Consider the following 56,419-nt stretch of genomic DNA (forward strand, 5'->3'; position numbering starts at 1 on the left):
TCGGCCTCGTCATCGCACTCGGCGCCGCTGTGCTGTCGCTGGTGCCTGCGTCCGCGCGGGCGCGGCGCGCGTTCGCCGTCGGCGTGGCCGTCGCCGGACTCGTCGCGGTGGCGCTCGGGCCAGCGGTGCAGACCTGGTTGCGGCGTGGGCAGAACGATGAGAACTTCGCGAACCTCACCGGACGGCAGAAGGTGTGGGACGCCTTGCTGGCCGCGCCACGGGACACTGTCGAGCAGCTGTTCGGCGTCGGGCTGACCAACAAGTCCTTCGACGGGCTGCCCATCGACAGCAGCTGGCTTGCCGTCTACCAGGACCAGGGCTATGTCGGTGTCGTCATCGTCGTGGTCATGCTCGCGACACTGGTGGTGGTCGCCGCGCTGCGTCCGCCCTCACCGGCCAGAGCGTGCGCACTGTTCTTGATCGGGTACTGCCTCATCGCCTCCTACACCGAGGCCGGGCTGGGCGATGCTTCGCCGTACCTGCTGCATCTGACCGTTGCCGCCGCTCTGTTGTCCGTCGGGGAGGCGCGTACATGACCACGTCCACGCTGCGGATTCTCGTGGTGCACAACCGATATCGCTCGGGACAGCCGAGCGGCGAGGACCGTGTGGTCGACCAGGAGATCGCGCTGTTGACCGACGCAGGGCACGAAGTGACGACGTTCCTGCGGCACAGTGACGACATCGCCGGGCTGCCGCTGGCGGCGCGCGCGGCCGTTCCGCTGCGGGTGCCATGGAACAGGGCCGTCCGCGCCGAGCTCACCTCCCGGCTGCGGCGCGAGCGTCCCGACGTGGTGCATGTCCACAACACGTTCCCACTGCTGTCGCCGTCGGTGCTCGCCGCCTGCGGCGACGCCGGCGCGCCCGTGGTCGCGACGCTGCACAACTACCTGCGGGTGTGCCCCACCGGCACGCTCTTCCGCGACGGCGCGCTGTGCACCGACTGCGCCGGGCGGCTCCCGCTGCCCGCGGTGCGGCACGGCTGCTATCGCGACTCCCGGCTCGCGACCGTTCCGCTGGCGGTCAACCTGACGGTGAACCGTCACCGCTGGGCGAGTGGTGTGGCCCGTTTCCTGTGTATTTCCGATGCGCAGCGACAGCTGCTGATAGCCGCGGGAATGTCACCGTGGCGGCTCGCGGTGAAGCACAACTTCGTGCCCGATCCGGGAAAGTACCGCAACGGGGCCGGCGAGCACGTGCTGTACCTGGGCCGGCTGGCCGACACGAAGGGCGTGCCGCTGCTGATGGCGGCGTGGGACGCGCTCGCCGCAGCGGGTGGCATCGGGGTGCCGCTCGTGCTCGCCGGTGGCGGGCCGCTCGCGGAGACCGTGGCCCAATGGGCTGCGGGCCGCGCCGATGTGCGGTACGTGGGCCTGCTCGACAGGGACGCCTGCCGCGAGCTCACCGCGCGCGCGTGCGCGGTCGTCGCGCCCTCGACGTGGCCGGAGGCCTTCGGGCTGGTCGTGGTGGAGGCCATGGCGGCGGGGGTGCCGGTGGTGGCCGCGGCGCATGGCGCGTTCCCCGAACTCGTCGACGACGGTGAGACCGGGCTGTTGCATCGTCCCGGCGATGCGACGGAACTGGCGTCGGCATTGCGCCGCGTGACCGTTCCACAGTGGAATCTGCAGCTCGGCGAGGCTGCCCGCCGCCGCTACGAGAAGGACTTCACCCCCGCGGTCGCGCTGGACCGGTTGTTGTCGGCCTACGGTTCGGTGCTTGCATGAGCGTTGTGTCCGGGCCGACGGCGCTGCCCACGACGATCCGCCGCCCCCTCGGCGTGGCGGCGGCGCTGGCCGCTCTGCTGGTCACCTGGCAGGCACTGGTCTACGCGGGAACCACCGGCGGCGAATGGGTCGCGCCACGGAGCGGACCGAGCGGGCTGTGGCTGCCCATCGCACAGGTGGTCGACTTCGTCGCGGAACCGGTCGGCGCGCCGATCGTGCTCGGGGCGTTGGCGGTGCTGTGCCTGGCGTTGCGGCAGCGGAGGTCCGCGGTGCTGCTCGTAGTCGCCGCAGGCGTGACGGTCGCGGCGACGACACTGCTCAAGCCGCTGGTGGCCCGCACCATTCACGGCGACAACCTGTCGTTTCCCAGTGGCCACACCGCTTTCGCGACCACACTGGCCCTCGTCATGGCCATGGTCGCCGTGCAGCGGTCGCGGCTGCGCCGGGCTGCCGCGACGGCAATCGTGCTGGGTACTGGTCTGCTGGCGGCCGCGTTGATGGGCTGGGCGCAGGTCGTCCTGAGCGCGCACTACGCGAGCGACGCGCTCGGCGGCTTCGGCACCGCGCTGGTGGTGGTACCGGTGACGGCGTACCTGATCGACCGGTTCGCCGAGCAACGTCACGCGTAAGGGCGGAACACCGGTCGTACCGGGCGGCCGCCGAGCCACGGGGTGGGGTCCTGCGCGTCGAGTGCCTTGCGGTACACCGCACACGCCTGGCCGACCACCTCGACGGTCCGGTCGATGTCCCTTTCGGCGAGCGCGCTGCTGACCACAAAGGACGGTCCGAGCACCCCGCCTGCGAGCAGCTGGCGTAGGAACAGCGTCCGATAGTCCTGCGAGGGGCGGCCATTCTCGTCGAGGGTGGCGAAGACCAGGTTGCTCGCCCTCCCGCGGACCACGACGTGCTCGCCGACGCCCATCCCCGCCGCCACCTCCCGCACACCCGCGGCGAGCCGCTCGCCGAGCTCGTGCAGCCGGGCAGTGATGCCCTCCTCGACGTAGGTGTCGAGTACCGCCATGGCAGCCGCCAGCGCGTGCGTCTCGGCACCGTGTGTCGTGGAGAGCAGGAACACCCGCTCCCGAGGGTCACGCAGGCCGCCGAGCTCCATCAGCTCCCGCCGCCCTGCCAGCGCCGACACGGCGAAGCCGTTGCCGAGCGCCTTGCCGAACGTCGACAGGTCAGGGGTGACACCGTAGAGGCCCTGCGCGCCGGCAGGCGACCAGCGCAGGCCCGTGATCATCTCGTCGAAGATCAGCACGCTGCCGTACCGGTCAGCCAGCGCGCGCAGCCCCGCGAGGTAGCCGGGCGGCGGTTCCTGCTGCGTGGCCGGTTCCAGGACAAGACACGCGAGCTGCCCGTCGTGGCGGCGCAGCAGTTCCTCGACAGCTGCGAGATCCCCGTACGGGAACGACACCGTGAGCTCACTGATGCTCCGCGGAATCCCCGCCGGCATCGCCGTGGCGCCGATGAACCAGTCGTCGGTGGAGAAGAACGGCTGGTCTCGGCAGATCGCCACCAGCGACCGACCCGTGACCGCGCGGGCCAGCCGCACCGCGGCGGTGGTGACGTCGGAGCCGTTCTTGGCGAACTTGACCATGTCCGCGCCTGTCACGGTGGCGAGGAACCGTTCTGCGGCAGCCAGTTCGACGACACTCGGCCGGACGAAGTTGCTACCTCGATCGAGCTCCCGCCGGACGGCCTCCGTCACACGCGGGTGCGCATGTCCGAGGCTCACCGAGCGCAGCCCGGAGCCGTACTCGATGTACTGGTTGCCGTCGAGGTCCCAGACATGCGCCCCACGGCCGTGCGAGATCACCGGCGCCAGGTCCTGCGGGTACTGGTCGTCGCCCTTGGCGTAGGTGTGCGCACCTCCGGGGACGAGCGCGTGCAGCCGTTCGTTGGCCTCCCACGACCGTAGCAGCGGCCGGGCGGGTTCCGTCTCGCGCATCAGGGCCTCCTCGCCGCGAGTACCTCGGCCAGCGCGGGTGCGCGGCGGTCGCGTTCGGACAGCAGGGTCACCGGCAGCGGCCATGGGATGGCCAGTTCCGGGTCGTCGTGTGCGATGGTGACGTCCTCGGCGGGGTCGTGCGCGCGGTCGATCCGGTAGGACACGTCAGCGGGCTCGGTCAGCGCCTGGAACCCGTGCGCGCAGCCCGCTGGTACGTACAGCGTGACCTGCGTGTCCCCGGACAGTTCGAACGACGCCCTGTTGCAAAACGTCGGCGAGTCCGGGCGGAGGTCCACGACAACGTCGAAAACGGCGCCTGACGAGCAGCGCACGAGCTTGGCCTCGCCGCTACCCGAGCGCAGGTGCATCCCGCGCACGACACCACGGCGGGTACGCGACAGGCTGTCCTGCACGAAGCTGTCCGGATCAAGGCCTGCGGAACGTACGACGTCGCGGTCGAACGTGCGCGAGAAGAAACCCCGCTCGTCCACGTGCGGTGCCGGTTCGAACAACAGTGCGCCGGCGATGGCCGGCACCGGGCTGACTTTCATCCGTGCTCCCTGGGAAAAGGACTGCCGACAGGGCGGCGAACTGGTCCTCGGTTCGCCGCGCCAGAACCGCATTGCGTTCGGCGAGGACCCGCGACAGCTCCGGCGAGCGCAGCCGCAGCTGCGTGAACTGCACAATCAGCCGGTCGACGTCGAGTGCGTGCGCCCGCTGGCAGAACTCGCCGAGGCCCAGCTCCGCCATGAGTGCGTCATTCTTCGCGGCGTAGCCGATGGACACGGTGGGTTTGCCGAGTTTCAGCGCGCACAGCACGTTGTGGTAACGCGTCGCGACGACCGCGTCGACAGCCGCGATCTCCCGCAGCAATTCGTCCACAGTAGACGGTGACGCCGCGGTGACGGCCGGGGTGCTCAGTGCGGTGACGAGCCGGGCGGCGACCGCCTCATCGGTCCGGTCGCCGGTGAGCAGCCGCACCCGGTACCCCTCGGCCACCAGCCAGCGGACGAACCGCTCGAGCTTGCCGGCGTAGGCGGCGTGGATCTCGCCGGCGCGGGCACGGTCGGCGTTGCCGCCGTGGTAGGCCATCACCCCGACACCGACGGTGCCCGGCGCGGGCGTGGTCGCCGGCACCGGCAGGGCGAAGGCCAGGTCCGGGTACACCTCGTCGGCGGAGGTGTCCACGCCCATCTGCCGCATGGCGGCGCGGGACAGCTCGTCGCGGTACGAGCGGTAGGTGGCCAGGCGCGCCGCGGTCGTGACGACGGACCGGGTCGCTCTCCCGGCGATGACGTCGGCGCCGACGCTCACCAGCGCGACCCTCGTGCCGAAGAGGCGTCCTGCCGCACACAACAGCAGCAGCGAGTAGGGGAAACCCCACGGCCGCAACGGAAGCGTGGCTTCGAGTACCCCCATCCCGGGCACGATCACCACATCGTGACCGCGCACCCAGCGGGCCGTGCGCACGGCGTCGACCAGCTTGCCGAGCAACTTCCGGCTGACCGCCCGCGCCTCCGAAGCGGTCCTGTACTCGTCGGGGTTCCAGTTCAGCGGCGCCGCAGGGATCCGGTAACGCGAGCGGACCACCTCGGCGCCACCGCACAGTCCGTCCACAATGGCCTCAGGATGCCGCTGGCGCAGGTAGCCGAGCACGGCTTCGAGCGAGCCGTCGTTGCCGAGATTGCCGGAGCCGAGCAGCCCGAACACCCCGACCCTGGTCACGGGACACGCCCGCGTCGCCCGGCAACGATCACATCAACGCTGCGGGACAACGCGGCGAGCGTGGCTGCGTCCTGCCGCGGCGGCGTGGCCGGTTCCGACGTGCCCGGCAGCGCCCGGCTGGCCAACCACTCGGCGAGGTACCGGTAGCACTCGCGGCGGTCGGCGGAGCTGAGCGGTGCGCGGCGGATCACCCCGACGAAGCCCAGCACGTACTCGCCGAGCAGGCGCGCCGTGGGGTGTCGCAACGGGTCCGCGCGGCGCGGGTCGAGGTTGGCGCAGCGGCTGCGTTTCGTGGGATTCGCGCGTTCGGCTCGCGTCGGGTGGTCGCGCCGGAAGTACAGCAGCTCGGGCACCTGATAGAACGGGCCACGCAAGGCGATGTCGGTGACGATCGTGCGGTCGGCGTGGTGATAGCTGTCGTGCGGGGCCACCGTGCGCAGTACCGACGACCGGATCACACCGTAGAAGTCGTCGCCGCCCGGTGCGAACAGCAGTGCGCGAAACCGTTCCGGCGCATGTGGGGAATCCGTCGCCATCCGGTAGTCGAAGGGCTCCAGCACCCTGCCGGTCGTGTCGACGGTCGCCGTCCAGGCATGGGCGAGGACCATCTCCGGTCGTTCGTCGAGCGCCTCGACACAGCGGCGCAGCAGGTCCCGGCCGTAGAGGTCGTCGTGCGAGGCCCACTTGAACAGCTCGCCTCTCGCCTCGGTGAAGACGAGGTTGTGGTTCGGCGCCGCGCCGATGTTCTCCGGTAGCCGCAGGTAGCGGATCCGGGAGTCCTGCTTGAGGTAGCGGCGGCAGATGGCTTCGGTGCCATCGGTCGAGGCGTTGTCGGCGATAATCAGCTCGAAGTCCTCATAGGACTGTCCCAGTAGGGCGTCGAGTGACTCGGCGAGGTACTCCTCGCCGTTGTAGACGGGCAGGCCGATGCTGAGCCTCGCGGCGGTGGTCATGGCGTCCTCGTTTCGTCGGGAAGGTGCTCGCGCAGGCCGCGGTGGAGCTGGAACCACCACACTGCGGAGCCGAGCGTGGTCGCGGCGGCAACGCCCCACGCGGAGCCGAGTGCCCCGTTCACGGCGGCACCGACCAGCCCGCCGGTGACGTAGGCGGCCGAGGCCGCCAGCTGGGACCGCAGGCCGCGACGGGCCGCGCCAAGCGCACGCAGCCCGGTGGCGGCACCGGTGCAGAAGCTCGCACCGACGAGGCCGAGGGTGGCAGGCACGATCAGCTCCGATGCGGAGTCCCACACCGCGCCGAGCAGGAACTCACCGGCGGCATCGGGCAGCAACAACAACAGCGCCAGCCCCCAGAGCAGTGCCGCACCGGCCTGGCCACCGCCGAGCAGGAAGCAGAACTCCCGCAACCGGTGCGGCGACCGCTGCACGACGCGCGCCGCCTCGGCGACGGTGACCAGTGACAGTCCCATGAGGACGGCGAGGAACGGACCGAGCAGCAGCTCGGCGCCGCGTGCCGTGCCGACGCTGGCGACTCCCGCAATGGCACCGAGACCGTACATCCGCAGCTGCGAACCGCCGCTGTTGCTGACGTTCTCGACGAGGTAGCGCGGCCCGAGGTCCCGCTGCTCACGCAGCCAGCCGCGCGCGGCCGACAGCCGTGGGTACACCCCGGTCTGCACGCAGCCGTACCCGGCGGCGACGGCGCCGGACAAGCCCCAGCCCAGCAGGAAGGCCACGACGCTGCCATGCCAGTGGGCGAGCAGCATGGCCGGGACCAGCGCGACACCCCAGACGAGGTCGTTGGCGAACGCTTTGCGACCTTCGCCCGCGGCGAAGAAGGCGTACCGCCAGCTGTCCTGCAGCAGCAACGCGGGCAGCACCAGGCCGAGGGCGGCGAAAGCGGCACCGACCTCGCCGCCGACCACCAGTCCCGCAAGCAGGCAGGCGCCCGCGGCCGTCAGACCGACAGCGAGCGCTGTCCCGGCGGAACGGGCCGCCGCTGCCCGCCACACCACGTCCGGTACACCGCTGAAGCGGACCATGAGCGGATCGGTACCGAGGCCGCGCGAGACGTTGAGCAGGACGCCGTAGGTGACCCAGGCCAGGCTGAAAATGCCGAACGCGGTGACACCGAGCTCACGGGCGACGTACACGCCGACGACGAAGTTGGTGAGGCTGGAGACGGCCTGGTCTGCAAGGCCCCAGCTGATCCGCCCCGCCATCGCACGCCTGCCGCGGGCAGGCGTCTGCAAACGATGCCGTCCGGCCACGGTCCTCACTCCTTCAGCAGCCCGGCGCCGAGCAACGCCTGCGCCGCCGCGGCGACGGCGTCGAAGGGCAGGCCCGACCGTTCGGCCACGTCCAGCAGGGTGTGGTCGCCATCGGAGAGGTTGAGTACCCACAACAGCGCCAGCTGTGCCTGCTTGGCGTCGCTGCGCCCGCCGAGTGAGTCGTACAGCCCGCGCCTGCCGAGCTGCGGTTCGCCGTACGGGCTGGTGTTGACGTAGCGGCGGTTGCGATCCAGCACGGCGAAGGCCTCACGGCAGGTGGCCAGCGTGTCCGCCAGCGCGTCCGGCGAGACGAACCCGGGGTTGTCGGCCGAGGTGTGGTATTCGGGATAGGCCGCATACGGCGTCCTGGTCAGGCAGCCGACGCCGAGGTTGAACCCGGGCGAGCAGAACTGCCGTTCGTCGTAGCCGTAGGGCGAGAAGTCCACAATGCTGTGCTCGCGTCCGGATTCTTCCAGCACGTACCGCATGACCCGGTCGATCCCGGCGTCACCACGCCTGCTCCGCTTGTACGTCAACGGTCCCGAATCGCCCGCGCAGGCCAGCACGAGGCCGTGCTTGATCCGGTTGATCCGTTCGGCATTGCGTGCGAGCCAGGTGATCGAGCCGATCGTGCCCGGCACGAACAGGAACCGGTAGGTGTAGTACGGGCTGCGTTCGGCCAGCTCGCGGGCGAGGAATGTGGCGACCGCGATCCCGGCCAGGTTGTCGTTGGCCAGCGAAGGGTGGCACACGTGACAGGACACGATGACCTCGTCGGTGACGGCGCCGGGCACGACGTACTCGGCGTAGGTCAGGTGACCATCCTCCACTGTGGAGTCGATGTGCACTGTGTACTGCCCTTCCGGCAACGCGTCGAGCGTCTCGTGCGCAAGGCAGAAACCCCAGTCGGGCGCGTAGTAGCTCGTCCGGTACGGGATCAGCGACGGTTGTTCGGGCAGTGTGTGCAGGTGCTCGCGCAGCTCGGCGAGGCTCATCGTGGCCGACACCGGCACGCTGTAACTCACGACGTGGAGGTTCGAGTCGGCGAAGTCCACCACCCGTGCCCCATCGGGCCCGGTGATGTGCGCGCCGGCGATGTTCCATTCCCGCGGCACCGTCCAGTCGAGGACCTGTGTGCCCGTGGGCACCTCGTGTGTCCACAGTGGCAGGTACTCACCGACGATCTCCAGTGTCCGGCGCACACCGTTACCGGTGATGCTGCGGCACAACGGGTACATCCGCTCGACGAGCGCGTGCATCTCGGCGCCGACGGTCATGAGCGGCGCCGGAGGGTGTCGTCGACGGCGTGGGAGCCCATCCGGTCGCGCAGCCAGGCGAGCCGGGTGAAGCGCTCTGCGAAGTCGTCACCGGTCAGCCCGTATCGCTGGTAGGCCTCGACCAACTCCACGGCACCGTCCTTGACGGACCAGCTGCAGTCGAAGCCGGGCACGGCCGCACGGAAACGGGAGAAGTCGACGCGGTAGGAACGCGGGTCGGCACCGGCCTCACCGGTGATCCGCAACCGGGCTCCCGGTACGGCCTCCACCACCTGCTCGGCGATCTGCGCGACCGTGACGTTGTTGCGCTCGGTGCCGATGTTGAACGCCTTGGCGTGCACTGCCTCGCGTGGCGCGACGAGTGCCGCCGCGAAGGCGTGCGCGATGTCGCGGGCGTGCACGAGCGGGCGCCACGGCGTGCCGTCGGAGACCACCAGCACCTCGCCCGTGAGCACGGCGTGGCCGACCAGGTTGTTCAGCACGATGTCGGCCCGCAACCGCGGCGAGAAGCCGAAGGCGGTGGCGTTGCGCAGGAACACGGGCGTGAAGTCGCCGTCCGCCAGCGCGTGCACATCCTCCTCGACACGGACCTTCGACTCCGCGTACGGCGTTACCGGTCGCAGCGGCGCGTCCTCGTCGACCAGCCCGGCGTCCCCGGACGCGCCGTAGACCGAGCAGGTCGAGGCGTAGAGGAAGCGGCGCACTCCCGCGTCCTTGGCCAGTTCGGCGAGCCGGACTGCCGCGCGGTGGTTGATGTCGTGGGTCAGCTCGGGCGCGAGCGCTCCGAGCGGATCGTTGGACAGCGCCGCCAGGTGGATCACCGCGTCCACACCGGACACCTGCTCGGGGCCGATGTCGCGCAGGTCAACGAGATGCCCTGCCGGGTCAGCCGGCGCCGGGCCCAGCACGCAACCGGCGAAGAGCCCAGAGTCGAGCCCGACCACCTCGTGCCCCTCGGCGGCGAGGACCGGCGCCATGACGGTGCCGAGGTAGCCGAGGTGCCCGGTCAGCAACACCCGCATGTTTCAGCCCTCCAGCCCAAGAGTCAGCTTCGTTGTGTAGAAGGCCTCCGCGTACCGCGCGTGGCATTCGATGCCGCGGATCCGTGCCAGCCCGAGAAAAGCTTCCCGGTCGTACCAGGGACGGTGCCGCTGCGACGGGTAGTGCTGCTGCAGCAGCCGCACCTTGGCCTCGGCGAGTTCGGGTGACAGCGGCTGGTAGACCGCCGGGCTGCCGAGGTCGCCGTCCCACTTCACGATCTCGTAGCCGAGTGTGAGGTGGTCCCGGAAGACGGTCGGGACGAGTGTGGCGAGGCCGCGATGGTCCTGGTGCGCGTCACCGGTTCGCGGTGCCAGCACCAGATCCGGATCGGTGCGGGCACGCAGGTCCTCCAGCGCCGACTTCGCCTCGTCCCAATGCGCGGGGAACCGCCCGTCGGGGATCTTGAGCACAGTCAGCTCCAGGTCCGCGCCGCGGCAGAACGAGGCGAGCGCGGCCCGTTCCTCGTTCTCGCGTTCGGTGCCGCCGCCGCTGAGCACCAGCGCGTCCACCCGAACGCCGGGCCGGGCAGTGCAGAGGGTGAGCAGCGTGGCACCCGCGCCAATTGCGATGTCGTCGCAGTGCGCGCCGAGAACGACCACCCGCGCCAGGTGGTCCGGAAGCAGGCGGATCACGCGGTCCTCGCGACCGCTCGGTCGTTCTCCCACAGCGCCCAGGGTCGTTCGCCTCGGGCGTAGGCCTCGTCGAGCGCGGCCCGCTCCTTCACGGTGTCCGTCGGCTTCCAGAACCCGCGGTAGGGGTAGGCCAGCAACCTGCCCCGCTTGGCGAGCTCGCCGCAGCCGTCGGTCACCAGGTCGCCGCCTTCCGGTATGTGGTCGAAGATCTCCTGACGCAGCACGAAGTACCCGCCGTTCTCCCACAGTGGCATCTCGCTGACCGCGGTGATCGCGCCGACCCGGCCGCCCTCGCCCAACTCGACACAGTGGAACGACGACTGCGGCGGCACGACCATCATCGACGCCCCCGCATCGGAGGCGGCGAACCGCTCGATCATCTCCGGCAGCGGGGCGTCGGTGAGCACATCCGCGTAGTTGGCAAGGAACATCTCGTCGCCGTCGAGGTGCTGCCGAACCCGCCGCAGCCGCTCACCGATGGCCGACTCGAGACCGGTCTGCACGAAGGTGATCGACCAGTCCGAGATGTCGGTGGACAGCAGCTCGGCCTTGCCGCCCCGCAGAACGAAGTCGTTGGAGGTGGTTTCCTCGTAGTGCAGGAAGAAGTCCTTGATGTGGTGGGCACCGTAGCCGAGGCACAGGATGAAGTCGGTGTGCCCGAAGTGCGCGTAGTAGCGCATGACATGCCAGATCAGCGGGCGCGGGCCGACCAGTTGCATCGGCTTGGGCACATCGGCGTCCGTTCCGCCGCGCATGCGCATGCCGTACCCGCCGCAGAAAAGGACGACCTTCATGTAGTCACCTCGACGATTTCCAGCTGCGGGATCGGGAACACGAGCTTGCCGCCCCATTCCCCGACAAAGGACAATTGCTTCGTGAGCTCGTCCCGCAGATTCCACGGGAGCACGAAAACGAAATCGGGACGGTCGAGTGCGATCTGGCCTGTCGGCAGGACCGGGATGCGCGTGCCCGGGGTGTACCTGCCGTGCTTGTAGGGGTTGCGATCCACTGTGTACGGCAAAAGATCGGGCCGGATGCCGCAGTGGTTGAGCAACGTGTTTCCCTTGCCGGGCGCACCGTAGCCGACCACGGCCTTACCGCGCATGGACGCGTCGGTGAGAAAGCGGAGTACGTCGAGCCGCACGCGATCCACCCGCGCGGCGAACTCGGTGTAGCCGGACAGCTCGTGCAGACCGGCTGCCTTCTCGGTCGTCAGCACGTCCACCATGCGCCGGCTCGGCTCACCGGCCACGGCGGTGGGCCGCGCCCACAACCGGATGGACCCGCCGTGCGTCGGCAGTACCTCGACGTCCACAACGGACAGACCGCCGGTCGCGAGTGCGCGGCGCGCGGATTCCACCGTGTAGTACTGGAAATGCTCGTGATAGACCGTGTCGTACTGGACCTGCTCGATCAGTGTCAGCAGGTGCTGCACCTCGATCGAGACCCAGCCGTCATCGGCGACCAAAGCGCGCAGCCCGTGCGTGAAACCGACGATGTCAGGGATGTGCGCGTAGACGTTGTTGGCCACCACGAGGTCCGCCGGCCCGTGTTCCTCGCGCACCGCGGCACCGGTCTCCGGGCTGAGAAACGCGGTCAGCGTGGGGACGCCGGCGGCGCGCGCCGCATGCCCGACGTTCACCGAAGGTTCGATTCCCAGGCATCGGATGGATCGTGACACCGCGTGTTGCAACAGGTACCCGTCGTTGCTGGCGACCTCGACCACGAAGGAGTCCTCGCCGAGGCCGAGACGGCCAGCGGCGTCGTGCACGAACCGCCGGGCATGGTCCACCCAGGACTGGGAGTAGGAGGAGAAATACGCGTACTCGGTAAAAGTGTCCTCAGGGGTGATCAGCGGCGGAATCTGCGCGAGCCAGCACTGCGTGCAGACTCGCAAGTGGAGTGGGTACGTGATCTCGGGTTCATCGAGCTGCTCCTGCGTCAGGAACCGCTCGCAGGGCGGCGTCGCGCCGAGATCCACAACACCTGCCATGCTCACGGAGCCGCACAGTCGGCATGTTGTCATCGAGGGGCTCCTTGGCCGGGTGCTCGTGCAAAGCCTGATTCGCTCCGCACTGGATGGTCGTTACACCCTTTTCCCGCACAGCCACGAGCCGATTCCCAAACGAGATCTAGTTGGTTCAGACGTTTCCTGATAAGCGGAATTGTTGTTGGCTACTTACGAATCTCGCACGTGCAGCACTTCGGGCCACCGCCCGCCTTCCGCAGCTCCGAGATGTCCACGAACACCGGTTGGTACCCGCGTTCGGCCAGCCGGCCGGCGAGCGCGGTCGCCTCGACGGGAAGCACGACATTGCGGCCGTCGGACACCGCGTTCAGCCCGAAGCACTCCGCGTCGGCCGCATCGGCCAGCACCGCGCCGGGGAACAGCCGTGCCAGCACCCGTTGCGAACCACGCGAGAAGGCCTCCGGGTAGTACGCGATCTGTGCGGGTGCGGTATCGGTCGCCTCGCTCAGCACGAACAGCGCCGTGTCCAGGTGGTAGTACCGCGGATCGACCAGCCGCAGCGACACCACGGGCACACCGAGCGCCTCCTGCGCCTCGGCGTGGGCACCGGGGTCCGTACGGAAACCCGTGCCCGCCAGCAGCAGCCTGCCGGTCCAGGCGAGGTCACCCTCGGCCTCGTTGATCTGCCGCGGCATCGTGATGTCGCGGTAGCCGTGCTCGACGAACCACCGGCGGAAGTGCTCGGCCTCGGCGGCACGCTGCGGGGCGCGGAACCGGGCGCCGAGCACCCGGCCATCGATCACGGTCGCCGAGTTGGCGGCGAACACCATGTCCGGCAGCCCCGGCTGCGGCTCCACCTCCTCCACGGTGTGCCCGAGCCCCCGGAATGCGTCGCGCAGCCGCGCCCACTGGTCGAGCGCGCGCTCGGCGTCGACCGGACGGCTCGGGTCCATCCACGGATTGATGGCGTACTCCACGGCGAAGTACCGCGGCGGGCACATGAGGTAGTGCCGGGGCGTCGGAACACGTGCGGGCAGCGTGGCGGCGTCCGTCATACATCGAATGTATTGCCCACCGTTTGCGCAATCAATCGATGTTACTTGCTTCTGTACGTGCTAAACATTGCGTATGAACACGCTGGATCAGCGAATCGTTTCCTGCCTGGTGACCAACGCGCGGTCGAGCTACGCGGAGATCGGCAAGGTGGTCGGCCTGTCGGCACCCGCGGTCAAGCGCCGGGTCGATCGTCTGCTCGCCACGGGGGTGCTGCGCGGGTTCACGGCCGTCGTCGATCCGGAGGCGCTCGGCTGGGGCACCGAGGCGTTCGTCGAGGTGCACTGCCAGGGCAACGTGTCGCCCGCGCGCATCAGGGCACATCTGGAACCGCTGACCGAAGTGGTCGCCGCCTACACTGTGTCCGGAGCGGCCGATGCGATCGTGCACCTGCGCGCAGCCGACATCCATCATCTGGAATCCGCACTGGAACGCCTTCGCGGGCTGGAGATCATCGACCGGACAGTGTCGACGGTGGTGCTCTCCACGTTGCTCGAACGGCCCCCGACGCCGGACAGCTGATCCCAGAAACTGGGAAGGGCCTGGTCGCTACCTGCGGTCGCGGGTGCGCCGGATCACACCCCCGCACGGCGCCGGAAAACAACAAGTAATCTCGAAGTATTGAGCGCTGTACGCGCCAAGGCGCCGAGATCGCGAGAGAGGGATTCGCTGGCCCATGAGCACGAGTGCGAACGGCAGCGGCACAGGTGCGCTGTCGGCGACGCGACCGACGGAGGTCAGTCAGCTCGATCGAGTCGTGATCCGGTTTGCCGGTGACTCCGGCGATGGCATGCAGCTGACCGGTGATCGGTTCACCTCTGAGGCCGCCGCCTTCGGCAACGACTTGGCGACGCTGCCCAACTTCCCGGCGGAGATCCGGGCACCACAGGGCACCATCCCGGGTGTCTCCAGTTTCCAGGTGCATTTCGCCGACTACGACATCCTCACCCCCGGCGACCGGCCCGACGTGCTGGTCGCGATGAACCCGGCCGCACTGAAGGCGAACCTGGCCGACGTTCCGCATGGTGGGACGCTGATCGTCAACACCGACGAGTTCACCAAGCGCAACCTGACCAAGGTGGGCTACGGGGCCGACCCGCTCGCCGACGATTCGTTGTCGGCCTTCGAGGTGCACCGGGTGGCGATGTCCACGCTGACCCAGGGCGCGCTTGCCGACACCGGTCTCGGCAAGAAGGACGCCGAGCGGTGCAAGAACATGTTCGCTCTCGGCCTGCTGTCGTGGATGTACCACCGGCCCACCGAGGGCACCGAGGCGTTCCTGCGGGAGAAGTTCGCCAAGAAGCCGCAGATCGCCGAGGCCAACATCCTGGCCTTCCGCGCGGGCTGGAACTACGGGGAGACCACCGAGGCGTTCGGCACCACGTTCCAGGTGGCCCCGGCCAAGCTGCCCGAGGGCACCTACCGCCAGATCACCGGTAACACCGCCCTGGCCTACGGCATTGTGGCGGCCGGGCAGCGTTCCGGGTTGCCGGTGCTGCTGGGCACCTACCCGATCACCCCGGCCTCGGACATCCTGCACGAGCTGTCCAAGCACAAGAACTTCGGCATCACCACGTTCCAGGCCGAGGACGAGATCGCCGGTATCGGGGCCGCGCTGGGCGCCTCCTACGGCGGCGCGCTCGGTGTCACCTCCACCTCAGGGCCCGGTATCGCGCTCAAGAGCGAGACCATCGGTCTCGGCGTGATGACCGAGCTGCCGCTCTTGGTGATCGACGTGCAGCGCGGCGGCCCCTCCACGGGCCTGCCCACCAAAACCGAACAGGCCGACCTGCTGCAGGCGATGTTCGGCCGCAACAGCGAATCCCCGGTGCCGATCATCGCGCCCTGCTCACCGGCCGACTGCTTCGACGCCGCGCTGGAGGCGACCCGCATCGCGTTGACCTACCGCACACCGGTGCTGCTGCTCTCCGACGGCGCGATCGCCAACGGCTCCGAACCCTGGCTGATCCCCGACGTCGAGTCGCTGCCCGACCTGTCGGTGGAGTTCGCCATCGAACCCAACGCGACCGACGGCTCCGGCGAGCACTGGCCCTACGTGCGCGACCCCGAGACGCTGGCCCGTGAGTGGGCGCTGCCCGGCACACCCGGCCTGCAACACCGCATCGGCGGTCTGGAGAAGGCCGACGGCAAGGGCAACATCTCCTACGACCCCGACAACCACGACCACATGGTCCGCCTCCGGCAGGCCAAGATCGACGGCATCGACGTGCCCGACCTGGTGGTCGACGACCCCAGTGGTGGCCAGGCCCGCGTGCTCGCGCTGGGCTGGGGCTCCTCCTACGGGCCCATCGGCGCCGCCTGCCGCCGGGTCCGTAACAAGGGTGTGCCCATCGCGCAGGCGCACCTGCGCAACCTCAACCCGTTCCCCAAGAACCTGGGTGCCCTGCTGGCCGCGTACGACACAGTGGTCGTACCAGAGATGAACCTCGGCCAGCTGGCGATGCTGCTGCGCGCCAAGTACCTCGTGGACGTGCGCTCCTACACCAAGGTCGCCGGGCTACCGTTCAAAGCCGAAGAGCTCGAAGGCGTCTTCACCGACATCATCAAGGAGGTCGTGGGCTCGTGACCGCTACAGATCTGGGTCTGCCCCGCCTCGGCGGCGGGCTGGACCTGGTGCCGACCACCGACGAGCCGCAGAAAGCCAAGGACTACAAGTCCGACCAGGAAGTGCGCTGGTGCCCCGGCTGCGGCGACTACGTCGTGCTGAACACCATCCAGTCGTTCCTGCCGACGCTGGGGCTCAAGCGCGAGAACATCGTGTTCGTCTCCGGCATCGGCTGCTCCAGCCGCTTCCCGTACTACATGAACACCTACGGGATGCACTCCATCCACGGCCGCGCCCCGGCCATCGCGACCGGCCTCGCCACCGCACGGGCGGACCTGTCGGTGTGGGTGGTCACCGGTGACGGGGATGCTCTTTCCATCGGCGGCAACCATCTCATTCACGCGCTGCGCCGCAACGTCAACCTCAAGATCCTGCTGTTCAACAACCGGATCTACGGCCTCACCAAGGGCCAGTACTCGCCGACGTCCGACCAGGGCATGGTCACCAAGTCCACTCCGATGGGCTCGCTGGACACCCCGTTCAACCCGATCTCGCTGGCGCTGGGCGCCGAGGCGTCCTTCGTCGGCCGCGCGCTGGACTCCGACCGCAAGGGCCTCACCGAGGTCCTCACCGCCGCCGCCGAGCACCGCGGCTCGGCACTGGTGGAGATCTACCAGAACTGCCCTATCTTCAACGACGGCGCCTTCGACGTGCTCAAGGACTCCGACGAAGCCGCGCAACGGATCATCCCGCTCAAGCCGGGCGCGCCGATCCGGTTCGGCCCCGACGGCGAGTACGGCGTCACCGCCAGCGGCTGGGGCGGCCTGGAGATCGCCAAGGTCTCCGAGATCGGCGAGGACAACCTCATCGTCCACGACCCGGCCATCACCGACACCGCCTACGCTTTCGCGCTGTCCCGCCTCGGCGACCAGCACCTCAACCACACGCCGACCGGCATCTTCCGCCAGGTCAGCCGTCCCACCTACGACGACCAGGCCCGTGCCCAGGTCGAACAGGCAGCCGCCGCAAAGGCCCCGGACCTGCAAGCCCTGCTGACCGGCAAGGACACCTGGACCGTAGCCTGATTCTGGCTGGTTTTCCCTTTTAGCTGAGTGGGCGGAAGCCGACACGCTCGGCATCTGCTGGGGTGCGGAACCACACCTCGGCGACCATGCGCGGGAACTGCGACGAGTCCTCGGTGCAGTAACGCAGGGCCGTGACGCTGGCCTTCACCACGAACTCCTCCGCCGGCCGGCCACCGCCAGGCAACGGCATGGCCGAGCCAGGGCCGAACGGTCCGGCCGGAAGCTCGCCGTCTGACGGCGTCAGCTCCCGGGCAGGCGGAGCGCCACCCGGCGCGACGGAGGGCTCGAACAGTGAGCCGCTGAGGCCGCTGCCTTCCGGCTCGGGGTCGCGCCGCGCCACCGGACGTATCGACGGCTGGATCGGTCGCGGCGGCTCGAAGCCACCCAGCGGCGGCTTGCGCCGCTGCCGCTTCGGCAACACCTGCGTCTGCTCGATCGCCTCTTCCGGTTCGGGCACCGCATCGGGGTCACTGAACGCGTAGACGGGCGGGGTGTCGTCGGGCAGCTCGGCGTCCCGCGGTTCCGGGTCCGGCTCCTCGTCGGCGTCATAGGGCACCGGCTCGAACAGGCTTGGACCACGCAGGGTTTCCGGTCGCTCCGGCGCGGGTTCCGGCTGCGCCTCGATGTGCTGTGTGGCTTCCCCATAGGGCTCGCTGCGCATCGAGTCGTCCGGGTCGAGTACCGAGGTCACGTCCTGACGCTCGGGCTCCAGGTCCCACGGCTGGTCGGCGAGGTGGAAGTCGTCCTTCTCCTCCTCGGCAGCATCCGGCTCGGCATGCCGCGACGGCGTGCCCTGGAGGCTGTCCCGTTCCGGCCAGTCCGTCACCGGGCTCAGCTGCCGCGTCAGCTCGGCCGGCTCCGGCTCGGCCGCCTGGAACTGCCGGGTGGACGGCATGGGCGCCACCGGCTCGTCCGGCTCGGTGGGCGCGGCTGCCACACGCGGAACCGGCGCGGCCACGCGCGTGGCCATGGGCGTGGCCTCTCTGGCCGCGAGTCTGCGCTCGAGCTCACGGATGCGGCGTTGGGCCGGCCGGACCAGGAAGAGCCAGGCCAGGAAAGCGCCCAGCACGAACGCGATCGCGCTGAACACCCAGACCTGCCCGAAAATGGACATCCCGCGCTGTCCTCCCCTTAGTGGGTGCGTGCGACGAGGTAGTCGGCAACCGACTCGCAGGCGTCCCGCGCCGGAGAGGGCGGCAGCGCCGCCAGCTCCGTCCTCGCGCGCTGAGCGTAATCGGAAAGGGTGACCCGTGCGCGCTCGAGACCACGTGAGTTGCGCAGCAGGCCGAGAGCCTCGTCGATCAGAGCGTCGTCGTCCAGCGGACCGGCGAGCAGCTCGACGAGGCGGGGGTCGGACTCATCGTCGGCGAGGGCATAGAGCATCGGCAGGGTCCGGATGCCCTCACGCAGGTCAGTGCCCTGCGACTTGCCGAGCTCATGGGACGGTGAGTCGATGTCGATGATGTCGTCGGAGAGCTGGAACGCCGTACCGACGATCTCGCCGAAGCGGCGCAGCGAGTGGACGTACTCCTGAGGAGCATCGGACAGCATGCCGCCGAAGCGGCCGGCCGTGGCGATCAGTGAGCCGGTCTTCTGCGCGATGACGGACAGGTAGTGCTCGACGGGGTCCTCACCGGGGCCAGGGCCGACCGTCTCACGCAGCTGGCCGGTCACCAGCTCGCCGAAGGTCTCGGCGATGATCCGCGCAGCATCGGTGCCAAGGTCCGCGACCAGCCGGGAGGCGTGCGCGAAGAGGAAGTCACCGGTGAGGATGGCGATGCTGTTGTCCCAGCGGGCGTTCGCGCTCTGCGCGCCCCGCCGCATCGTGGCCTCGTCCATGACGTCGTCGTGGTAGAGCGTCGCGAGGTGCACGAGCTCCACCGAGGCGGCGGCCGTGATCACCGCCTCGCGTCCTCCGTTACCGAACTGGGCCGCCAAGAGCGTGAACAAGGGGCGAAAGCGTTTGCCACCGGCGTCGACCAGGTGCCGGGCCGCCTCCTTGACGGCCTGGACATCACTGTGCACGACCTCGCGGAGCACTTCCTCGACGTCATGGAGCCCGCCGACGAGCTCACGCAGCAGCTCCTCGTCCGCGATCTGCAGGCCGACTGCAGCGCGCAACTCCTCGATGGCGCCATCACGCACTGACACGTCGGGTTCCGCCCTCTCGGCACTGGGTCACGGTCGCTACCAGCCTAATGGCTGTGGCCAAGCACCCGATCACCCTCCGGACCAGCGCATCCGTGATGCTGACGACAACCGTCCCGCAAGCGCTTGCGCATGGCGCGGTTCTACAGGCCGAAGGCGCCGCCCTCGATGAGGATGGTCAGCCCGATGCCGATCAGCACGACCGGCAGGAGGATGTGTCCCCAGCGCGCGAGCGCTGTGGCAATGGCGGGGCGGGTGGCGACATACCGGCCGGCCACGATCCACGCGGCGAGCACGACGAGGAACACGACCACGTAGACGGTCATGCCGGCGAGGCCGGCGGTGACGAAGACGGGCACGTAGACGCCGATGTTGTCGCCGCCATTGGCGAAGGTGACCGCGGCGACCTCGAGGATCTTCGGTCCGCCATCCTTGGCGGCCCTCTCCTCGTCGGCGTCGTTGCGGTGGTGCCACGCTTGGACGGCGCCCTTGACTCCCAGTGCCAGAGGCAGAAGGCCGAGGTAGGGGATGACACTCGCGGGCAGGAACGTCGCGCCGAACGCCGCCGCGGCCGCGACGGCCAGGATGATCGTGAAGCCGAGGTACTGGCCGATCGCGATGGTGCGGGTCGCGCTGCGGCGCCCAGCGCCCTTGGCGAAGAACAGGGCCAGAACCAGGATGTCGTCGATGTTGGTGACGACGAACAGGCCCACGGCCTGGCCGATGACGCTGAAGCTCATGCTCGAACCGCCGACGGCCACGTCACCGTGTTTCCCGGCGAACCAGGGCAGCTGGCAACGCGGCTCGCCGCGGCCCGTACCACGCTCGACTGAGAGCCTGCCCGCGCGACAACAGTGCACCGCTGGTCACCACACACCGCAACCACGCCCGCCAACGTGAGGAGCTCGCACCGTGGGGGTGCGGGGGTCGCCCCCGCAAAGCCTCAGCTGAGCGCGAAGCCGCCAGCGCCCGCCCAGTTGAGCGCGAAACTCGGCAGCACACCGAGCAGCAGCGTCACCACCACGCCCAGCGTGATGGCGGCGGTCGTGAACGCACCCGGCACGCTGACGGTCGGCCCGTCCGGCGCCGGTTCGGAGAAGTACATCAGCACGACCACCCGCAGGTAGAAGAACGCCGCCACGGCACTGAACACGAGTGCGATCACCACCAGCGGTGCCATACCGTCAGACAGCGCCGCCGAGAACACCACGAACTTGCCCACGAACCCGCTCGTCAACGGGATACCCGCGAGAGCAAGCAGCAGGAAGGTGAACACGGCCGCAAGCAACGGCGAGCGTTTCGCCAGCCCCGCCCAGGCCGACAGATGCGTGGCCTCCCCCGACGAGTCACGAACCAGCGAGATGACGCCGAACGCGGCAAGCGTCGTGAAGCCGTACGCCAGCAGGTAGAACAGCGTGCCGGAGAGCCCGGCCTCGGTCAGCGCCATGGTGCCGACCAACAGGAAACCGGCATGCGCGATCGACGAGTACGCGATCATGCGCTTGACGTCGGTCTGCGTCAGTCCCAGCACCGCGCCGATCAACATCGAGACGATCGCGACGCCCCACAGAACCCCGCGCCATTCCCAGCTCGTTGACTCGAACGCCACCGTCAGCACGCGCAGCATGCCGCCGAACGCCGCGACCTTCGTGCAGGCAGCCATGAACGCGGTGACCGGTGTCGGCGCACCCTGGTAGACGTCGGGGGTCCAGGTGTGGAACGGGCCGACGGAACCCTTGAACAGCAGCCCGACCATCAGCAGCCCCAGCCCCGCGAACAGCAGCGTGTCCGAGCGGTCCGTACCGGCCGCGGCGTTGGCGATGTCGGCGAGGCGCACCGAACCGGCATAGCCGTACAGCAGCGCCAGCCCGTACAGGAAGAACGCGCTGGCGAACGCGCCGAGCAGGAAGTACTTGACCGCCGCCTCCTGCGAGAGCAGCCGACGCCTGCGCGCCAGTCCGCACATCAGGTACAGCGGCAGGCTGAGCACTTCGAGCGCCACGAACATCGTCAGCAGGTCGTTGGCCGCGCAGAACGCCATCATGCCGCCGAGCGCGAACAGCGCCAGCGGGAACACCTCTGTCTGCATTCCGGTGGAGCCGACCTGCGCGCGGTCCTGCACCGTGCCCGGCGCGATACCGGCCTGCGCCACGAAAGCACCGCCGGGCTCCACCGAGCGGTCCGCGATCAGCAGCAGCGCGCCCAGCGCCAGCGCCAGCAACGTGCCCCACAGGAACAGCGCGGGCCGGTCGACGGAGATCGTGCCGCTGAGCGTGGTGACGCCACGCGCAGGCGAGTCCCCGGCGTAGGCGACGAGTGCGACACCGGCGGCCGCGAGCGCGAGCAGGCTCAGCGTGACCTGCCCCGGCCACCGCTGGTGCTTGGGCAGGAATGCCTCGAACAGCACCCCCACACACGCGGCGCCGAGGATGATCAACATCGGCAGGATCGCGGCGTAGTCGATCGCCGGAGTCGCGATCCGATCCGCCTGCTGAGCGAGAAGAACATTCATCACGGCTGGAACTACCTTTCCTGCACCGCTGCGACTGTCGCGTTCACCGACGGTGTGACCGTGTCGAGCACCGGCTTCGGATAGAACCCGAGCACGACGATCAGGACGACCAGCGGTGCGAGCACCGCGATCTCCTTCTTGGACAGATCACGGATGGCCTTCTTGGCCCCAATCTCGGGGGCCGCGGCAGTGCCCGGGCCACCGCCCACCTGGCTCCCACCGCCACCCGCCACGGAGGCGCTCCGCGCCGCTGTGTTGTCCCAAACCCCGACCAATGCATCTCCACGCACGGGACCGGTCATGATGCGCTGGTACAGCCACAGCACGTACGCGGCGGCGAGCACCATGCCGATCGTGGCGACGATGGCGTACGCCGGCCGCGTCTCGAAGGCACCAAGCAGCACCAGGAACTCACTGATGAACGAGTTCGTGCCCGGCAACGACAGCGTGGACAGCCCTGCGATGAGCAGCATGCCGCCGAGGATCGGGGTCACCTTGAACATGCCGCCGTAGTCGGCGATCCGGGTCGAACCCCCGCGCGCGGCGACGATGCCGACCACCAGTATGAGCATGCCGGTGGCGATGCTGTGGTTGAGCATGTAGGTCGCCGAGCCGGCCACCGCCTGCGGCGTGAACGCGAAGATGCCGAGCGCGATGAAGCCGAAGTGGGCGATGGAGACGTAGGCGACGAAGCGTTTCATGTCTCGCTGGCCCGCCGCCAGGATCGAGCCGTAGATGATGCCCACGACGGCGAGCACGAGCACCAGCGGCGCGAGCTGCCTGCTGGCCTCGGGGAACATCGGCAGGCAGTACCGCAGGAACCCGAAGGTGCCGACCTTGTCGAGCACGCCCACCAGCAGCACGGTGACGCCGATGGGCGCCTGTCCTGCCGCGTCCGGCAGCCAGGTGTGGAACGGCACGAGCGGCGCCTTGATCGCGAAGGCGAGGAAGAAACCGAGGAAGAGCCAGATCTGCGTGCTCGCCGGCGCCTCTCGCACCACCGTCACCAGCGTGGCCCAGTCGAACGTGCCCTGGCCCAGCCGGTCGGCGGCCAGCGAGTAGGCGCCGATCGCCGAGGCGAGCATGAGGAGCCCACCGAGGAACGAGTACAGGAAGAACTTGACCGCCGCGTACTGCCGGTTGGCTCCGCCGTAGCCGCCGATCAGGAAGTACATCGGGATCAGCATGATCTCGAACAGCACGTAGAACAGGAACACGTCGGTGGCGGCGAACACCGCGATCGTCAGTGCCTCCTGCAGCAGGATCAGCGACAGGAAGCCACCCGCGGTGCGGCCCTGCGGCAGCTTGCCGGTGGAGTTCATCGCGCCGATCACGATCGGCACGAGCAGCGCGATCACGGCGATCATGATGAGTGCGATGCCGTCGATGCCGAACGAGACGTGGATACCGAAGGCCGGGATCCACTCCATTGAGGACGCCTGCTGGATCCGCTCGCCAGACGGATCGTAGGCCAGCCACAGTGGAATGATCAGTAGCAGCTCCACTATGGACACCGCAAGGGCGGCAAGCGTCGCCGTGCGGTCGTTGGCTCGCAGGCCCGCGACGAGAAGTGCGCCGACGATCGGCAGCAGGATGAGCGCGAGTAGCCAGGTCATGAGAACCTCACCAGAAGCAGTGCTGCGACGATCAGGAACGAGCCACCGAGCATCGACAACGCGTAGGAGCGGACGAAGCCGGTCTGCAGTCTCCGCATTCGCCCTGAACCGCCGCCTAGTGCGGCGGCCAGCCCGTTCACCGCACCGTCAACGCCGCGGTTGTCGAGGAACACCGCGAACCGGGTGAGCCACAGGCCCGGAGTGGCGACCAGCGCCTCGTTGAGCGCGTTGCCGTACAGGTCCTTGCGCGCGGCTCGCACCGGCCAGGACACGTCCTGCGGCCGCTCGATCGCGGTGTCCCGCAAGGCGAACAGCCGCCACGCCAGCAGCGCGCCGAGTGCGGACAGCAGCACCGTCAGCCATGGGACGAGCGCGTGCGGCACTACGCCGTGCGTACTCTCCTCCAGCACACCCACCGAGGGCGCAAGGAAGTCGGCGAGGTTGTTACCGATGATCAGCAGCGCGCCAGCGCCGACGGAACCGATCGCCAGCACGATCATCGGCGCGGTCATCACGGGCGGCGCCTCGTGCGGATGGAACTCCCGGCCGTCCGCCGACTTCGTCTCCTTCCAGCGTTGCTTTCCGAAGAACGTCAGCAGCATGACCCTCGTCATGTAGAAGCCGGTGATCCCGGCGGCCAGCAGCGCCGAACCGCCGAACACCCAGCCACGCCAGCCCTCCTGACCGAACGCGGCTTCGATGATGGCGTCCTTGGTGTAGAAGCCGGACAGGAACGGGAAGCCGATGATCGCGAGATAGCCGAGGCCGAAAGTCACGAAGGTGATCGGCATCGCCTTTCGCAGCCCACCGAACTTGCGCATGTCGACCTCGTCGTTCATGGCGTGCATGACCGACCCGGCTCCGAGGAACAGCCCTGCCTTGAAGAAGCCGTGCGCCAGCAGGTGCGCGATGCCCAGCGCGTAGCCGAACGGGCCGAGCCCCACCGCGAGCATCATGTAGCCGATCTGGCTCACGGTCGAGTAGGCGAGCACCTTCTTGATGTCGTCGTAGGCGCACCCGATGATCGCCCCGAGCAGCAGCGTGAACGCACCGATGATGGTGACGACGAGCCTGCCGTCCGGGGTGAGGTTGTAGATCGGTGCGGAGCGCGCGATCAGGTACACGCCCGCGGTGACCATTGTGGCGGCGTGGATGAGGGCCGACACCGGCGTCGGCCCCTCCATCGCGTCGGGCAACCACGCCTGCAGCGGGAACTGACCGGACTTACCGCAAGCGCCGAGCAACAGCAGCAACGCGATCGCGGTGACCACGGCTGGCGAGACGTCGCCGATGCCTGCGAACACCTGCTCGAAGGAGGTGCTGCCGATGTACTTGAACATGAGGAAGATCGCGAGCGCGAGGCCGACGTCGCCGACCCGGTTCATCAGGAACGCCTTCTTGGCCGCGGTGGCCGCCGCCGGACGGTCCTGGTACCAGCCGATCAGCAGGTACGAGGCGAGGCCGACGCCCTCCCAGCCGAGGTACAGCGTCACGAAGCTGTTGCCGAGCACCAGGATCAGCATCGAGGCGACGAACAGGTTGAGGTACCCGAAGAACCGGCGCCGGTTCGCGTCCTCGGCCATGTAGCCGATCGAGTAGAGGTGGATCAGCGCGCCGACACCGGTGATCAGCAGCACGAAGACGATCGAAAGGGCGTCGATGCGCAGGCCGAACTCCACCTGCAACGCGTCGACGGGAATCCACGAGTACAGCGTGGTGTCGGTGGCCTCGGCGAAGGAGTTGCCGAAGAACAGCACCAGGCCGTACACGAAGGACGCGATCACCGTCGCGCACCCGAGCAGGTGCCCCCAGGTGTCGGTCCGCCGGCCGCCGGCCAGCAGGACGAGCGCGCCGAGCGCGGGGAACGCGACCAGCAGCCACGATGATGCGATCATAAAATCCTCTCAACGACGCGAAGCGTCTCCGCAGGGGGTGATGGTCGGAAGCGGCCGGCCCCCTAGTACTTCAGCAGGTTCGTGTCGTCGACCGAGGCCGAACGCCGGGCACGGAAGATCGACATGATGATCGCGAGCCCGACAACCACCTCGGCGGCGGCGACGACCATCACGAAGAACGCCATCACCTGGCCGTCGACGGAGCCGTTGATGCGGGCGAACGTCACGAGCGTCAGGTTCACGGCGTTGAGCATCAGCTCGATGCACATGAACACCACGATCGCGTTGCGCCGCACGAGCACACCGACCGCGCCGATCGTGAACAGCAGCGCGGAGAGCAGCAGGTAGTAGGTCGGTGTCATTCGCTCTCCCCTTCCTTCTCGGGGCCGACGAGCGCATGCGCGTCCGGCTTCGGGTCGTCACCCGACACCTGCTTGCGCTCCGTCGAGAACTGCGCCGCCGAGGTGGACTCGATGAGCTCGGACAGCGACTCCGGCGCCACCGAGCCATCGGGCAGCAGCGCGGGCGTCGCCACCGAGTTGGATGTGGCGAACACGCCGGGCCCCGGCTTGGGCGAGGGCCGCTCGTACTCACCGCGGAACCGGGCGATGACGAGCTCCTTCTGCGAACGCTTGCCGCCCTTGGCGTGCCGCTCGGTGAACGCGAGCACCATCGCGCCCATCGCGGCGGTGATGAGCAGGGCCGAGGTGAGCTCGAACGGGAACAGGAAGTCGCTGAAGATCAACCGGCCGAGTCCACCGGCACCGCCGCCCTGCGCCGACCACGGGTCGAGCGGCTGCGCGGGCGTGACCTGGGCGATCGCGCGGGTGAGCGCACCCGCGAGCACACCGGCGACGCCGATGCCGAGCACGGCGGCGGCCAATCGCTGACCACGCAGCACCTCGACCACCGAGTCCGAGGACTCCCGCCCCACCAGCATGAGCACGAACAGGAACAGCATCATGATCGCGCCGGTGTAGACGATGATCTGGGTGAAGCCGAGGAACGGTGCCTGCTGGACGAGGTAGAGCATGCCCAGCGAGAGCATGGTGAGCACGAGCCACAGCGCGGAGTGCACCGCGTTGCGCGCGAAGATCATGCCCAGCGCGCCGGCGACCGCGAGCGGTCCGAGGACCCAGAACGCGACGGCCTCCCCGGTGGAGACGGTCGCCTGGGCACCGGCCTGGGCGAGGAACAGCGCGGTCATTGCATGGCCTTCTCTTCGGACGTTTCCACGGTCTCCCCTTGCGGGACGCCGCGGTTGCGGGCCAGTTCGGGGCCCTTGACGTAGTAGTCCTGCTCGTCGTCACCGAGCCGCATCGGGTGCGGTGGCTGCTCCATCCCCGGCAGCAGCGGGGCGAGCAGGTCCTCCTTGGTGTAGATCAGCTTCTGCCGGTCGTCATCGGCCAGCTCGTAAAAGTTGATCATGGTCAGCGACCGCGTCGGGCAGGCCTCGACACACAGCCCGCAGCCGATGCAGCGCAGGTAGTTGATCTGGTAGTCCTTGCCGTAGCGCTCACCCGGCGAGTAGCGGGCATCCTCGGTGTTGTCGCCACCCTCCACGAAGATGGCGTCGGCCGGGCAGGCCCACGCGCACAGCTCGCACCCGACGCACTTCTCGAGCCCGTCGGGGTGCCGGTTGAGCTGGTGCCTGCCGTGGTAACGCGGAGCAGCGGGCGCGCCGATCTCCGGATACTCCTCGGTGGCCACCTTCTTGAACATCATCCCGAAGGTGACGCCAAAGCCCTTCAGCGCGTCGAACATGGCGTTCCTCCGATCAGCGAGCGTGGATTGGCGCGGGGCCCTTGCTTGCGCAAGGCGGAGGCGAGCCCTCGTACCGGGTCGTACTCGGGTTTGCCGACAACGCAGCGAGGCGCCGCGCCGGCCGCGCTCGCCGGAGGGTACGCCGTGTTCGACGCGCTCCGATCAAACATTCCCATCGTCGGAACCCTCCTTCGCCGAGGTGAGCGCGGCGGTTCGCTTCGTGGCGGACTTCGCCTTGGCCTTGAGTGCCTTCCGGCGCGGCGTTGTCTCCGGCACCTTCAGATCCAGCGGCGGCACCGGGTACCCGCCGCCGGTGATCGGCACCGAGTCCTCGTCGGGAACCCGGCGCTCCGGCAGCAGCAGCGACAGCAGCACGATCACCACGATGGCGATCCCACCGATCACCAGGATCTGCCCGGTGGACACGTTGCCCTGGTTGCGGATGGCGCGCACCGCGGCGATGAGCACGAGCCAGCCGAGCGCCGCCGGCACCAGGACCTTCCAGCCCAGCTTCATGAACTGGTCGTAGCGGAAGCGCGGCAGCGTGGCGCGCAGCCAGATGAAGCCGAACAGCAGGATGAACATCTTGCCGAAGAACCACAGCACCGGCCACCAGCCGGTGTTGAGCACACCGCCACCGATCGCCGACAGCGGCCATGGCGCCATCCAGCCACCGAGGAACAGCGTGGTCGCGAACGCCGAGACGATGACCATGTTGGTGTACTCGGCGAGGAAGAACATCGCGAACTTCATCGAGTTGTACTCGGTGTGGAAGCCGCCGACGAGCTCGGATTCGGCTTCCGGCAGGTCGAACGGTGCCCGGTTGGTCTCGCCGACCATCGAGATCACGTAGATGACGAAGCTCGGCAGCAGCAGGTAGAAGTACCAGCCGCTGCGCTGGGCGTCGACGATCTGGCCGGTGGCCAGCGACTGGGCGTACAGCGCGACGCCGACGATCGAAAGGCCCATCGCGATCTCGTAGGAGATCACCTGCGCGGCCGAGCGCATGCCGCCAAGCAGCGGGTACGGCGAACCGGACGACCAGCCGGCCAGCACGATGCCGAACACGCCGATCGACGCACCCGCGAGGACGAGCAGCACGCCAACGGGCAGTTCGACCAGCTGCAGCACGGTCCGCTCGCCGAAGATCGAAACCTCCGGCCCGAACGGGATCGCGGCGAGGCCGATCAGAGCGGGCACCACGGCGATCACCGGCGCCAGGAAGTACACCTTGCGGTCGGCGGTATCCGGGATCACCTGCTCCTTGAACGGCAGCTTGATCGCGTCCGCAATGGACTGCAGCATGCCGTAAGGGCCGACCCGGTTGGGCCCCGGCCGGTTCTGCATCCGGCCGATGATCTTGCGGTCGGCCAGGATCAGGCCGACGGTCATGATCGGGCCGATGAGCATGAGCACGACGGCCTTGAGCAGGATCAGCCACAGCGGGTCGTCCGCGAGCAGCTCGGCCCTGGTCATGGGTTCCTGTGCCTGAGCGAGCAGTGGGGTCAGCGAGGTCACTGTTCACCTCCAGCCGCGATCGAGACGATGGCGCCATGCCCGGCACCGAGACTGGCGCGGACCTTCGAGCCCGCGGAGTTGCCCGGCAGCCACACCACACCGTCCGGCAGGTCGGCGACCTCGACCGGCAACGTGATGGCACCGCGAGCGGTGGACACCGTCACGCGCCCGTCCAGCCCAGCCGCGGTGGCGGCGGACATTCTGGCCACCACCGGCCGCGCGGTCCCGGCGAGGTGCGGCTCGTCCACCTGCAGCGAACCGTCGTCGAGCAACTGCCGCCAGGTCGCCAGCACCGCCTGCCCCGCACCCGGTGTCGCCGCTGCCGCGTGCGGTACGTCCGGAGGAGCAGCCCCCAAGGCCACCTTGGTTGCGTTGAGCGCAACTATGGTGGCCTTGGGGGCCAATTGCGCGAGGTCGCCGGCCGCTGCGGCGGGGGTTTGGGTGAAGAGGTCGGCGTCCATTTCGACGCCGAGGGTGTCGAGCACCCGGCAGTCGGGCAGCGCGCCGGTTCCCTCCAGCGTCACCGGGAACTCGCGGCGGCGGCCTTCCCAGTTGAGGTAGCTGCCCGTCTTCTCGTCGACCGGCGCGATCGGCAGCACCACGTCGGCGTACTCGGTCACCGCGCTGGGCCGCAGTTCGAGGCTCACCACGAAGGTCGCCGCGGCGAGCGCCTTGCGCGCCAGCTGCGGGTCCGGCAGGTCGTCGGGGTCGACGCCGCCGACCAGCAGACCGTCCAGGTCCCGCGTCACCAGCGCGTTCAGCATGCCGGTGGTGTCCCGACCAGGCTCGGCCGGCAGCGCGCCCTCCGGCAGTCCCCACGCGTGCTCGACCTCGGTCCGTGCCGCAGCATCGACGACCGCCCGCCCGAACGGCAGCAGGGCAGGCAGCGCCCCGGCCTCCAGCGCTCCTCGCTCACCGGCCCGGCGCGGGATCCACGCCAGCCGGGCCCCGGTGCGCTCGGACAACCGGTGCAGCGCGGAGAACAGGCCCGGCACCTCGGCGGCCCGCTCGCCCACCAGCACGACCGCGCCCTCGGTACGGAGCCGCTCGTCGAGATCCGGTGCGTGCTGAGCGATGCCCTCGATCGCCCCGGCCTCGCCGCCGGGTACACACGCGAGCAGCTCACCGAACGTCTTCTGCACCGCGGGGGTCGTCCACTGTCCGATGTGGACCACCTTGGTGCCGTACTTGCGAGCGCCCTTGCGCAACCGCAGGAAGACGGCAGGCGCCTCCTCCTCCGGTTCCAGCACCACGCACAGCACCACCGGCGCGTGCTCCAGCTGGCGGAAGGTGACCCCGTCATCAGGGGTGGTGTTGACGACTCGCGCGGCGAGGAAGTCCAGCTCCTCCGCCGAATGCGCGCGGGCCCGGAAGTCGATGTCGTGCGTGCGTAGTGCGACGCGGGCGAACTTGCTGTAGGCGTAGGCGTCCTCGACGGTGAGCCTGCCGCCGGGCAGCACGCCGACACCCCGGCCGTCGCGGGCCTTCGCCAGGCCCTCGGCGGCCACGCTGAGCGCCTGCGTCCACGGCGCCTCCACCAGCTCGCCGGTCTCCCGGTCACGCACCAGCGGTGTGCGGATCCGGTCGGCGGCGGTGGCGTAGCGGAACGCGAAGCGGCCCTTGTCGCAGATCCACTCCTCGTTGACCTCGGGGTCCTCGCCTGCGAGCCTGCGCATCACCGAGCCACGCCGGAAGTCGGTGCGCTCGGCGCAGCCGGACGAGCAGTGCTCGCACACACTCTGCGAGGACACCAGGTCGAACGGCCGCGAACGGAACCGGTACTGCGCACTGGTCAGCGCGCCCACAGGGCAGATCTGGATGGTGTTGCCGGAGAAGTAGCTCTGGAACGGTTTGCCCGAGGACGTGTGCGAGGCCTGGTCGTAAAGCTCTGCGGTTTCGGCGGTGCCGATCTGCTGGTGCGCACCGCGCTCGAGCAGCTCGATGAACGGGTCGCCCGCGATCTGCGCCGAGAAGCGGGTGCAGCGCTGGCACAGCACGCACCGCTCGCGGTCCAGCAGCACCTGGGTCGAGATCGGCAGCGGTTTGGGGAACGTGCGTTTGGTGTCGTGGAAGCGGGATTCCGCCCTGCCGTGTGCCATCGCCTGGTTCTGCAGCGGGCACTCACCGCCCTTGTCACAGATCGGGCAGTCGAGCGGGTGGTTGATCAGCAGCAGTTCCATGACACCCTGCTGTGCCTTGTCGGCGACCGGCGAGGTGCGCTGTGTCTTGACGACCATGCCGTCGGCGACGGTCATCGTGCAGGAGGCCTGCGGCTTCGGCATGGGCCTGCCGCCCAGCTCCACCTCCACCAGGCACTGCCGGCACGCACCCGCCGGGTCGAGCAGCGGATGGTCGCAGAACCGGGGGATGACGGTGCCGAGGCGTTCGGCGGTGCGGATGAGCAGCTCGCCCTTGGGGGCGATGACCTCCTCACCGTCGATGGTCAGCTTCACGTAGCCCTCGGGCACCGGGGTGTCCTGGGTCTCCGGCCGGCCGGGTGCGATCGTCATGATGCCTGAGCTCCCACCATTTGCGGGGTCTGGGGCGCGGCCCCGGAAGATACTGCGCGCTTGTTGCTCTCACACAGCGCCAGGAACTCGTCCCGGAAGTACTTGATACCGCTGGTGATCGGGCTGACCGCGCCGTCGCCGAGCGCGCAGAACGACCGGCCGAGGATGTTGTCGCAGACGTCGAGGAGGGTGTCGATGTCCTCCTCGGTGCCGCGACCGTCGACCATCCGCTCCAGGATCTGGGCGAGCCAGTAGGTGCCCTCGCGGCACGGCGTGCACTTGCCGCAGGACTCGTGCTCGTAGAACTTGGTCCACTTCATCACCGCCCACGGCACGGACACGGTCTCGTTGAAGACCTGGACGGCTGTCGTCCCGAGCATGGAACCGGCCTCGGCGGCGCCCTCGAAGTCCAGCGGCACATCGAGGTGCTCGGTGGTGAACAGCGGGGTCGACGAGCCGCCCGGCGTCCAGAACTTCAGCGGGATACCGTCCTTCATCCCGCCGCACAGCTCCAGCAGCTCACGCAGTGTCGTACCGAGCGGCGCCTCGTACTGCCCTGGTCGCTCGACGTGCCCGGAGATCGAGTAGATCTTCGGTCCCGGCGACTTCTCGCGGCCCATCTGGCGGAACCAGTCGGCTCCGCCGTTGATGACGTAGGGCACGCTCGCGATGGTCTCGACGTTGTTGACCGTCGTCGGCGCGGCGTAGAGTCCCGCGGCCGCGGGGAACGGCGGCTTGAGCCGTGGCTGGCCGCGACGGCCCTCCAGCGAGTCGAGCAGCGCCGTCTCCTCACCGCAGATGTAGGCGCCCGCGCCCGCGTGCACGGTGATGTCGAGGTCGAAACCCGAACCGATGATGTCCCTGCCGAGGTAGCCGGCCTGGTACGCCTCGCGCACCGCGGCGTTCAGCCTGCGGAACGGGTGCAGTGCCTCACCACGCACGTAGATGAAGCAGTGGTGCGAGCGCATCGCGTAGGAGGCGATGACGCAGCCCTCGATGAGCGAGTGCGGGTCGGCCATCATCAGCGGGATGTCCTTGCACGTACCCGGTTCGCCCTCGTCGGCGTTGATCACCACGTAGTGGGGCTTGTCCTCGTTGGGCGGCATGAACGACCACTTGACGCCTGCCGGGAAGCCCGCACCGCCGCGACCGCGCAGGCCGGAGTCCTTGACCAGCTGCACGAGCTGCTCGGGCGTGCCGGCGAGTGCCTTGCGCAGCGCCGTGTAGCCCTCGAGCTTCTCGTATGTGGACAGTCGCCATGACTGCGGCGAGAGCCACCGCTTGGTCAGGACCGGGGTCAGCGGGTCCGCACTCATTTCGCCTCCAGATCCGGCAGCGGTACGTCCTCGGGCATCGCCGGCGCCGTCCAGGCGCGCTCGGCGGCCAGCTGCGCGCCCCGCAACGTCTCCACGGCCTGCGAGGGACCGTCGACATCGATCCGGAAGGCCTCGTCGTCTTCCGGGAAGAACCCGGCGAGCTGCAGCTCGACGGACTTGAAGTCGGTCAGCGGCGCCCCGCGCGACGGCGACGGCCTTTCCCCGCGCCGCAACGAATCCACCAGCTCGACCGCGGTCTCGGGTGTCTGGTTGTCGTAGTACTCGTAGTTGACCTGCAGCACCGGCGCAAGGTCGCAGGCGGCGAGGCATTCGGCGTGTTCCAGCATGATCGAGCCGGGCTCACCCGCTTCGCCTGCGACCTCCTCGTGCCCGGCGCCGAGGTGTTCGGAGAGCTTCGCGTAGATCGCGTCACCGCCGAGGGCCGCGCACAGCGTGTTGGTGCACACGCTCACCAGGTGCTCGCCGCACGGCTTGCGCTTGTACATCGTGTAGAACGTGACGACGGCGCTGACCTCTGCTTCGGACAGGTCGAGCTGCTCGGCGCAGAACGCAACGCCCTCCTGGCTGACGTGGCCCTGCACCGACTGCACCAGGTGCAGCATCGGCAGCAGCGCCGACCGTGCCTGAGGGTAGCGGTCGATGAGCTGCTTGGCCTTGGCCTCGACGTCCGGGCCGAACACGTCGTGCTGTGCTGGGTTGTTCTGTGCGGTGGTCACCGGTCAACTCCCCCCATCACCGGGTCGATCGACGCGATGGCGGCGATCACGTCGGCGACGAGCCCGCCTTCCGACATCGCTGGCATGGACTGCAGGTTCACGAAACTCGGTTCGCGTACGTGCACCCGCAGTGGCTTGGTACCACCGTCGGAGACCAGGTGGTAGCCGAGCTCGCCGCGCGGCGACTCCACCGGCACGTACACCTGCCCCGCCGGAACCCGGAAGCCCTCGGTCACCAGCTTGAAGTGATGGATCAGCGATTCCATCGACTGGCCCATGATCTTGCGGACGTGCTCGAGCGAGTTACCCATGCCGTCACTGGACACCGACAGCTGCGCAGGCCACGCGATCTTCTTGTCCTCGACCATGACCGGGCCTGGTTCGAGCTTCTTCAGCACCTGCCGGATGATCCGCAGGGACTGGTGCATCTCCTCGACCCGGATCAGGTAACGCGCCCAGCAGTCCGCCTCTGTCGAGGTCGGCACGTCGAACTCGAACTCCTCGTAGCAGGAGTACGGTTCCACCTTCCGCAGATCCCATGGCAGACCGGCCGAGCGCAGCACCGGCCCGGTGACACCGAGCGCGAGGCAGGCGTCGACGGGCAGGTAACCCACACCCTTGAGCCGGTTGCGCCAGATCGGCTGACCGGTGAACAGCTTGTCGTACAACGGAAGCCGCTCGTCCATCACCTCGCAGAAGCTGGTGACGGCCTCGTGGAAGTCCTCGGGCATGTCCTGCGCGAGCCCGCCCGGCCGGATGAACGCGTGGTTCATCCGCAGGCCGGTGAGATGTTCGAGCAGGTGCAGTACCTCCTCGCGCTCACGGAACCCGAGCGTCATCGCGGTGATCGCGCCGAGCTCCATGCCACCGGTGGCGATGTAGACCAGGTGGGAGCCGATGCGGTTGAGCTCCAGCAGCAACACGCGCAGCAGCTGCGCCCGCCGCGGCGCCTCGATGCCTAGCAGCTTCTCCACCGCGAGGCAGTAGCCCATCTCGTTGGACAGCGGCGCGAGGTAGTCCATGCGCGTCACGAACGTGACGCCCTGGGTCCAGGTCCGGTACTCGCAGTTCTTCTCGATCCCGGTGTGCAGGTAGCCGATGACCGAGCGCAGCTGCGTGACGGTCTCGCCCTCCATCTCCAGCACGAGCCGGAGCACGCCGTGCGTCGACGGGTGCTGCGGGCCCATGTTGATGACCATGCGCTCGTCGTGCGTCGCGTCGGAGAGGACGTCTTCCCAGTCACCGCCGCTGACCGTGTAGACCCGGCCCTCGGTGGTGTCCCGGTGCTCGGCGTAGGAATCGGCCGTGGTGTCGGCTACGTGATCGCTCGCAGAGTTCATTTCGCCTCCAGCGGGAATGAGTGCTTCGGCGTCATGAGTACGACCTCCGCTGATCCGGCGGCGGGATCTCCGCGCCCTTGTACTCCACCGGGATTCCGCCGAGCGGGTAGTCCTTGCGCTGCGGGTGACCGTCCCAGTCGTCCGGCATCAGGATCCGGGTGAGTGCCGGGTGACCGTCGTAGACGATCCCGAGCATGTCCCACGTCTCGCGCTCGTGCCAGTCGGCCGTCGGGTAGACGTCCACAATGGATGGCACATGCGGATCGCCGACGTCGAGCGTCACCTCGAGCCGGATGCGCCGCCGGTACGTCATCGACGTCAGGTGGTACACCGAGTGCAGCCGTTGCGGAACGTCGACGCCATAGTCCACACCGGACACCGAGCTGCACAGCTCGAACCGCAGACCGGCATCGTCACGCAGCGTCCGGCAGATCGCGACGAGGTGCTCGCGCGCGACATAGAAGGTGATCTCGCCCCGGTCGACGGTCACCTGCAGGACGGCCTCGGCCGGGATGCCGTTGTCGGCCAGTGCCGCGTAGAACTCGTCGGCGAAGTCGTCGAACCAGTCGCCGTAGGGCCGTTCGGCCGGCGGCGGCGAGTACGCGGGCAACCGCAGCCCGCCGTAGCCGGAGGTGTCCCCCGACCCGGACACGCCGAACATGCCCTTACGCTCGCTGCCGGCGACCACGGGCTGCACAGTCCGCGCCGCCTCGGCATCGCGTGGCTCCAGCCCGGCCTCCGGCTCCTGGCCACCGGTTTCTGGCTTCTCGTCAGGCATGCCGCATCACTTCTTCTTGGCGTACTTGATGGACGAGGGCACGAGCTCGGTCTGCGCCCCACTCGCGGCACGCAGGGCGGCGCGGCCCGGAGTGAGTGGCTCGTCCTGGATCTTGGCGTGCAGCTTGAGGATCGCGTCGAGCAACATCTCGGGCCGCGGCGGGCAGCCCGGCAGGTACATGTCGACCGGGACGATGTGGTCGACACCCTGCACGACGGCGTAGTTGTTGAACATGCCGCCGGACGAGGCGCACACGCCCATCGCGAGCACCCACTTGGGCTCGGCCATCTGGTCGTAGATCTGGCGCAGTACCGGAGCCATCTTCTGGGTCACCCTGCCTGCCACGATCATCAGATCGGCCTGGCGCGGGGTCGCGCTGAAGCGCTCCATGCCGAACCGGGCGATGTCGTAGCGGGACCCGCCCGTGGTCATCATCTCGATGGCGCAGCAGGCGAGGCCGAAGGTCGCGGGCCACAGCGAGTTCTTGCGGGCCCAGTTGACGACACCTTCGAGCTTGGCCAGCAGGATTCCGTTGGGGAGGTTCTCTTCGAGACCCATGATCCTTAATTCCAATCCAGCCCGCCGCGCCGCCACACGTAGGCGTAGGCGAACCCGACGGTCCCGATGAACAGGGCGATCTCGGCGAGACCGAACAACCCGAGTGCGTCCGCGGAGACCGCGAACGGGTAGAGGAACACCATCTCGATGTCGAAGAGGATGAACAGCATCGCCGTGACGTAGTAGGCGACCGGCATCCGGCCTGCTCCCACCAGCGGCTGCGGCGACGGCTCGATGCCGCATTCGTAGGCCGACTGCTTCGCCTTGTTGTAGCGCCGTGGACCGACCAGCGGGCCGAGGAGCACCGAGAACAGCGCGAAGGCGAGCGCCAGTACGAAGATCAGCACCAACGGCAGGTAGATCCCGATGCCGGCGTCCTGGCTCTGCTGAGCCAGCACCGCTGCCGAGGTAACCGAGGAGTTCACTGCGGCACCATCCTTTCCGCGCCGCTGCGTTACGGACGTGTTCTGTGCAACTTCTGGCGGCACCCTAAGGGACCTTGGTCACACCGCTGAGGGTTAGGGCACCCTTACCGACGGTGCTCAACCGCCTCGGTCGCGACAGGCGCGCAGGCGGGAGCTTGTGAAAGTATTCACAAGCTTCCCGAAGAAGTTGTGAAGCGGTTCACAAAGCATGGGTTAAGTGTAGGACGCAACTCACACCGCTGTCGCTACTCCCAGCGGCAGAACCCCACCTGACCGCAACGACACCTGGTTGCCCAAACACGTGCTTCACACCGCCGCGACCTGCACAAAAAGGGCAGCGCCACCGACACGCCGGAGCCCAGTACACGCGTACTGTGAGCTATCCCACGATCGGAAAGGTCCTCAGGCGCTGGGCGTGACGCGTGCGAGCAACGAGATCAGTCGGTCGACGCCGTCGCCGCCCTTGGCGTCGTAGCAGCCGGAGAGGCCCTTGTAGACGAGCGGGATCAGCGGGGTGACACGCAGGCCGTACTTGGTCGCGACGCGCATGACCTTCGGCTTGCCGATGGCCTTGGCGAACAGGTTCCCGAGCCGGTAGTACCCGCCCATCAGGTCGGCGAGCGCCCTCGGGTACCCGCTCAGCGCTCGTTCCCTCGACGGTCCCTCCGGCCGGGCGAGTGCCTGGACGACGTGTTCGGCGGCCAGCTGCGCCGACTCCATCGCCGCCGAGATGCCCTCGCCGTTGAAGGGGCTCACCATGCCGCCCGCGTCCCCGAGCAGCAACAGCCCTGCCCGGTAATGCGGGGTGCGGTTGAAGCCCATGGGCAGCCCGGCGCCGCCGATCTTGCCAACCGCGTTCTCCTCGCGGTAGCCCCATTCCGCAGGCGTCGAGTCCAGCCACGACCGCAGCAGCGCCCGGTAGTCGGTGTTGCGGAACGCCGCCGACGTCGAGAGCATGCCGAGCCCGACGTTGACGGTGCCATCGCCGAGCGGGAACGCCCAGCCGTAACCGGGCAGCAGCTTCGGCCTGCGTGGATCGCTGCGATCCCACAGTTCGAGGTGGCCTTCGATGAAGGCGTCGTCGTGCTGTGGGCTCCGGTAGTAGCGCCGTACCGCCACGCCCATCGGGCGCTTGTCGTGCTTGTCGATCCCGACCGACAACGCCAGCCGCGCGGACACACCGTCACAGGCCAGCACGAGCGGCGCCCGGTAGCTGACCGGGCGCTTGTCCTCGCCGGAGCGGCCTTCGACGCCGACCACGCGGCCGGTGCGCTCGTCAGTGAGCGCGCCGGTGACCGTGGTGCGCTCCTGCAGGCGGGCGCCCGCCTTGACGGCGGTCTTGGCGAGCAGGTCGTCGAAGTCGTGCCGGGTGCGCGACACACCGTAGGGCGGGTAGCTGGTGAGGTCGGGCCAGTCCAGTTCGAGGGTCAGCTCGGCGGTGCGGATGCGCAGGCCCCTGCTGTGCATCCAGCCGGCGTCCTGGCTGGTGTCGATGCCGAGGTCGATGAGCTGCTTGACGCCGCGCGGCGTCAGGCCGTCACCGCACACCTTCTCCCGTGGGAACGTGGTCTTCTCCAGCAGGAGCACATCGACACCCGCGCGGGCGAGGTACGTGGCGGCGGTCGAACCGGCTGGGCCGGCTCCGACGACGATGACCTCGGCGTCCTGAGTCATGCGGGCAAGTCTACGGAAGGCGCCGGTTCTCACTCGGCGGTGACGGTGGCCGGTTTCCGCGCCCGGTGGATCGCGACGACGCCGAACGTGAGGTTCATCCACTCGACGTTGGTCCAGCCCGCCGAGGCGATGATCTCGCCGAGCGCGCGCTGGTCGGGCCAGCTGAGCATCGACTCGGCGAGGTAGCCGTAAGCCTCCGGATTCGACGAGGCGCGGCGGCCGAGCCACGTCATCACGCGCAGGACGAGCTTGCGATACAGGAACCGGATCGGCGGGAACGTGGGCGTCGACACCTCACACACCACCAGCCGTCCGCCGGGCCGCACCACCCTGGCGATCTCGGTGAGCGCCGCCCTGGTGTCGACGAAGTTGCGCAGGCCGAAGGAGATCGTCGCGGCGTCGAAGCTGTCATCGGCGAACGGCAGGCGCAGTGCGTCGGCGGCCACCATCGGCACCTCGCGGTGCAGGCCGCTGCGCAGCATGCCGAGCGAGAAGTCGGCAGCGACGCACCACGCGCCGTTGCCCGCGTACTCCTTCGTCGAGACGCCGGTGCCGGCCGCGAGGTCGAGCACCTTCTCTCCCTCACGCGCGTCGAGAACCCTGGCCGTGATGATGCGCCAGCGACGGTCGAAGCCGAAGGTCATCACGGAGTTCGCGCGGTCGTAACCGGCTGCGACCCCGTCGAACATGGCGGCGACTTCGCGAGGATCCTTGTCCAGGCTCGCTCGTGACATGCCGAGAGTGTAATTGCGAGTTACGCCGCCGGCCTTCGGGTCAGGCGCCGAGGATCGAGAGCATGCCGCGAACCGATGCAGGCCAGGCGAACTCCTCGGCACGCGCGCGGGCCGCGGCGCGGCGGTCGTCCTCCGGTGCGCCGAGCAGGCCCGTGACGGCGGAGGCGAACGCCAGGGCGTGGTCGGCAACCGCCAGCCCGCACCCCGGACTCACGATCTCCCCCAGCGCCGAGGACGCCGAGACCACCACCGGCGTGCCGGATGCCAGTGCTTCGAGCGCCGCGAGCCCGAACGTCTCGTGCGGGCCCGGCGCGAGCGAGACGTCGGCGCTGGCGAGCAGCCGCGCGACCTCCGCACGGTCGGACAGGAAGCCGAGGAAGGTGACCGGCAGGCCCCGCGCCCGGCGTTCCAGTGCGCGGCGCCGCGGTCCGTCCCCCGCGATCACCAGCCGCACCCGAGCACCGGACTCGGTCAGCTCGGCGACAGTGTCCACACTGCGCTCGACATGCTTCTCCGGCGACAGACGTCCACAGTGGACGAGCAGTGCGTCTGCGCCGGCGGACAGCGTGCGCCGCCAGCCCGCGTCCCGCAGCGCGGGGCTGAAGGTGCGCAGGTCCACCCCGAGCGGCACCCGCTCGACGTTCGGCGCGCCGATCCGGTCGAACTCGCCGCGTGCGAACGCCGTGGTGCACACGACCTTGTCGTAGCTCGCCGCCATCCGCCTGTTAGCGGCATCGGCCACCCGGCGGGCCAGCGCGGCGGGCAGCAGGAACTGCTCCAGCAGCCGGTCGAGCCGCTCGTGCGAGATGACCACACTGGGCACGTCGTGGCGGCGCGCCCAGGTGCCCATGCCGCGCAATGTGAGCCGGTCCGACACTTCGAGGCGGTCGGGCTCCAAGGCCCGCAGCAGCCCACGTACGCGGTACGGATCGACGGCGCGGTAACCGCCGGTGCCGGGGATCCGCGGCGCGGGCAGCGCGATGCGGCGCACACCGTTGGGCAGCAGGTCGTCGGCATACCGGGTGCCCGGCACGACGAGTGTCACGCGGTGCCCGCTCGTGACATAGCCGGCGCCCAGGTGGTGCAGCGCGGTCCGCAGGCCACCCGAGCGGGGGCCGTAGAAGTTCGCCAGCTGCACGATGTGCATCACGCCGCCCGGAGCACTCTGCCCTGCACGGCGTCGTAGTGACCGACGAGCTCGGCGCAGACGGCCGGCCAGGTCCGCCGGAGCACTGCCCTGCGCGCTCGCGTGCCCAGCCGGGCTCGCAGGTCCGCATCGCGCAGCTCGCCGACGCGGGTGAGCAGTTCGCTCGCGAACCGTTCCCGCTCGGGCGGCAGCAGGTACCCGGTCGTGCCGTGCTCGACCAGATCACGCGGGCCACCCGCCGCGGGCGCGAGCACCGGAAGGCCCGACGCCATCGCCTCCTGCACGGCCTGGCAGAACGTCTCGTACGGGCCGGTGTGCACGAACACGTCCAAGCTCGCGTAGGCCGTGGCGAGGTCGGTGCCGAACAGCGCGCCGAGAAACGCCGCGTCCGGCAGCGACTCACGCAGACCGGCGAGCTCGGGGCCGTCGCCGACCACCACGACCCGCACACCCTCGGCACCGGCGAGCGTGGCGAGCCGGTCGACCTCCTTCTCCGGGGCGAGCCTGCCCACGAAGCCGACGAGCAGCTCACCATTGGGCGCCAGCCGGGCACGCAGCGACGGATCGGCATGCGCGGGCGAGAACCGTTCGACGTCGACACCCCGGCCCCATCGGTACACCCGCGGCACACCGTGCAGACGCAGCTGGCGCACCGAATGCGTCGACGGTGCCAGCGTCCGGTCGGCCCTGCAGTGCAGGCGGCGCACCCACCGCCAGGCAGCACGCGCACCGAGGCCGAGCCCGTATGCCGTGGCGAAGCCGGCGATGTCGGTCTGGTAGACCGCGACCGTGGGCACGCCGAGACGGCGGGCCGCGGCCAGTCCACTCGCCCCGACCACGAACGGGGATGCCAGATGCACGACGTCAGGGCCGAAAGCCGCGAGCGCGGTGCGCACCGTGCGCGTCGGCACGCCGACGGGCAAGCTGTTCACGACCGGCAGGTCCACGGCAGGGATACGCACCACCGGCACGTCCCGGTACCGCTCGGGTCCGGCGCCCGGAGCGATCACGAGCACGTCGTGACCGCCCTCGCGCAGGTACTCCACTACCCGCAGCACCGAGTTGGTCACGCCGTTCACCTGGGGCAGGAAGCTCTCGGTGACGATGGCGACTCGCACGCACAGCACTGTCCCAGTCCTGCCGGGCACCATGGCCACGCTCACGTAACACACGGGCCAACGGCGCCGGAACTCTTGCCTGGTCACGTCACCCAGGAGAGTCGTTGGCCAATGGCGGGCGGCTTGTCACCTTCGCGTCGTGTTCCCGACACTCGGGATCGCCACGCTAGACCGGCATGACACTCTTGTCTTCCCGCTGGACGCGACCAGCGGAACCAGGCCTGCTGTCCAAGGCCCTCGAGGTCGCCGGCCGGCTGGCGAACGACGCCACGGACGTGATCACCGCGACCGCGGGACGCGGGGCGCAACCCGGCACCAGGGACTCCCCGTTCGACTGGGTCACGGATACCGATCGCACACTCGAGCGGCACACCCGCCGCGTGCTCACCTCGGAGTTCCCCGGCATTCCCGTTGTCGGTGAGGAGCTCGGGGCGGACATGGGCGCCGAGGGGGCCGAGTTCCGCTGGCTGGTCGACCCGGTCGACGGCACCGCCAACTACGTCGCGGGCATGCCATGGTGCGCCTACAGCCTCGCGCTCGTCGACGCGTCCGGCCCGGTGGTCGGCGTGGTAGCCGACCCCTACCGTGGCCAGATCTACGCGGCGGCGAGGGGCCGTGGCATGCGGGCCAACGGTCACCCGGTGCGACTGCCCGAGCGGACAAGGACCGCGGGCAGCATCGTGTGCACCGAGCTCGCGCGCACCGGACCGTGGCAGGGCATGCCCGGCTTCCTGGAGCGGGCCGCGGCAGCACGCGCGGGGGTGCGGGTACTTGGCTCGGCAGCACTGTCGATCACCCAGGTGGCGCTCGGGCATGCGGCGGCGGCTGTGCTGCGCGGTTACCGGGAATGGGACGTCGCGGGCGCGCTCGCTCTGGCCATCGAGGCCGGTGCTGTGGTGCTCGACCAGCACGGCGAGAGCGCAGCCATCCCTGCCGACGGCCTGCTCGTCGCCGCGCCAGCCGTCGCCCACGAGGTCATGTCCTGGTGCTCTGGAACCGTCAACGGGTGAGCTGCCTGTATTGACTCAGTCGTCGTCGGCGAGGAGCGCCTCGACTACCTGGTGAGCGGGTCGGCGGCTTCCCGCACGCGGTCGCGCGACCGCGCGCGGAGCCACCACAGCAACGGGCCCGCGATCAGCCAGGTGACGAGCACCGTGGTGCCCGTCGGCAGCAGAGTCAGCAGCCAGGTGCGGCCCGCGACCTTCGCCAGCTCGGGGTTGGTCGTGTCGTACTCGATCCGGATCAGCTGGCCCGCCTCGAGCCCGCCCGGGTACAGGACACCGTTGGCCGGGCTGTGCGCCACACCGTCCGGCGTCTCGAACCGGATGATCGTCCGGTCGAAGAAGACCTGGTCGACCTGCGCGTTCGTGGCACCGAGGTTGGCCGAGATCGCCCGGTCGTTACGCAGTGCCGCGAAGACGAGCGTTACGCACAGGAGTGTGATGACGCCGGCGACGCCGAGCACCGCCCACACACCGATGCGCAACGCTCGATCGCTCGGGGCACGTCTCACGCGAGCGAGCATATCGGCCGCGGCGCTCACCCAGCGGCGAGCAGCTCGTGCGTGAGCCTCAGCTGCGCGTACGACTTCGGCTCCGGCACGCTCGCCAGGCGCGTGGTGACGGCACCGTTCGGACTCTGCGCCGGCTTGCCCGCGGTGAACAGCCAGGTGTCGAACACGTCGTCCAGCTGGGTGCCGGACAGCTTCTCGGCGAGCGCGACGAACTCGGGGATCGTGCCGTGGCTGTCCTTCTTCTCGTCCAGCCAGGTGCGCAGGAGCTCGAAGAACGTCTCGTCGCCAACGGCTTTGCGCAGCGCGTGCGCAGCGAGCGCGCCACGGTCATAGACGGCGGCGTGGAACTGGTTCGGCGCACCGGGATCGCCCGGCAGCACCTGCCAGAACTCGTCGTCGGCCGGGTACTGCTGGTAGATGTACTCGGCCAGTTCGTCGGCAGTGCCCTCACCGGCGTACTCCGACCACAGGAACTCGGCGTAGGTCGCGAAGCCCTCGTTGAGCCAGATGTCGCTCCACTTGCCCAGCGCCACCGAGTCGCCGAACCATTGGTGGGCGCTCTCGTGCGCGACCACCGCGAGGTTCGAACCGGAGCGGAAGAACCCCGCGTCGTAGACCGAGCGGGTCTGGTTCTCCAGTGCGAAGCCCAGCCCGGTCGTGGCGATGCCGCCCTGCGCCTCGAACGGATAGGGGCCGAAGTGGCCCTCGAGGAACTCCACGACCTCGGGGCTGCGTTCGATGCTGGCCTTCGCGGCGGGCAGGCTCGGTCCGAGCAGCGGGTCGTAGGCGTTGATGAACGGCTGCCCGCTCGGCGTGGTGGACTGCACCACCTCGTAGTCGCCGATCGCGAGGAACGCCAGGTACGTCGCCTGCGGCTCGGTGCTGCGCCAGTTCCAGCGCGTCCAGCCTGCCCGCTGCTTGGTCTTGCGGACCAATGTGCCGTTCGACAGCGCCGACACGTCGTCGGGTACCTCGATCGACACGTCGTAGGTGGCCTTGTCGGTGGGGTGGTCGTTGGAAGGGAACCACCACTCCGCGATGGTCGGCTGGTCGACGGCGAGCGCGCCGGTCGGCGTCTTCTTCCAGGACTGGTAGCCGTCGATGACGATCGAGGAGGGCACGTCCGCATAGGACACGACGACGGTGACGGCCTGGTTCCTGTTCAGCGGCTTGCGTGGGGTCACCACCAGCTCGGTGAAGTCGTCGGGGTCCTTGGCGAACTTCGCCGGCTGGTTGTTCACGCGCACGGAGCTGACCGCGAGCCCGAAGTCGAGGTTGAAGCTGGACAGCTGCTGCGTGGCCGTGGCGAGGATGGTGGTCGTACCGGTCAGCCGGTCGGTGTCCGGCTGGTAGGTGAGCCGGATGTCGTAGTGGGCGACGTCGTACCCGCCGTTGCCCGCGCCAGGGTAGTACGGATCGCCGAGCCCGGGGGCGCCGGCGGCGGGGGCCGCACTAGCCGTGGTCGCCAGGAGAACTGTCGCGAGACCCGTCGCGACGGCGCCGATACCGGCGCGTGTTGGAAGACGCATGGCGGCGAACGCTAGCGAGGATTCGCCGACCGCGGCACCGGCGAAAGAGGGCTATCCGCCAGTAACCGCGGTGCCGACCGCGGCGCGGAGGCGGGCGTGCAGGTCGCGATGTCTGGACCGGTCCACCCGCACCTCCACCACCCGCAGCCCCGACCGCGGCCGTAGCGCCGCGCGGAACTCGGCGAGTGTCTCGGCGAGGGTGTGCTCGACGTGGTAGCCGGCGCAGAGTGCGCCGAGGTCCGCGCCGTGCGGGGTGCCGAAGACCCGCTCGAAGCCGGCGCTGTGCTCGGGCGCCCCCTGTTCGAGCAGCGAGAAGATGCCACCACCGTCGTCGTTGAGCACCACGATCGTCAGGTCGGGTCGCGCCTCCGCCGTCCCGGTGAGCAGGGCGTTGCTGTCGTGCAGGAACGTGAGGTCGCCGAGCAGCGCGTACGCAGGCCCGCGATGCACCGTGGCCGCGCCGATCGCCGTGGAGACCGTGCCGTCGATCCCGGCCACGCCGCGGTTGCGGTGCACGAGCACGTCGGGGCGTAGCCCGCCGGCCAGCGCAACGTCGCGCACCGGGTTCGACGAGCCCACGACGAGCAGCGAGTCCTGCGGCAGCGCCTGCACCAGCTCCTCGGCCACGCGCAGGCCGTTCGGCCACGGCTCGGCCGCCAGCGTCCGGTGCACGGCCTCGGTCGCGGCGGCATCGGCCTGCTGCCAGCGCACGAGCCAGTCGGGATCGGCCGGCTTGGTCGGCTCGTCGAACCACTGCCCGACCTGCCGGACGTTGTGCGCGGGCGCAGGCCAGTCGGAGTCGGGCCGCACGAGCAGCACCTCGATCGACGGGTCGGAGAGCAGCTTCTGTACCTGGCGGAAGACCGTGGGCCTGCCGATGCACAGGACCTGCTCCGGCTTGTTGGCCGCGATGAACTCCTCGACCGCGAGCAGCCACGCGCCGCCCGCGATCGCCGTCGTGCCGCCGAGGCCGAGGCCGCCGGTTTCGGACACCACCGGCCAACCGTGCTGTTCACCCCACTCACTGGCGGCGCGCACGCCCGCATCGCACGCGATCACCAGTCCGTGCCGCGTCGAGGGCACGACGAACGAAGGCAACGCGCCGAAGTCGGGCAGCTCGGTCCAGCGGGCGCCCTGCGGACGGCCGTCGAGTGACTCGTACCAGCTGTCGTCACCGTCGGGGACGAGCGGCTCGCGGAACGGCACGTTGAGGTGCACCGGCCCACAGCGCCACTCACCGTAGGCGGCGTTCCAGGCCCGGCAGATCTGGCTGCGCCAGTACGCGTTCTGTCCCGGCCTGCGCTCGGCGACGGCGAGCTCGTCGAAGTAGCGCACGGCCTCGCCGTAGAGGTTGTTCTGGTCGACGACCTGGTTGGCCCCGGCTGCCCGCAGCTCCGGCGGCCGGTCGGCTGTCAGCACGATCAGCGGCACCCCGGCACGGTCGGCCTCCAGCACCGCGGGGTGGAAGTTCGCGGCGGCCGTTCCCGAGGTGCACACCACGGCGACCGGCCTGCCGGTGCGCGCGGCGATCCCCAGCGCGAGGAAGGCGGCGCCCCGCTCGTCGATACGCACGTGCAGGGTCAGCTTGCCGGCCGCGGCGGCGGTGTGTAGCGCCAGTGACAGCGGCGCGTTGCGCGAGCCGGGGCTGAGGACCACGTGGGACACGGTGTTGCGAACGAGCTCGTCGACAAGGACCCTCGCCTGCGCAGTGGAAGGGTTCACGAGCGAGCCCCCTCAGGCATGGTGGACAGACGGCGGTTCATCATGTGCCACCTCTCCCGGGTGAGTGAGCCGCGGCCACGCATCCGGCGTCACGGATATTCTCCCAAGCGTGCATGACGACCACGTATCGGAACTGTTCGACCCCACCGCATGGACCGAAATCGAGGGTTTCGACTTCACCGACATCACCTACCACCGTTCCACGCAGACCCGATCGGGCAAGCGCGTCGTCCGCGTCGCGTTCGACCGCCCCGAGGTACGTAACGCGTTTCGCCCGCATACCGTCGACGAGCTGTACCGTGCGCTCGACCACGCCAGGATGAGCGCGGATGTCGGCTGTGTCCTGCTCACCGGCAACGGCCCATCCCCCAAGGACGGCGGCTGGGCGTTCTGCTCGGGCGGCGACCAGCGTATTCGCGGCCGCTCCGGCTACCAGTACGCGAGCGGCGAGACGTCCGACACGATCGACCCTGCGCGCGCGGGACGACTCCACATTCTCGAGGTCCAGCGGCTGATCAGGTTCATGCCGAAGGTCGTGATCGCCGTCGTACCGGGCTGGGCCGCCGGTGGCGGACACTCGCTGCACGTGGTGTGTGATCTCACCCTCGCATCGGCCGAGCACGCGCGGTTCAAGCAGACCGACGCCGACGTCGGCTCGTTCGACGGTGGCTTCGGCTCGGCCTACCTGGCGCGGCAGGTGGGGCAGAAGTTCGCGCGCGAGATCTTCTTCCTCGGCCAGGAGTACAGCGCCGAGCAGGCCCACCAGATGGGGGCGGTCAACGCGGCGATCCCGCACGCCGAACTGGAGAAGGTGGCCCTGGAGTGGGCGTGGACCATACTCGGCAAGTCGCCGACCGCGCAGCGCATGCTGAAGTACGCGTTCAACCTGATCGACGACGGCCTGGTGGGCCAGCAGGTGTTCGCGGGCGAGACGACCCGGCTCGCCTACATGCAGGATGAGGCGGTGGAAGGCCGCGACTCGTTCCTGCAGAAGCGAGACCCGGACTGGTCGAAGTTCCCGTACTACTACTGAGCGGGCGTCGCGGACCCGAGCGCGGGACTCGCCGGTCCGGGCGGGCAACTCGCCGGCCCGGGCGGGCAACTCGCGGACCCGGGCGGGCAACTCGCGGGCCTGAGCGGGGGACTCGCGAGTGGGAGCGGGGGACTCGCGGTGGAAGGAGGGGCGATGCGGCTGGTCTTCACGGATGGCAGCCCGGAATCCGTTGGCGAGCTGGGTGCCGCGGTACTCGCGGCACTCGACGGCGGCCCTGCCGTCCTCCCCCTCGACCCGCGCAACCCAGCCGCGGCGCGGGTACAGGCGGCACTGCGGCCGGACCAGCCCACGGAGCCGGACACCGCCGTCGTCATCCCGACGTCCGGCTCCGCCGGGGAACCGAAGGGCGTGCTGCTGTCGGCCCGTGCCCTGCTGACCTCCGCGCGCGCGACACACGACCGGCTCGGCGGACCCGGCCGCTGGCTGCTCGCCACACCCGCCAACTACATCGGTGGCCTGCAGGTTCTGGTCCGCGCCCACCTCGCAGGTACGACACCGGTGGTGCTGGACACCTCGGCGGGTTTCCACCCCGACGCCTTCGCCGCGGCCGCCCGTACCCTGCTCGCCTCCCCCGGCCCGCACTACACCGCACTGGTACCCACCCAGCTCGCGCGGCTGCTCGACGCGGGCGGTGCCCACGCGGCGAGCTTCGATGCGATCGTGCTGGGCGGGGCCGCGCTCGACGACCGGCTCCGCGAGCGCGCGCACGACGCCGGCGTGCGGATCGTCTCCGCCTACGGCATGAGCGAGACGGCCAGCGGCTGCGTCTACGAGGGCGTCCCGTTGGACGGCGTGCGCGTACGGCTCGGCGACGGTGACCGCATCGAGCTCTCCGGCAGCGTCCTCGCACACGGCTACCGGCTACGACCCGATCTGAGCGCCACGGCGTTCGCGGGCGGCTGGTTCCGGACGAGCGACGTCGGCCGCCTCCACGGCGACGGGCGCCTCGAGGTACTCGGCCGCGCGGACGACGTGCTCAACACCGGCGGGGTGAAGATCCCGGCGCGCAGCGTGGAGCTGGCGCTGCTGCGCCATCCCGGTGTTCGCGCGGCCTGTGTGGTGGGGTTGCCGGATCCGGAATGGGGGCAGCTCGTCGCCGCCGCCGTGGTCACCGCTGATCCGCCGCCGCCGGTGGCCGAGCTGCGCGAGGCGGTACGAGCCGAACTCGGCAGGCCCGCGGTGCCGAAGCTCCTGCGCTACGTCTCCGAGCTGCCGCTGATCGGACCGGGCAAGATCGACCGCGCCGCGGTACGAACCACCCTGCGGGGGTAACCCGGCTGGCTGGCATGCCGCGGCACTACGTCGTGGTTCGTTGACACGCCACCCGCCGCGGCTTTGGCTGCCGACCGTGCCTCGAAGAAAACGCAGGTCAACGGCGTTGACCGCGGTGACAGCGCTGAGCGGTCTCCTGCTCTCACTCGGCCCGGAGACCGCACGGGCCACCAGCTCGGTGACCTGGACACTCCACGTTCCACGCGCCGACATCGCGTTCGCGACGACGACACCGGAAGCGACCGGGCTCTACGACTTCCCCGCACGGCGGCTGGACGTGGCGGTCAACACCGTCACCGCAACCGTGCCCGGCGACGGGATCGCCGTCGACGTACGCGGGCAGCGGGCCGACGGCAGTTGGTCGGAATGGGTCGAGATCCTCGCGGACAACCCCGCGGTGCTACCCGAGAGCACCACATCGGTGCAGACCCGGCTGGTCCTGACACCCGGCACAGCGCCGCGCGGGGTGGACCTCACCGCATGGCACGACGGCGCCGCGCGCACCGCAGCCGCCACACCGTACGGCACCACGTTCCGGCTGTTCGCCACACGCGAGGGGCTGGTGGGCGGGACCACCGCGAACGGTCACGTGATCGTCGAGCGCGACCATTTCGTGGCATTGCCATCACGGCGCGGGCTCGCACCCCGTGGCGAGGGCAGCTACACCGTGAAGGTGTGCACACTCGACAACGCGCGTTGCGAGTGGGCGCCGGTGTGGGACGTCGGACCGTGGAACACCAAGGACGACCACTGGAATGACGACCGCGAGTCGTGGCGGGACCTGCCGCACGGTGAACCGCAGGCGCAGGCCGCCTACGAGGACGGGTACAACGGCGGGCGGGACCAGTTCGGGCGGACGGTGAAGAACCCGGCCGGTATCGATCTCGCCGATGGGACGTTCTGGGACGGCCTGCAGCTGCCCACGAACACCTGGGTGAACGTGACCTACCAGTGGACCGGATACGGGCCATGGGGCACGGTCGAGACCGTCGGAACGTCGCTCAACGTGCGCACCGCACCCACCACCGCGGCGGAGAAGGCCGGCTTCGCCGCAAGCACTGCCGAGGTCCGCATCGAGTGCTTCCTGACCGGCACAGCCGTGGATGGTTCGCAGGGTTTCTCCGACCGCTGGTACCGGCTCGCCCCCGGCAAGTACGTCGCCGCCGCCTACGTCCGCTCCGGGATCGCCCCTCCGCCGTGTTGATCGGGGCATGGCGAAGAATGGCGGCATGGCAACAGTTGCGGAGTGGATCGAGGGGGCACGGCCGCGGACGTTGCCGAACGCCGTCGCCCCTGTTGTCGCCGGGATGGGCGCTGCAGCACAGCTCGGTGCGTTCTCGTGGTGGCAGTCCCTGCTGGCGCTGCTCGTGGCGCTGGCGCTGATCATCGGGGTCAACTTCGCCAACGACTACTCCGACGGCATCCGCGGCACCGACACGCACCGGGTGGGACCACTGCGGCTGGTCGGCTCGGGGGTCGCGCAGCCGAAGGTGGTGCTCGGCGCCGCGCTGGCCGCGCTCGGCACAGCCGGGGTACTCGGGCTCGTACTGGTCGCCGCGACGGGCACCTGGTGGCTGCTCGTACTCGGCGCGGTCTGCATCGCGGGTGCCTGGTTCTACACCGGCGGCGCGCGGCCCTACGGCTACGCCGGGCTGGGCGAGGTGGCGGTGTTCGTCTTCTTCGGACTCGCCGCCGTGCTCGGCACCGTCTACGTCCAGGCCGGCACGCTGAGCTGGGTGGCGCTCGGCTGCGCCGTGGCGGTCGGCTGCCTGTCAACGGGGGTGCTGGTCGCCAACAACCTGCGCGACATCCCGACCGACCGCGAAGCGGGTAAACGGACGCTCGCCGTCAAGCTCGGCGACGGCGGCACCCGCCGGCTGTACCTGGTGCTCGTGACCGTGCCGTTCGTGATCACCGTTGCGCTCGGGATCGCCCACCCAACGGCGCTGGCCGGGCTGCTCGCCGCGCCGCTGCTGTTCGTGCCGGTGCGCACCATCACCGGCGGCGGCGCGGGCCGCGCACTGATCCCGGTGCTGCGCGACACCGGCATGGCGATGCTCGCCTGGGCCGTGCTGACTGGCGCGGCACTGGCGATCGCAGCCTGAGAGCCCCGCAACACCTCAGCCGGGCTCGCCGGTCTCCAGGAAGCGATCCAGCGCGGCGAGGTGCGGGGCGAGGTCGTGGCCCTGCTCGGCGACCCACGCGTCGTTGTAGTACGTGTTGGCGTAGCGCTCCCCGCCATCGCACAGCAGGGTCACCACGCTGCCCCGCTCGCCGCGCGCCAGCATCCGGGCGATGACGGTGAAGGCACCACACAGGTTGGTTCCCGTCGAGCCGCCCGCCCAGTGGCCGGTGCGCTGCCGCAGGAGCCGGATCGCGGCGAGCGAAGCGGCATCCGGCACCTGCAACATCTCGTCGATCACCGAGGGCACGAACGACGGCTCGACGCGCGGCCTGCCGATGCCCTCGATCCGGGAGGGCATCCCGGTGCCGTAGTCGCGCGCACCGGTCTCCCAGGCGCCGAAGTACGCCGAGTTCTCCGGATCGACAACGGCAATCCTGGTGGGATACCTGCGGTACCGGACGTAGCGGCCGAACGTCGCGCTCGTACCGCCGGTGCCCGCGCCGACCACGATCCACGACGGCACGGGGTGCCGCTCGGAGCGCATCTGCGAGAACACCGATTCGGCGATGTTGTTGTTGCCGCGCCAGTCGGTGGCTCGCTCGGCGTAGGTGAACTGGTCGAGGTAGTGCCCGCCGCATTCGGCCGCGAGCCGCTCGGCCTCGGTGTACATCGCCAACGGCACGTCGACGAAGTGGCAGCGCCCGCCGTAGAACTCGATGAGGTCGATCTTCTCCTGGCTGGTCTTGCGCGGCACGACCGTGACGAACTCCAGGCCGAGCATCCGCGCGAAGTAGGCCTCGGAGACGGCCGTGGAACCGCTGGAGGCCTCGATCAGCGTGGTATCCGGGCCGATCTGCCCGTTCACCAGACCGTAAAGGAACAGCGAACGCGCGAGCCGGTGTTTGAGCGAACCGGTGGGATGCACCGACTCGTCCTTGAGGTAGAGGTCGATGCCCCACTCCGGCGGTAACGGGAACACGTGCAGGTGCGTGTCCGCACTGCGGTTCGCATCGGCCTCGATGATCCGGATGGCCTCGCGCACCCAGGCGTCGTTCACTCGCGCTCCGAGCTCTCACCACGCAGCTGGGCCCGCAGTTTCGCGCGTTCGGTCGCCCTGTGCTCGTTGCGCGCAGCCAGCCCCGCGGTGACACGCCCGTTCAGCCTGCGGAGCAACAGCAGCCCCAGCGGCAGGCCGACCACCAGACCGACCGCGAGCGCCACGAGGAGCGGCACGCCGGCCAGCGTCAGCAGAGCGGCCAGTACGGCCACCAGCGCGAAGCGCGCCAGCACGTACAGGCTCAGGTCGCGGGCGAGGTGCGCACCCGGTCGTTCACTCACGTTCTAGGAGGCTACGCCGCCGCGCCCGCCGCCTTCCGGCAGGTCGAGCCCGGTGTTGTTGGGCCGGCCCTCGAAGCGGGTCGACAACACGACGGTGGTGCGCGTGCGGGCGACGCCGTCGATGCGGCGGAGCCTGCCGAGCGAGCGCTCCAGCTCGTCGACGGTCTCCACCCGCACCTTGACGACGAAGGCCTCGTCGCCGGCCACCGCGTAGCAGCTCTCCACCTCCGGCAGCTCACCGAGCGCCACCGCCACCTCGTCGTCGGAGGCGGTGTCGGTGGGCTGGATGCCGACGAGGGCGGTGACACCGAGTCCGACGGAACCCGGGTCGACCACCGCGTGGTAGCCGGTGATCACGCCAGCTGCCTCCAGCTTGCCGACACGCTCGTGTACCGACGACGGTGAAAGCCCAACAGCTCTGCCCAGCTCGGCGTAGGTGGCCCGCCCGTTGTCGCGGAGCTCAGCGATGATCTTGCGGTCGACTCGATCCACGAGAAAGAGGCTAGCGGTCGGCGGCACCTGTCCGAACCGACCCATTTGCCCCTTACTACCTCTTTACCCTTTGACAACCGTTCGAGTACCCGGCGGGGGAAGTGCAACGATTGCGCCGTTGAGGACCGGGCACGGCGGCAAGCTTGCCCGACGCGCACCCGGTATAGCACTGAAGGTGTGAAGGAGGCGGAAAGTGACCGCGACCACGGGAGGACGGCTACTGACACCGGGCGAGGTCGCCGCGTTGTTCCGAGTCGATCCGAAGACGGTGACCCGTTGGGCTACAGCGGGCCGGATCGGTTCGATTCGCACCCCAGGAGGGCATCGCCGGTTCCGCGAGTCCGAGGTCAACGAGCTGCTGGCTGAGCTGACGACTGACGCCAGCGAGCCGAAGCGCGCCTGACCGCCGGAGGGTGCCCATGCGGCAACGCTGGGCACCCTCCGACCCAAAATCCGGCAAAAGGGTTAACCTCGAGGGCAGCAATCGCATCTGGCGCAGCACTTCGGAAGGGAGCGAGCATGCTCTACCTGCTCGCGGCAGTCGGCGCGCTCACCATCGCTGTCCTGTTGTGGCGAGTCATCGGCGCCGAACGGGTCGGCGTACCGACACGTCAGAGCCCCATCGCCCCGGACGACGACCCTGACTTCCTTCGCCGGCTCGGCGAGCAGCACAAGAAGCCGGACGAGGACGGCGGCAAGTAACGGTTCAGCGGATCAGGCGGTCGGCCGCGAAACCGTCGGCCACCGTCGCAGCGAGCTCGAGCAGTGCGAGCCGCGTGCCTGGCATCAGGCGATCCAGCTCGATCTCGGCGCCCTCTTCCAGATGCTGGTCGAAGGGGATCCGCACCACACCGCGAGTGCGCGCGGCGAAATGCGCGCCGAGCTTGTCCAGATCCACCGAGCCCGCCTTCGGCCGCACCGAGTTGATCACCGTCACCGACCTCGTGACCAGCTCGCCGTAACCGTGGGCCTCCAGCCAGTCCAGAGTGGCCGATGCGCTGCGGGCCCCGTCCACCGAACCCGACGACACGATCACCAGCGCGTCCGCCAGGTCGAGTACACCCTTCATCGCAGAGTGCATCAGGCCGGTGCCGCAGTCGGTGAGCACGATGTTGTAGAAGTGCTCCAGCAACGCCACGGTGCGCCGGTAGTCGTGTTCCGAGAAGGCCTCCGACACCGCGGGATCCTGCTCGCTGGCGAGGATCTCCAGCCGGCTGGGGCCCTGTGAGGTGTAGGCCCGCACATCGCTGTAGCGCGTAATCCGATCGGCATCCCGCAGCAGGTGCCGCACGGTCGCCGTGGTCTCGATCGGGATCTTCTGCGAGAGGGTGCCCCGGTCGGGGTTGGCGTCCACCGCGATCACCCGGTCCCCGCGCAGCGAGGCGAAGGTCGAGCCGAGCGTGGTCGTGGTGGTGGTCTTGCCGACGCCACCCTTGAGGCTGAGCATCGCGATCCGGTAGCAGCCGCGCAGCGGCTGGTTGACCCTGGAGATCAGCTCCCGCCGCCTGCGGTCGGCCGGGCTCTCCCCCGGGTTGATCAGCTTGCCCGTACCCACATAGACGGCCTTGCGCCAGCCCGACTGCGGGGTACGCCGCATCCGCCGGACGAGCTGGGCTCCGGTGAGGTCGGCGGAGCTGCCTGCGGGCTGCCTGCCGCGTTGCGGCTGCGGCAGCGGTGGCAGCGGCTGCTCGTACTGCTGAGGGTGCAGCGGCGGCAGGTTGGGGTCGTAGCCGGGCTGCGGCGGCGGGTACGGCTGCTGGTACTGCTGAGCGGCCAGGCCGGGGTGCTGGGTTGAATCCGTGCTCGCCTCGGAGTAAAGCGGCGGCTCTTGCCCGTTCGGATCGATGGGTCCGGTCACCGCGTCATTCCTCCGGTCGTCGCTGTCATGTGCGACGGTAGCCGCAGCCGCCGACGAGCGTCAGCCGACTCCGGCATACGAGTGAAGACCGGTGGTCACGAGGTTGACGAAGAACAGGTTGAACACGGTCGCCGCGAAGCCAACCACGTTGATCATGGCGGCGCGCCGGCCACGCCATCCCGCCGTCGCCCGCGAGTGCAGGTACGCGGCGTAGATCACCCACGCGATGAACGCTACCGTCTCCTTGGGGTCCCAGCCCCAGAACCGGCCCCAGGCGGCTTCCGCCCAGACCGCTCCACACAGGACACCGAAGGTGAACACGGGGAAGGCGAACACGGTGGTGCGGTAGGCAATGCGGTCCAGCACGTCGAGCGAGGGCAGCTTCGGCGCGAACCGTGCGAACTTGGCCGGGTTGCTCTCGTTCCGCGAGCGGATCAGGTACAGGATGCTCGCCACACCGGGCACCAGGAACACGCCCGAGGACGCCGCCGCCGCGGACACGTGGATCACGAGCCAGTAGGACTGCAGCGCGGGCTGCAGTGGCGCTGCCACCGAGTAGAGCCAGGTGCCGCCGATGAACATCAGCATCACGACCGGCAGCAGCATGAACATCGACAGGTGCCGGACGGGGAACTTGCGCAACATGACGAGCCAGGCGACCACCGCGATCAGGCAGACCGCCATGATGTACTCGTACATGTTGCCCCACGGCACGCGGCTGGTCGCCAGGCCGCGGAGCACGAGCGCCGAGCAGTGCAGCAGGACACCGAGCACGGTGAGCGCCACACCCATCCGGCCGAAGCGCTCCGCACGCGACCGTCCGCCGGGAGCCTGCGTGGTTCCGCTCGCGGGCGGAGTGGCCGGGCTGCTCGTCACCGGTGCACCACCCGCACCGACGAGCTCGCGGGCACGTTCCTTCGTCCGCGCGGCGGCCTGCCTGCCCTGGCGGCCGAAGGACTGCTCGATGAGGAAGAACACCATCGCCAGCACGTACACCGCTACGGTCGTGGTGTAGGACCAGTCGCTGTACTGCGACAACGTCTCGTTGACCGGCATCAAGGTGCCCTTCTGTCGCGAGTCAGGAGGTCACCCGCGATCCTGGTGAACTCCTCGCCGTATCCGGCTTGATCTGTGCGGGCGAGCCCGCCGACTTCTACTACAGTATGTCGTTTGTCGTCGCCGTCCGCTACGGGGGTCACCCGTACCCACAGCCGGCGTCGCTTGACGAACAGTGACCCGCCGAGCCCGACGAACATCGCGACGGCGAAGCCCAGCACCCACACCTGCGTGGGATCGTGCGAGACCTGCAGCGACACCCACGGCTGCACGCTGTCGAAGCGCACCCGGGTGCCGTCGTCCAGTGTCAGCTCCTGGCCGAGGCCGAGGTTCTCCCGCGCGACGCGCTGCAACCGCCCGTTGTCGACCATGGACTGGTCGATCTCGAAGATCGACTGGCCACGGCCGGAGTCGACCCCGAGGTCACCGCGCATGACGTCCACCGCGACGGCGGGGTCGGTGAGCTCGGGGAACGACGAGGTCAGGATGTTGCCCTGCAGCGCGGCGGTCGGCGCGAACAGACCGGTGATCGCGAGCTGGCTCTTGCGGCGCTGCTCGGAGTCGGTGACGTCGGGCCGCTCGAACTTCGTCGCGCCCTCCGAGAGCATGGTGATCTGGTCGACCGGCCGCCACTGGATCGTCTGGGTGCGCTGGCTGCCGTCCGGGAACGTGACCGTGAACGTCGGCGCGTAGCCGTGGCCGAGCAGGTAGACCCGGTCGCCCGCGGTGCGCAGCGGCTCGTTGACCTGGAGGTGGTACGGGCGCCAGGTGCGGCTGTCGAGATCGGCACCGGACTGGTACTGGATGTTCGACTCGTAGCCCACCGGCTGTCCGGTCGGCGCGTAGGTCGCCTTGAAGTCGTTGACCCGCACGCAGAACGGGTTGAGCTCCGTGCCGTCGACGCGCAGCCCCGGGTTGAACGAGTCGTAGTTGTAGATGCCGGCGTTGCAGAACTCGTCGCCGTCGGCGAGGACGATCACCTGGCCCTCGTAGGAGTACATGGCGCCGAGTGCGAACGTGACGATCACGCCGAGCATGCCGAAGTGGAACAGCAGGTTGCCGGTCTCCCGCAGGTAACCGCGCTCGGCGCTGATGCTGCGGCCGCCGCCGTTCTCCTCGCGCTCGACGACCCGCCAGCCGCGGAGACGGGACTTCGACGCCGAGATCACGTCGCCGACCTCGGCGTCGGTCTCCGCCCGCGCGTGGTGTGGCATCCGCGCGAGGTTGCGTGGGGTGAGCACCGGCTTGGCCCGCATCGACCGGACATAGTCGACACTGCGGGGCAGCAGGCAGCCGACGAGCGAGACCATCAGCAGCAGGTAGATGGCCGAGAACCAGACGCTGGAGTACACGTCGAAGAACTGCAGCCGGTCCAGCACCTGACCCCACCAGCCATGCTGGCTGATGTACTCCAGTGTCTT

Annotated in this window: 54 protein-coding genes (2 of these 54 running past the window's edge); 13 read left to right on the forward strand and 41 right to left on the reverse strand. The window is 69.3% G+C overall.

Annotated elements, in window-relative coordinates:
- The 3 genes in view from ABZ863_RS00860 to ABZ863_RS00870 are tightly spaced (at most 11 nt apart) and all read left to right on the forward strand, a layout consistent with a single transcriptional unit that may run on beyond the window.
- Window positions 1-536: the 3' portion of an O-antigen ligase domain-containing protein gene (locus ABZ863_RS00860; RefSeq protein ID WP_358529337.1), read on the forward strand. Its footprint begins 643 nt before the window's first position; 536 of the gene's 1,179 nt are visible here — the last part of the coding sequence; its start codon lies off the left edge, out of view; its stop codon occupies window positions 534-536.
- Window positions 537-547: 11 nt separating this feature from the next.
- Complete coding sequence (locus tag ABZ863_RS00865; protein WP_358530433.1) at window positions 548-1,723, forward strand: glycosyltransferase family 4 protein; 1,176 nt, start codon at window positions 548-550, stop codon at window positions 1,721-1,723.
- Window positions 1,720-2,352, forward strand: a complete 633-nt coding sequence (locus ABZ863_RS00870; protein WP_358529340.1) for a phosphatase PAP2 family protein — start codon at window positions 1,720-1,722, stop codon at window positions 2,350-2,352. Before ABZ863_RS00865 ends, ABZ863_RS00870 begins: the two co-directional genes overlap by 4 nt.
- Here ABZ863_RS00870 and ABZ863_RS00875 read toward each other — a convergent pair.
- The 11 genes from ABZ863_RS00875 to ddaH all read right to left on the reverse strand — a co-directional run bounded on the left by ABZ863_RS00875 (window position 2,343) and on the right by ddaH (window position 13,600).
- Complete coding sequence (locus ABZ863_RS00875; RefSeq protein ID WP_358529343.1) at window positions 2,343-3,674, reverse strand: glutamate-1-semialdehyde 2,1-aminomutase; 1,332 nt, start codon at window positions 3,672-3,674, stop codon at window positions 2,343-2,345. The two genes, ABZ863_RS00870 and ABZ863_RS00875, sit on opposite strands and share 10 nt — an antisense overlap.
- Window positions 3,674-4,165, reverse strand: coding sequence for a dTDP-4-dehydrorhamnose 3,5-epimerase family protein (locus ABZ863_RS00880; RefSeq protein WP_358529346.1), 492 nt, complete (start codon window positions 4,163-4,165; stop codon window positions 3,674-3,676). Before ABZ863_RS00880 ends, ABZ863_RS00875 begins: the two co-directional genes overlap by 1 nt.
- Window positions 4,101-5,399, reverse strand: coding sequence for a polysaccharide pyruvyl transferase family protein (locus tag ABZ863_RS00885; RefSeq protein WP_358529348.1), 1,299 nt, complete (start codon window positions 5,397-5,399; stop codon window positions 4,101-4,103). Before ABZ863_RS00885 ends, ABZ863_RS00880 begins: the two co-directional genes overlap by 65 nt.
- Window positions 5,396-6,352 (reverse strand): glycosyltransferase family 2 protein, encoded by a 957-nt coding sequence (locus tag ABZ863_RS00890; RefSeq protein ID WP_358529350.1) that lies wholly within the window; start codon window positions 6,350-6,352, stop codon window positions 5,396-5,398. The genes ABZ863_RS00885 and ABZ863_RS00890 overlap by 4 nt, the downstream gene beginning before the upstream one ends.
- Complete coding sequence (locus tag ABZ863_RS00895; protein ID WP_358530436.1) at window positions 6,349-7,578, reverse strand: hypothetical protein; 1,230 nt, start codon at window positions 7,576-7,578, stop codon at window positions 6,349-6,351. The genes ABZ863_RS00890 and ABZ863_RS00895 overlap by 4 nt, the downstream gene beginning before the upstream one ends.
- Before the next feature lie 53 nt (window positions 7,579-7,631).
- Window positions 7,632-8,903, reverse strand: a complete 1,272-nt coding sequence (locus tag ABZ863_RS00900; RefSeq protein ID WP_358529351.1) for a DUF4910 domain-containing protein — start codon at window positions 8,901-8,903, stop codon at window positions 7,632-7,634.
- Window positions 8,900-9,925 carry an SDR family oxidoreductase gene (locus tag ABZ863_RS00905; protein ID WP_358529352.1) on the reverse strand — a complete coding sequence of 342 codons (1,026 nt, stop codon included), beginning with the start codon at window positions 9,923-9,925 and terminating at the stop codon, window positions 8,900-8,902. Before ABZ863_RS00905 ends, ABZ863_RS00900 begins: the two co-directional genes overlap by 4 nt.
- 3 nt (window positions 9,926-9,928) lie before the next feature.
- Window positions 9,929-10,576 (reverse strand): PIG-L deacetylase family protein, encoded by a 648-nt coding sequence (locus ABZ863_RS00910; RefSeq protein ID WP_358530439.1) that lies wholly within the window; start codon window positions 10,574-10,576, stop codon window positions 9,929-9,931.
- On the reverse strand, window positions 10,573-11,370 hold the full coding sequence (locus tag ABZ863_RS00915) for a sugar phosphate nucleotidyltransferase (RefSeq protein ID WP_358529354.1): 798 nt from the start codon (window positions 11,368-11,370) through the stop codon (window positions 10,573-10,575). The genes ABZ863_RS00910 and ABZ863_RS00915 overlap by 4 nt, the downstream gene beginning before the upstream one ends.
- Window positions 11,367-12,602 (reverse strand): class I SAM-dependent methyltransferase, encoded by a 1,236-nt coding sequence (locus ABZ863_RS00920; protein ID WP_358529357.1) that lies wholly within the window; start codon window positions 12,600-12,602, stop codon window positions 11,367-11,369. The genes ABZ863_RS00915 and ABZ863_RS00920 overlap by 4 nt, the downstream gene beginning before the upstream one ends.
- 149 nt (window positions 12,603-12,751) lie before the next feature.
- Window positions 12,752-13,600 (reverse strand): dimethylargininase, encoded by an 849-nt coding sequence (ddaH, locus tag ABZ863_RS00925; protein ID WP_358529360.1) that lies wholly within the window; start codon window positions 13,598-13,600, stop codon window positions 12,752-12,754.
- 73 nt (window positions 13,601-13,673) lie between these two features.
- On the opposite strand from ddaH, the gene ABZ863_RS00930 reads away from it, so the two are divergent.
- The 3 genes from ABZ863_RS00930 (at window position 13,674) to ABZ863_RS00940 (ending at window position 17,249) form a co-directional block, all read left to right on the forward strand.
- Entirely contained in the window at window positions 13,674-14,120 is a 447-nt protein-coding gene (locus tag ABZ863_RS00930; protein ID WP_358529363.1) for an Lrp/AsnC family transcriptional regulator, read from the forward strand.
- A gap of 154 nt (window positions 14,121-14,274) precedes the next feature.
- Entirely contained in the window at window positions 14,275-16,185 is a 1,911-nt protein-coding gene (locus ABZ863_RS00935) for a 2-oxoacid:acceptor oxidoreductase subunit alpha (protein WP_358529366.1), read from the forward strand.
- On the forward strand, window positions 16,182-17,249 hold the full coding sequence (locus tag ABZ863_RS00940) for a 2-oxoacid:ferredoxin oxidoreductase subunit beta (RefSeq protein ID WP_358529368.1): 1,068 nt from the start codon (window positions 16,182-16,184) through the stop codon (window positions 17,247-17,249). The genes ABZ863_RS00935 and ABZ863_RS00940 overlap by 4 nt, the downstream gene beginning before the upstream one ends.
- Before the next feature lie 19 nt (window positions 17,250-17,268).
- Here ABZ863_RS00940 and ABZ863_RS00945 read toward each other — a convergent pair whose 3' ends face one another.
- The 21 genes from ABZ863_RS00945 to ABZ863_RS01045 all read right to left on the reverse strand — a co-directional run bounded on the left by ABZ863_RS00945 (window position 17,269) and on the right by ABZ863_RS01045 (window position 41,039).
- A complete protein-coding gene (locus tag ABZ863_RS00945; protein ID WP_358529371.1) occupies window positions 17,269-18,363 on the reverse strand; it encodes a hypothetical protein in 1,095 nt (364 codons plus the stop codon).
- A gap of 17 nt (window positions 18,364-18,380) precedes the next feature.
- On the reverse strand, window positions 18,381-19,400 hold the full coding sequence (locus tag ABZ863_RS00950; RefSeq protein WP_358529373.1) for a polyprenyl synthetase family protein: 1,020 nt from the start codon (window positions 19,398-19,400) through the stop codon (window positions 18,381-18,383).
- A 140-nt stretch (window positions 19,401-19,540) separates the two neighbouring features.
- Window positions 19,541-20,137: a cadmium resistance transporter gene (locus tag ABZ863_RS00955; RefSeq protein WP_358529376.1), complete on the reverse strand. Its 597-nt coding sequence runs from the start codon at window positions 20,135-20,137 to the stop codon at window positions 19,541-19,543.
- A gap of 203 nt (window positions 20,138-20,340) precedes the next feature.
- Window positions 20,341-21,909, reverse strand: coding sequence for an NADH-quinone oxidoreductase subunit NuoN (nuoN, locus tag ABZ863_RS00960; protein WP_358530442.1), 1,569 nt, complete (start codon window positions 21,907-21,909; stop codon window positions 20,341-20,343).
- Window positions 21,910-21,920: 11 nt separating this feature from the next.
- Window positions 21,921-23,525 (reverse strand): NADH-quinone oxidoreductase subunit M, encoded by a 1,605-nt coding sequence (locus tag ABZ863_RS00965; protein ID WP_358529379.1) that lies wholly within the window; start codon window positions 23,523-23,525, stop codon window positions 21,921-21,923.
- Window positions 23,522-25,420, reverse strand: a complete 1,899-nt coding sequence (nuoL, locus tag ABZ863_RS00970; protein WP_358529382.1) for an NADH-quinone oxidoreductase subunit L — start codon at window positions 25,418-25,420, stop codon at window positions 23,522-23,524. Before nuoL ends, ABZ863_RS00965 begins: the two co-directional genes overlap by 4 nt.
- A gap of 62 nt (window positions 25,421-25,482) precedes the next feature.
- Window positions 25,483-25,782, reverse strand: coding sequence for an NADH-quinone oxidoreductase subunit NuoK (gene nuoK / locus ABZ863_RS00975; RefSeq protein ID WP_358529385.1), 300 nt, complete (start codon window positions 25,780-25,782; stop codon window positions 25,483-25,485).
- The gene (locus ABZ863_RS00980; protein WP_358529388.1) at window positions 25,779-26,627 is read right to left on the reverse strand and encodes an NADH-quinone oxidoreductase subunit J; all 849 of its coding nucleotides are present in this window, start codon (window positions 26,625-26,627) and stop codon (window positions 25,779-25,781) included. The genes nuoK and ABZ863_RS00980 overlap by 4 nt, the downstream gene beginning before the upstream one ends.
- Window positions 26,624-27,289, reverse strand: a complete 666-nt coding sequence (gene nuoI / locus ABZ863_RS00985; protein WP_358530445.1) for an NADH-quinone oxidoreductase subunit NuoI — start codon at window positions 27,287-27,289, stop codon at window positions 26,624-26,626. The genes ABZ863_RS00980 and nuoI overlap by 4 nt, the downstream gene beginning before the upstream one ends.
- Before the next feature lie 57 nt (window positions 27,290-27,346).
- Window positions 27,347-28,660, reverse strand: coding sequence for an NADH-quinone oxidoreductase subunit NuoH (gene nuoH / locus ABZ863_RS00990; protein ID WP_358530448.1), 1,314 nt, complete (start codon window positions 28,658-28,660; stop codon window positions 27,347-27,349).
- 38 nt (window positions 28,661-28,698) lie between these two features.
- The gene (locus tag ABZ863_RS00995) at window positions 28,699-31,212 is read right to left on the reverse strand and encodes an NADH-quinone oxidoreductase subunit G (RefSeq protein WP_358529389.1); all 2,514 of its coding nucleotides are present in this window, start codon (window positions 31,210-31,212) and stop codon (window positions 28,699-28,701) included.
- Window positions 31,209-32,528 carry an NADH-quinone oxidoreductase subunit NuoF gene (gene nuoF / locus ABZ863_RS01000; RefSeq protein ID WP_358529392.1) on the reverse strand — a complete coding sequence of 440 codons (1,320 nt, stop codon included), beginning with the start codon at window positions 32,526-32,528 and terminating at the stop codon, window positions 31,209-31,211. Before nuoF ends, ABZ863_RS00995 begins: the two co-directional genes overlap by 4 nt.
- Window positions 32,525-33,265, reverse strand: coding sequence for an NADH-quinone oxidoreductase subunit NuoE (gene nuoE, locus ABZ863_RS01005; RefSeq protein ID WP_358529395.1), 741 nt, complete (start codon window positions 33,263-33,265; stop codon window positions 32,525-32,527). Before nuoE ends, nuoF begins: the two co-directional genes overlap by 4 nt.
- Window positions 33,262-34,605, reverse strand: coding sequence for an NADH-quinone oxidoreductase subunit D (locus ABZ863_RS01010; RefSeq protein ID WP_358529398.1), 1,344 nt, complete (start codon window positions 34,603-34,605; stop codon window positions 33,262-33,264). Before ABZ863_RS01010 ends, nuoE begins: the two co-directional genes overlap by 4 nt.
- Before the next feature lie 31 nt (window positions 34,606-34,636).
- The gene (locus tag ABZ863_RS01015) at window positions 34,637-35,383 is read right to left on the reverse strand and encodes an NADH-quinone oxidoreductase subunit C (protein WP_358529400.1); all 747 of its coding nucleotides are present in this window, start codon (window positions 35,381-35,383) and stop codon (window positions 34,637-34,639) included.
- Between the two features lie 6 nt (window positions 35,384-35,389).
- On the reverse strand, window positions 35,390-35,941 hold the full coding sequence (locus ABZ863_RS01020; RefSeq protein ID WP_358529402.1) for an NADH-quinone oxidoreductase subunit B family protein: 552 nt from the start codon (window positions 35,939-35,941) through the stop codon (window positions 35,390-35,392).
- 5 nt (window positions 35,942-35,946) lie between these two features.
- Entirely contained in the window at window positions 35,947-36,366 is a 420-nt protein-coding gene (locus tag ABZ863_RS01025; RefSeq protein ID WP_358529405.1) for an NADH-quinone oxidoreductase subunit A, read from the reverse strand.
- 402 nt (window positions 36,367-36,768) lie between these two features.
- Window positions 36,769-38,040, reverse strand: a complete 1,272-nt coding sequence (locus ABZ863_RS01030; protein WP_358529408.1) for a geranylgeranyl reductase family protein — start codon at window positions 38,038-38,040, stop codon at window positions 36,769-36,771.
- A gap of 29 nt (window positions 38,041-38,069) precedes the next feature.
- Window positions 38,070-38,774 carry a demethylmenaquinone methyltransferase gene (locus ABZ863_RS01035; protein WP_358529410.1) on the reverse strand — a complete coding sequence of 235 codons (705 nt, stop codon included), beginning with the start codon at window positions 38,772-38,774 and terminating at the stop codon, window positions 38,070-38,072.
- Window positions 38,775-38,814: 40 nt separating this feature from the next.
- Window positions 38,815-39,921 (reverse strand): glycosyltransferase, encoded by a 1,107-nt coding sequence (locus ABZ863_RS01040; protein ID WP_358530451.1) that lies wholly within the window; start codon window positions 39,919-39,921, stop codon window positions 38,815-38,817.
- Window positions 39,921-41,039: a glycosyltransferase family 1 protein gene (locus ABZ863_RS01045; protein ID WP_358529413.1), complete on the reverse strand. Its 1,119-nt coding sequence runs from the start codon at window positions 41,037-41,039 to the stop codon at window positions 39,921-39,923. The genes ABZ863_RS01040 and ABZ863_RS01045 overlap by 1 nt, the downstream gene beginning before the upstream one ends.
- A 176-nt stretch (window positions 41,040-41,215) precedes the next feature.
- On the opposite strand from ABZ863_RS01045, the gene ABZ863_RS01050 reads away from it, so the two are divergent.
- Window positions 41,216-42,049, forward strand: coding sequence for an inositol monophosphatase (locus ABZ863_RS01050; protein ID WP_358529416.1), 834 nt, complete (start codon window positions 41,216-41,218; stop codon window positions 42,047-42,049).
- Window positions 42,050-42,093: 44 nt separating this feature from the next.
- On the opposite strand, the gene ABZ863_RS01055 is transcribed toward ABZ863_RS01050, so the two are convergent.
- Genes ABZ863_RS01055 through menD form a run of 3 tightly spaced genes read right to left on the reverse strand, consistent with a single transcriptional unit; the run spans window position 42,094 to window position 45,803 of the window.
- Entirely contained in the window at window positions 42,094-42,564 is a 471-nt protein-coding gene (locus tag ABZ863_RS01055) for a DUF3592 domain-containing protein (protein WP_358529419.1), read from the reverse strand.
- Window positions 42,565-42,578: 14 nt separating this feature from the next.
- On the reverse strand, window positions 42,579-44,081 hold the full coding sequence (locus ABZ863_RS01060; protein WP_358529421.1) for a M1 family metallopeptidase: 1,503 nt from the start codon (window positions 44,079-44,081) through the stop codon (window positions 42,579-42,581).
- Window positions 44,082-44,132: 51 nt separating this feature from the next.
- On the reverse strand, window positions 44,133-45,803 hold the full coding sequence (gene menD / locus ABZ863_RS01065; RefSeq protein ID WP_358529424.1) for a 2-succinyl-5-enolpyruvyl-6-hydroxy-3-cyclohexene-1-carboxylic-acid synthase: 1,671 nt from the start codon (window positions 45,801-45,803) through the stop codon (window positions 44,133-44,135).
- Between the two features lie 109 nt (window positions 45,804-45,912).
- Here menD and ABZ863_RS01070 point away from each other — a divergent pair, with 109 nt between their 5' ends.
- The 4 genes from ABZ863_RS01070 to ABZ863_RS01085 all read left to right on the forward strand — a co-directional run bounded on the left by ABZ863_RS01070 (window position 45,913) and on the right by ABZ863_RS01085 (window position 50,234).
- On the forward strand, window positions 45,913-46,836 hold the full coding sequence (locus ABZ863_RS01070) for a 1,4-dihydroxy-2-naphthoyl-CoA synthase (RefSeq protein ID WP_358529426.1): 924 nt from the start codon (window positions 45,913-45,915) through the stop codon (window positions 46,834-46,836).
- A 153-nt stretch (window positions 46,837-46,989) separates the two neighbouring features.
- The gene (gene menE / locus ABZ863_RS01075) at window positions 46,990-48,129 is read left to right on the forward strand and encodes an o-succinylbenzoate--CoA ligase (RefSeq protein WP_358529429.1); all 1,140 of its coding nucleotides are present in this window, start codon (window positions 46,990-46,992) and stop codon (window positions 48,127-48,129) included.
- A gap of 115 nt (window positions 48,130-48,244) precedes the next feature.
- The gene (locus tag ABZ863_RS01080) at window positions 48,245-49,333 is read left to right on the forward strand and encodes a hypothetical protein (RefSeq protein WP_358530454.1); all 1,089 of its coding nucleotides are present in this window, start codon (window positions 48,245-48,247) and stop codon (window positions 49,331-49,333) included.
- Between the two features lie 25 nt (window positions 49,334-49,358).
- Window positions 49,359-50,234: a 1,4-dihydroxy-2-naphthoate polyprenyltransferase gene (locus tag ABZ863_RS01085; RefSeq protein ID WP_358529432.1), complete on the forward strand. Its 876-nt coding sequence runs from the start codon at window positions 49,359-49,361 to the stop codon at window positions 50,232-50,234.
- A 15-nt stretch (window positions 50,235-50,249) separates the two neighbouring features.
- Here the strand turns inward: ABZ863_RS01085 and ABZ863_RS01090 are convergent, their stop codons facing one another.
- The 3 genes from ABZ863_RS01090 to ABZ863_RS01100 are packed head-to-tail and all read right to left on the reverse strand — an operon-like array spanning window position 50,250 to window position 52,084.
- The gene (locus ABZ863_RS01090; RefSeq protein WP_358529435.1) at window positions 50,250-51,311 is read right to left on the reverse strand and encodes a PLP-dependent cysteine synthase family protein; all 1,062 of its coding nucleotides are present in this window, start codon (window positions 51,309-51,311) and stop codon (window positions 50,250-50,252) included.
- Window positions 51,308-51,592 (reverse strand): DUF4229 domain-containing protein, encoded by a 285-nt coding sequence (locus ABZ863_RS01095; protein WP_358529437.1) that lies wholly within the window; start codon window positions 51,590-51,592, stop codon window positions 51,308-51,310. The genes ABZ863_RS01090 and ABZ863_RS01095 overlap by 4 nt, the downstream gene beginning before the upstream one ends.
- Before the next feature lie 3 nt (window positions 51,593-51,595).
- The gene (locus tag ABZ863_RS01100; RefSeq protein ID WP_358529440.1) at window positions 51,596-52,084 is read right to left on the reverse strand and encodes an Lrp/AsnC family transcriptional regulator; all 489 of its coding nucleotides are present in this window, start codon (window positions 52,082-52,084) and stop codon (window positions 51,596-51,598) included.
- 193 nt (window positions 52,085-52,277) lie between these two features.
- Here ABZ863_RS01100 and ABZ863_RS01105 point away from each other — a divergent pair, with 193 nt between their 5' ends.
- Together ABZ863_RS01105 and ABZ863_RS01110 are read left to right on the forward strand one after the other, a co-directional pair.
- Complete coding sequence (locus ABZ863_RS01105; RefSeq protein WP_110334667.1) at window positions 52,278-52,487, forward strand: BldC family transcriptional regulator; 210 nt, start codon at window positions 52,278-52,280, stop codon at window positions 52,485-52,487.
- Window positions 52,488-52,603: 116 nt separating this feature from the next.
- Window positions 52,604-52,786, forward strand: a complete 183-nt coding sequence (locus tag ABZ863_RS01110; RefSeq protein WP_358529441.1) for a hypothetical protein — start codon at window positions 52,604-52,606, stop codon at window positions 52,784-52,786.
- Window positions 52,787-52,790: 4 nt separating this feature from the next.
- Here the strand turns inward: ABZ863_RS01110 and ABZ863_RS01115 are convergent, their stop codons facing one another.
- The 3 genes in view from ABZ863_RS01115 to ABZ863_RS01125 are tightly spaced (at most 60 nt apart) and all read right to left on the reverse strand, a layout consistent with a single transcriptional unit that may run on beyond the window.
- Window positions 52,791-53,942, reverse strand: a complete 1,152-nt coding sequence (locus ABZ863_RS01115; protein WP_358529444.1) for a MinD/ParA family protein — start codon at window positions 53,940-53,942, stop codon at window positions 52,791-52,793.
- Between the two features lie 60 nt (window positions 53,943-54,002).
- Window positions 54,003-54,998: a c-type cytochrome biogenesis protein CcsB gene (gene ccsB, locus ABZ863_RS01120; protein ID WP_358529447.1), complete on the reverse strand. Its 996-nt coding sequence runs from the start codon at window positions 54,996-54,998 to the stop codon at window positions 54,003-54,005.
- Window positions 54,998-56,419: the 3' portion of a cytochrome c biogenesis protein ResB gene (locus ABZ863_RS01125; protein WP_358530457.1), read on the reverse strand. It continues 87 nt past the right edge of the window; only the last 1,422 of its 1,509 coding nucleotides appear in the window; its start codon lies off the right edge, out of view — the gene reads right to left on this strand; it ends in the stop codon at window positions 54,998-55,000. The genes ccsB and ABZ863_RS01125 overlap by 1 nt, the downstream gene beginning before the upstream one ends.

The organism is Saccharomonospora sp. NPDC046836 (genome assembly GCF_040645195.1).
GTDB lineage: Bacteria > Actinomycetota > Actinomycetes > Mycobacteriales > Pseudonocardiaceae > Prauserella_A.

Excerpts from the sequence above, each read along its gene's own strand:
- ABZ863_RS00870 (WP_358529340.1), top strand. The coding sequence starts at position 1,720 with ATGAGCGTTGTGTCCGGGCCGACGGCGCTGCCCACGACGATCCGCCGC.
- ABZ863_RS00875 (WP_358529343.1), bottom strand. The coding sequence starts at position 3,674 with ATGCGCGAGACGGAACCCGCCCGGCCGCTGCTACGGTCGTGGGAGGCC.
- ABZ863_RS00890 (WP_358529350.1), bottom strand. The coding sequence starts at position 6,352 with ATGACCACCGCCGCGAGGCTCAGCATCGGCCTGCCCGTCTACAACGGC.
- ABZ863_RS00895 (WP_358530436.1), bottom strand. The coding sequence starts at position 7,578 with ATGGCGGGGCGGATCAGCTGGGGCCTTGCAGACCAGGCCGTCTCCAGC.
- ABZ863_RS00900 (WP_358529351.1), bottom strand. The coding sequence starts at position 8,903 with ATGACCGTCGGCGCCGAGATGCACGCGCTCGTCGAGCGGATGTACCCG.
- ABZ863_RS00905 (WP_358529352.1), bottom strand. The coding sequence starts at position 9,925 with ATGCGGGTGTTGCTGACCGGGCACCTCGGCTACCTCGGCACCGTCATG.
- ABZ863_RS00915 (WP_358529354.1), bottom strand. The coding sequence starts at position 11,370 with ATGAAGGTCGTCCTTTTCTGCGGCGGGTACGGCATGCGCATGCGCGGC.
- ABZ863_RS00920 (WP_358529357.1), bottom strand. The coding sequence starts at position 12,602 with ATGACAACATGCCGACTGTGCGGCTCCGTGAGCATGGCAGGTGTTGTG.
- ddaH (WP_358529360.1), bottom strand. The coding sequence starts at position 13,600 with ATGACGGACGCCGCCACGCTGCCCGCACGTGTTCCGACGCCCCGGCAC.
- ABZ863_RS00930 (WP_358529363.1), top strand. The coding sequence starts at position 13,674 with ATGAACACGCTGGATCAGCGAATCGTTTCCTGCCTGGTGACCAACGCG.
- ABZ863_RS00935 (WP_358529366.1), top strand. The coding sequence starts at position 14,275 with ATGAGCACGAGTGCGAACGGCAGCGGCACAGGTGCGCTGTCGGCGACG.
- ABZ863_RS00945 (WP_358529371.1), bottom strand. The coding sequence starts at position 18,363 with ATGTCCATTTTCGGGCAGGTCTGGGTGTTCAGCGCGATCGCGTTCGTG.
- ABZ863_RS00955 (WP_358529376.1), bottom strand. The coding sequence starts at position 20,137 with ATGAGCTTCAGCGTCATCGGCCAGGCCGTGGGCCTGTTCGTCGTCACC.
- nuoN (WP_358530442.1), bottom strand. The coding sequence starts at position 21,909 with ATGAATGTTCTTCTCGCTCAGCAGGCGGATCGGATCGCGACTCCGGCG.
- ABZ863_RS00965 (WP_358529379.1), bottom strand. The coding sequence starts at position 23,525 with ATGACCTGGCTACTCGCGCTCATCCTGCTGCCGATCGTCGGCGCACTT.
- nuoL (WP_358529382.1), bottom strand. The coding sequence starts at position 25,420 with ATGATCGCATCATCGTGGCTGCTGGTCGCGTTCCCCGCGCTCGGCGCG.
- nuoK (WP_358529385.1), bottom strand. The coding sequence starts at position 25,782 with ATGACACCGACCTACTACCTGCTGCTCTCCGCGCTGCTGTTCACGATC.
- ABZ863_RS00980 (WP_358529388.1), bottom strand. The coding sequence starts at position 26,627 with ATGACCGCGCTGTTCCTCGCCCAGGCCGGTGCCCAGGCGACCGTCTCC.
- nuoH (WP_358530448.1), bottom strand. The coding sequence starts at position 28,660 with ATGACCAGGGCCGAGCTGCTCGCGGACGACCCGCTGTGGCTGATCCTG.
- ABZ863_RS00995 (WP_358529389.1), bottom strand. The coding sequence starts at position 31,212 with ATGACGATCGCACCCGGCCGGCCGGAGACCCAGGACACCCCGGTGCCC.
- nuoF (WP_358529392.1), bottom strand. The coding sequence starts at position 32,528 with ATGAGTGCGGACCCGCTGACCCCGGTCCTGACCAAGCGGTGGCTCTCG.
- ABZ863_RS01010 (WP_358529398.1), bottom strand. The coding sequence starts at position 34,605 with ATGAACTCTGCGAGCGATCACGTAGCCGACACCACGGCCGATTCCTAC.
- ABZ863_RS01015 (WP_358529400.1), bottom strand. The coding sequence starts at position 35,383 with ATGCCTGACGAGAAGCCAGAAACCGGTGGCCAGGAGCCGGAGGCCGGG.
- ABZ863_RS01020 (WP_358529402.1), bottom strand. The coding sequence starts at position 35,941 with ATGGGTCTCGAAGAGAACCTCCCCAACGGAATCCTGCTGGCCAAGCTC.
- ABZ863_RS01030 (WP_358529408.1), bottom strand. The coding sequence starts at position 38,040 with ATGACTCAGGACGCCGAGGTCATCGTCGTCGGAGCCGGCCCAGCCGGT.
- ABZ863_RS01035 (WP_358529410.1), bottom strand. The coding sequence starts at position 38,774 with ATGTCACGAGCGAGCCTGGACAAGGATCCTCGCGAAGTCGCCGCCATG.
- ABZ863_RS01040 (WP_358530451.1), bottom strand. The coding sequence starts at position 39,921 with ATGCACATCGTGCAGCTGGCGAACTTCTACGGCCCCCGCTCGGGTGGC.
- ABZ863_RS01050 (WP_358529416.1), top strand. The coding sequence starts at position 41,216 with ATGACACTCTTGTCTTCCCGCTGGACGCGACCAGCGGAACCAGGCCTG.
- ABZ863_RS01055 (WP_358529419.1), bottom strand. The coding sequence starts at position 42,564 with ATGCTCGCTCGCGTGAGACGTGCCCCGAGCGATCGAGCGTTGCGCATC.
- ABZ863_RS01060 (WP_358529421.1), bottom strand. The coding sequence starts at position 44,081 with ATGCGTCTTCCAACACGCGCCGGTATCGGCGCCGTCGCGACGGGTCTC.
- menE (WP_358529429.1), top strand. The coding sequence starts at position 46,990 with ATGCGGCTGGTCTTCACGGATGGCAGCCCGGAATCCGTTGGCGAGCTG.
- ABZ863_RS01085 (WP_358529432.1), top strand. The coding sequence starts at position 49,359 with ATGGCAACAGTTGCGGAGTGGATCGAGGGGGCACGGCCGCGGACGTTG.
- ABZ863_RS01110 (WP_358529441.1), top strand. The coding sequence starts at position 52,604 with ATGCTCTACCTGCTCGCGGCAGTCGGCGCGCTCACCATCGCTGTCCTG.
- ccsB (WP_358529447.1), bottom strand. The coding sequence starts at position 54,998 with ATGCCGGTCAACGAGACGTTGTCGCAGTACAGCGACTGGTCCTACACC.